Source organism: Roseovarius nanhaiticus, from assembly GCF_900156535.1.
Lineage (GTDB): Bacteria > Pseudomonadota > Alphaproteobacteria > Rhodobacterales > Rhodobacteraceae > Roseovarius > Roseovarius nanhaiticus.
On the sequence record NZ_FTNV01000001.1, the window covers coordinates 1350342 to 1408012 of the forward strand.

General features: G+C 64.5%; 54 protein-coding genes (2 of these 54 cut by a window edge). 20 read left to right on the forward strand and 34 right to left on the reverse strand.

Annotated elements, in window-relative coordinates; all coding sequences use genetic code 11:
* From BW975_RS06465 to BW975_RS06475, 3 genes are all read left to right on the forward strand, one after another.
* Window positions 1-899, forward strand: partial view of a Mur ligase family protein gene (locus BW975_RS06465; protein ID WP_083686995.1) — the end only. It extends 964 nt beyond the left edge of the window; 899 of the gene's 1863 nt are visible here — the last part of the coding sequence; its start codon lies beyond the left edge, outside the window; the stop codon is at window positions 897-899.
* A 472-nt stretch (window positions 900-1371) separates the two neighbouring features.
* Window positions 1372-2748: a sulfite dehydrogenase gene (soxC, locus tag BW975_RS06470; RefSeq protein ID WP_244512492.1), complete on the forward strand. Its 1377-nt coding sequence runs from the start codon at window positions 1372-1374 to the stop codon at window positions 2746-2748.
* Entirely contained in the window at window positions 2735-3397 is a 663-nt protein-coding gene (locus BW975_RS06475) for a c-type cytochrome (RefSeq protein WP_212634879.1), read from the forward strand. The genes soxC and BW975_RS06475 overlap by 14 nt, the downstream gene beginning before the upstream one ends.
* 205 nt (window positions 3398-3602) lie before the next feature.
* On the opposite strand, the gene BW975_RS06480 is transcribed toward BW975_RS06475, so the two are convergent.
* The 8 genes from BW975_RS06480 to BW975_RS06515 form a co-directional block, all read right to left on the reverse strand.
* Window positions 3603-4040 (reverse strand): hypothetical protein, encoded by a 438-nt coding sequence (locus tag BW975_RS06480; protein ID WP_244512491.1) that lies wholly within the window; start codon window positions 4038-4040, stop codon window positions 3603-3605.
* 171 nt (window positions 4041-4211) lie between these two features.
* A complete protein-coding gene (locus BW975_RS06485) occupies window positions 4212-6113 on the reverse strand; it encodes a monovalent cation:proton antiporter-2 (CPA2) family protein (protein WP_083686996.1) in 1902 nt (633 codons plus the stop codon).
* On the reverse strand, window positions 6110-7087 hold the full coding sequence (locus BW975_RS06490) for a pirin family protein (RefSeq protein WP_076532018.1): 978 nt from the start codon (window positions 7085-7087) through the stop codon (window positions 6110-6112). The genes BW975_RS06485 and BW975_RS06490 overlap by 4 nt, the downstream gene beginning before the upstream one ends.
* Window positions 7088-7126: 39 nt before the next feature.
* On the reverse strand, window positions 7127-7420 hold the full coding sequence (locus tag BW975_RS06495; RefSeq protein ID WP_076532020.1) for a GNAT family N-acetyltransferase: 294 nt from the start codon (window positions 7418-7420) through the stop codon (window positions 7127-7129).
* Between the two features lie 9 nt (window positions 7421-7429).
* Window positions 7430-8191, reverse strand: a complete 762-nt coding sequence (locus BW975_RS06500) for an alpha/beta hydrolase (RefSeq protein ID WP_212634878.1) — start codon at window positions 8189-8191, stop codon at window positions 7430-7432.
* Between the two features lie 136 nt (window positions 8192-8327).
* Window positions 8328-9119: an isochorismatase family protein gene (locus BW975_RS06505; RefSeq protein WP_212634877.1), complete on the reverse strand. Its 792-nt coding sequence runs from the start codon at window positions 9117-9119 to the stop codon at window positions 8328-8330.
* Window positions 9120-9278: 159 nt separating this feature from the next.
* Window positions 9279-9869, reverse strand: a complete 591-nt coding sequence (gene wrbA, locus BW975_RS06510) for an NAD(P)H:quinone oxidoreductase (RefSeq protein WP_076532022.1) — start codon at window positions 9867-9869, stop codon at window positions 9279-9281.
* A 35-nt stretch (window positions 9870-9904) separates the two neighbouring features.
* Window positions 9905-10837: a ring-cleaving dioxygenase gene (locus tag BW975_RS06515; RefSeq protein WP_076532024.1), complete on the reverse strand. Its 933-nt coding sequence runs from the start codon at window positions 10835-10837 to the stop codon at window positions 9905-9907.
* A 115-nt stretch (window positions 10838-10952) separates the two neighbouring features.
* Here BW975_RS06515 and BW975_RS06520 point away from each other — a divergent pair, with 115 nt between their 5' ends.
* Window positions 10953-11852, forward strand: a complete 900-nt coding sequence (locus BW975_RS06520) for a LysR family transcriptional regulator (protein ID WP_076532026.1) — start codon at window positions 10953-10955, stop codon at window positions 11850-11852.
* Window positions 11853-11861: 9 nt separating this feature from the next.
* On the opposite strand, the gene BW975_RS06525 is transcribed toward BW975_RS06520, so the two are convergent.
* The 4 genes from BW975_RS06525 to BW975_RS06540 form a co-directional block, all read right to left on the reverse strand.
* Window positions 11862-12824: a DUF5996 family protein gene (locus tag BW975_RS06525; RefSeq protein ID WP_076532027.1), complete on the reverse strand. Its 963-nt coding sequence runs from the start codon at window positions 12822-12824 to the stop codon at window positions 11862-11864.
* Window positions 12821-13447 carry a glutathione S-transferase family protein gene (locus BW975_RS06530; protein WP_076532029.1) on the reverse strand — a complete coding sequence of 209 codons (627 nt, stop codon included), beginning with the start codon at window positions 13445-13447 and terminating at the stop codon, window positions 12821-12823. The genes BW975_RS06525 and BW975_RS06530 overlap by 4 nt, the downstream gene beginning before the upstream one ends.
* Window positions 13448-13595: 148 nt before the next feature.
* Window positions 13596-14156: an NADPH-dependent FMN reductase gene (locus tag BW975_RS06535; RefSeq protein ID WP_170846537.1), complete on the reverse strand. Its 561-nt coding sequence runs from the start codon at window positions 14154-14156 to the stop codon at window positions 13596-13598.
* 102 nt (window positions 14157-14258) lie between these two features.
* Window positions 14259-14690, reverse strand: a complete 432-nt coding sequence (locus tag BW975_RS06540; protein ID WP_076532033.1) for a DoxX family protein — start codon at window positions 14688-14690, stop codon at window positions 14259-14261.
* Window positions 14691-14797: 107 nt separating this feature from the next.
* Between BW975_RS06540 and BW975_RS06545 the strand changes: the two genes are divergently transcribed.
* The 3 genes from BW975_RS06545 (at window position 14798) to BW975_RS06555 (ending at window position 19110) form a co-directional block, all read left to right on the forward strand.
* Window positions 14798-15703, forward strand: a complete 906-nt coding sequence (locus BW975_RS06545) for a LysR family transcriptional regulator (RefSeq protein WP_076532035.1) — start codon at window positions 14798-14800, stop codon at window positions 15701-15703.
* A gap of 93 nt (window positions 15704-15796) precedes the next feature.
* Entirely contained in the window at window positions 15797-17251 is a 1455-nt protein-coding gene (locus BW975_RS06550; RefSeq protein WP_076532037.1) for a catalase, read from the forward strand.
* Window positions 17252-17505: 254 nt separating this feature from the next.
* Window positions 17506-19110, forward strand: coding sequence for an MFS transporter (locus BW975_RS06555; protein ID WP_083686997.1), 1605 nt, complete (start codon window positions 17506-17508; stop codon window positions 19108-19110).
* On the opposite strand, the gene BW975_RS06560 is transcribed toward BW975_RS06555, so the two are convergent.
* Entirely contained in the window at window positions 19040-20011 is a 972-nt protein-coding gene (locus tag BW975_RS06560) for a glutathione S-transferase family protein (RefSeq protein WP_076532039.1), read from the reverse strand. The genes BW975_RS06555 and BW975_RS06560 overlap by 71 nt on opposite strands.
* A 62-nt stretch (window positions 20012-20073) precedes the next feature.
* On the reverse strand, window positions 20074-20472 hold the full coding sequence (locus BW975_RS06565; protein ID WP_076532041.1) for a DoxX family protein: 399 nt from the start codon (window positions 20470-20472) through the stop codon (window positions 20074-20076).
* Window positions 20473-20825: 353 nt separating this feature from the next.
* On the opposite strand from BW975_RS06565, the gene BW975_RS06570 reads away from it, so the two are divergent.
* Together BW975_RS06570 and BW975_RS06575 are read left to right on the forward strand one after the other, a co-directional pair.
* The gene (locus BW975_RS06570) at window positions 20826-21371 is read left to right on the forward strand and encodes a cytochrome b (RefSeq protein ID WP_076532042.1); all 546 of its coding nucleotides are present in this window, start codon (window positions 20826-20828) and stop codon (window positions 21369-21371) included.
* Between the two features lie 34 nt (window positions 21372-21405).
* Window positions 21406-22419: a serine hydrolase domain-containing protein gene (locus tag BW975_RS06575; protein ID WP_076532044.1), complete on the forward strand. Its 1014-nt coding sequence runs from the start codon at window positions 21406-21408 to the stop codon at window positions 22417-22419.
* A gap of 25 nt (window positions 22420-22444) precedes the next feature.
* On the opposite strand, the gene BW975_RS06580 is transcribed toward BW975_RS06575, so the two are convergent.
* A complete protein-coding gene (locus BW975_RS06580; protein WP_076532046.1) occupies window positions 22445-23341 on the reverse strand; it encodes a LysR family transcriptional regulator in 897 nt (298 codons plus the stop codon).
* 165 nt (window positions 23342-23506) lie between these two features.
* On the opposite strand from BW975_RS06580, the gene BW975_RS06585 reads away from it, so the two are divergent.
* The 3 genes from BW975_RS06585 to BW975_RS06595 all read left to right on the forward strand — a co-directional run bounded on the left by BW975_RS06585 (window position 23507) and on the right by BW975_RS06595 (window position 27018).
* Entirely contained in the window at window positions 23507-23866 is a 360-nt protein-coding gene (locus BW975_RS06585; protein ID WP_076532047.1) for a hypothetical protein, read from the forward strand.
* Between the two features lie 345 nt (window positions 23867-24211).
* Entirely contained in the window at window positions 24212-25408 is a 1197-nt protein-coding gene (kynU, locus tag BW975_RS06590; RefSeq protein ID WP_076532049.1) for a kynureninase, read from the forward strand.
* Window positions 25405-27018: an alkaline phosphatase family protein gene (locus BW975_RS06595; protein WP_076532050.1), complete on the forward strand. Its 1614-nt coding sequence runs from the start codon at window positions 25405-25407 to the stop codon at window positions 27016-27018. The genes kynU and BW975_RS06595 overlap by 4 nt, the downstream gene beginning before the upstream one ends.
* A 783-nt stretch (window positions 27019-27801) precedes the next feature.
* On the opposite strand, the gene BW975_RS06600 is transcribed toward BW975_RS06595, so the two are convergent.
* From BW975_RS06600 to BW975_RS06650, 11 genes are all read right to left on the reverse strand, one after another.
* Complete coding sequence (locus BW975_RS06600; protein WP_076532052.1) at window positions 27802-28656, reverse strand: universal stress protein; 855 nt, start codon at window positions 28654-28656, stop codon at window positions 27802-27804.
* A gap of 235 nt (window positions 28657-28891) precedes the next feature.
* Window positions 28892-29233, reverse strand: a complete 342-nt coding sequence (locus BW975_RS06605; protein ID WP_076532053.1) for a phasin family protein — start codon at window positions 29231-29233, stop codon at window positions 28892-28894.
* A 72-nt stretch (window positions 29234-29305) separates the two neighbouring features.
* Window positions 29306-30508 carry an acetate/propionate family kinase gene (locus tag BW975_RS06610; protein ID WP_076532055.1) on the reverse strand — a complete coding sequence of 401 codons (1203 nt, stop codon included), beginning with the start codon at window positions 30506-30508 and terminating at the stop codon, window positions 29306-29308.
* A complete protein-coding gene (locus BW975_RS06615; protein ID WP_076532056.1) occupies window positions 30505-31899 on the reverse strand; it encodes a bifunctional enoyl-CoA hydratase/phosphate acetyltransferase in 1395 nt (464 codons plus the stop codon). The genes BW975_RS06610 and BW975_RS06615 overlap by 4 nt, the downstream gene beginning before the upstream one ends.
* 63 nt (window positions 31900-31962) lie before the next feature.
* Window positions 31963-32733 carry an enoyl-ACP reductase FabI gene (gene fabI / locus BW975_RS06620; protein WP_281967670.1) on the reverse strand — a complete coding sequence of 257 codons (771 nt, stop codon included), beginning with the start codon at window positions 32731-32733 and terminating at the stop codon, window positions 31963-31965.
* A gap of 5 nt (window positions 32734-32738) precedes the next feature.
* Entirely contained in the window at window positions 32739-32903 is a 165-nt protein-coding gene (locus BW975_RS18230) for a hypothetical protein (RefSeq protein ID WP_244512490.1), read from the reverse strand.
* A gap of 260 nt (window positions 32904-33163) precedes the next feature.
* A complete protein-coding gene (locus tag BW975_RS06630) occupies window positions 33164-34714 on the reverse strand; it encodes a TRAP transporter large permease (protein ID WP_076532061.1) in 1551 nt (516 codons plus the stop codon).
* Window positions 34711-35208 carry a TRAP transporter small permease subunit gene (locus BW975_RS06635; RefSeq protein WP_076532063.1) on the reverse strand — a complete coding sequence of 166 codons (498 nt, stop codon included), beginning with the start codon at window positions 35206-35208 and terminating at the stop codon, window positions 34711-34713. Before BW975_RS06635 ends, BW975_RS06630 begins: the two co-directional genes overlap by 4 nt.
* A 56-nt stretch (window positions 35209-35264) precedes the next feature.
* Window positions 35265-36350, reverse strand: a complete 1086-nt coding sequence (locus BW975_RS06640; RefSeq protein ID WP_076532065.1) for a TRAP transporter substrate-binding protein — start codon at window positions 36348-36350, stop codon at window positions 35265-35267.
* 80 nt (window positions 36351-36430) lie between these two features.
* Window positions 36431-37567: an acyl-CoA dehydrogenase family protein gene (locus BW975_RS06645; RefSeq protein ID WP_076532067.1), complete on the reverse strand. Its 1137-nt coding sequence runs from the start codon at window positions 37565-37567 to the stop codon at window positions 36431-36433.
* A complete protein-coding gene (locus BW975_RS06650) occupies window positions 37564-38739 on the reverse strand; it encodes a CaiB/BaiF CoA transferase family protein (protein WP_076532069.1) in 1176 nt (391 codons plus the stop codon). Before BW975_RS06650 ends, BW975_RS06645 begins: the two co-directional genes overlap by 4 nt.
* A gap of 81 nt (window positions 38740-38820) precedes the next feature.
* On the opposite strand from BW975_RS06650, the gene BW975_RS06655 reads away from it, so the two are divergent.
* From BW975_RS06655 to BW975_RS06675, 5 genes are all read left to right on the forward strand, one after another.
* Entirely contained in the window at window positions 38821-39729 is a 909-nt protein-coding gene (locus BW975_RS06655) for a LysR family transcriptional regulator (RefSeq protein WP_076532071.1), read from the forward strand.
* 288 nt (window positions 39730-40017) lie between these two features.
* Window positions 40018-40923 carry a LysR substrate-binding domain-containing protein gene (locus BW975_RS06660; protein WP_076532073.1) on the forward strand — a complete coding sequence of 302 codons (906 nt, stop codon included), beginning with the start codon at window positions 40018-40020 and terminating at the stop codon, window positions 40921-40923.
* A gap of 107 nt (window positions 40924-41030) precedes the next feature.
* On the forward strand, window positions 41031-42071 hold the full coding sequence (locus BW975_RS06665) for an aromatic ring-hydroxylating dioxygenase subunit alpha (RefSeq protein WP_076532075.1): 1041 nt from the start codon (window positions 41031-41033) through the stop codon (window positions 42069-42071).
* Window positions 42072-42372: 301 nt separating this feature from the next.
* Complete coding sequence (locus BW975_RS06670; protein WP_076532077.1) at window positions 42373-43062, forward strand: UTRA domain-containing protein; 690 nt, start codon at window positions 42373-42375, stop codon at window positions 43060-43062.
* Window positions 43063-43089: 27 nt separating this feature from the next.
* Complete coding sequence (locus BW975_RS06675; RefSeq protein WP_076532079.1) at window positions 43090-44229, forward strand: alanine racemase; 1140 nt, start codon at window positions 43090-43092, stop codon at window positions 44227-44229.
* Window positions 44230-44272: 43 nt separating this feature from the next.
* Here the strand turns inward: BW975_RS06675 and hutU are convergent, their stop codons facing one another.
* From hutU to hutI, 4 genes are read right to left on the reverse strand one after another with little or no spacing between them, the layout of a single operon-like run.
* Window positions 44273-45940: a urocanate hydratase gene (hutU, locus tag BW975_RS06680; RefSeq protein ID WP_076532081.1), complete on the reverse strand. Its 1668-nt coding sequence runs from the start codon at window positions 45938-45940 to the stop codon at window positions 44273-44275.
* Window positions 45937-46749, reverse strand: coding sequence for an N-formylglutamate deformylase (gene hutG / locus BW975_RS06685; RefSeq protein ID WP_076532083.1), 813 nt, complete (start codon window positions 46747-46749; stop codon window positions 45937-45939). The genes hutU and hutG overlap by 4 nt, the downstream gene beginning before the upstream one ends.
* Window positions 46746-48284 (reverse strand): histidine ammonia-lyase, encoded by a 1539-nt coding sequence (gene hutH, locus BW975_RS06690; RefSeq protein ID WP_076532086.1) that lies wholly within the window; start codon window positions 48282-48284, stop codon window positions 46746-46748. Before hutH ends, hutG begins: the two co-directional genes overlap by 4 nt.
* Window positions 48281-49492: an imidazolonepropionase gene (gene hutI, locus BW975_RS06695; RefSeq protein ID WP_076532088.1), complete on the reverse strand. Its 1212-nt coding sequence runs from the start codon at window positions 49490-49492 to the stop codon at window positions 48281-48283. The genes hutH and hutI overlap by 4 nt, the downstream gene beginning before the upstream one ends.
* 87 nt (window positions 49493-49579) lie before the next feature.
* Here hutI and BW975_RS06700 point away from each other — a divergent pair, with 87 nt between their 5' ends.
* The gene (locus BW975_RS06700; RefSeq protein ID WP_083686999.1) at window positions 49580-50938 is read left to right on the forward strand and encodes a formimidoylglutamate deiminase; all 1359 of its coding nucleotides are present in this window, start codon (window positions 49580-49582) and stop codon (window positions 50936-50938) included.
* On the opposite strand, the gene BW975_RS06705 is transcribed toward BW975_RS06700, so the two are convergent.
* The 3 genes from BW975_RS06705 to BW975_RS06715 all read right to left on the reverse strand — a co-directional run bounded on the left by BW975_RS06705 (window position 50899) and on the right by BW975_RS06715 (window position 53890).
* A complete protein-coding gene (locus tag BW975_RS06705) occupies window positions 50899-51483 on the reverse strand; it encodes a HutD family protein (protein WP_076532089.1) in 585 nt (194 codons plus the stop codon). The genes BW975_RS06700 and BW975_RS06705 overlap by 40 nt on opposite strands.
* 324 nt (window positions 51484-51807) lie before the next feature.
* Window positions 51808-53430, reverse strand: a complete 1623-nt coding sequence (locus BW975_RS06710; protein ID WP_076532091.1) for a GMC family oxidoreductase — start codon at window positions 53428-53430, stop codon at window positions 51808-51810.
* Window positions 53431-53479: 49 nt separating this feature from the next.
* Entirely contained in the window at window positions 53480-53890 is a 411-nt protein-coding gene (locus tag BW975_RS06715) for a sugar dehydrogenase complex small subunit (protein ID WP_083687065.1), read from the reverse strand.
* A 237-nt stretch (window positions 53891-54127) separates the two neighbouring features.
* Here BW975_RS06715 and BW975_RS06720 point away from each other — a divergent pair, with 237 nt between their 5' ends.
* Both BW975_RS06720 and mgtE read left to right on the forward strand, forming a co-directional pair.
* A complete protein-coding gene (locus tag BW975_RS06720; protein WP_076532094.1) occupies window positions 54128-55822 on the forward strand; it encodes an alpha/beta hydrolase in 1695 nt (564 codons plus the stop codon).
* A gap of 27 nt (window positions 55823-55849) precedes the next feature.
* The gene (gene mgtE, locus BW975_RS06725) at window positions 55850-57178 is read left to right on the forward strand and encodes a magnesium transporter (RefSeq protein WP_083687000.1); all 1329 of its coding nucleotides are present in this window, start codon (window positions 55850-55852) and stop codon (window positions 57176-57178) included.
* Here mgtE and BW975_RS06730 read toward each other — a convergent pair whose 3' ends face one another.
* Window positions 57179-57671 carry the end of an MFS transporter gene (locus tag BW975_RS06730; RefSeq protein ID WP_076532095.1) on the reverse strand. Its footprint extends 788 nt past the window's final position, so only the last 493 of its 1281 coding nucleotides appear in the window; its start codon lies off the right edge, out of view; its stop codon occupies window positions 57179-57181.

Here is a 57671-nt window from a genome sequence, read left to right on the forward strand (position 1 = left end):
TCGCGATTGTGACCAATATCTCGAAAGATCATCTCGGCGAATATGGCGTCACCACGCTGGCTGATTTGGCGGAGGCCAAATTCGCCGTGACACGCGCTGTCATGGAGGGCGGCGTGTGCGTCCTCAATGCCGACGATCCCAACGTGGTAGAGGCGGCGGCGCGGGTGAATTCGCCGATATGGTGGTTTTCGCTGGATCCGGCGTCGCCTCAGATCAAACAGGCGCGCATCAGCGGTCAGCCCTGTGCATTCCTTGATCAGGACGCACTGACCTTTTGTAATGGCACCGACGAGCCATGGTCGGTCAATATACGCGACGTGCCCATCACCCTGGAGGGCGCGGCGCGGCATAACATCTACAACGCTCTGGCTGCCATGTGCGCCTGCGCGGCCCTGAATATATCACCCGAGGCGATCCAGTCCGGACTTGCGGGCTTTTCTTCTGACACCAACGATAATCCCGGCCGCTTTAATCAATTCGACTTCAATGGCGCGCGTCTTTTCGTCGACTATGCGCATAACCCCGACGCGATTGCCGCGGTCTGCGATGCACTGGCACAGGTCCCTGCGCAACGCCGTTTCATACTGCTGAGCCAGCCCGGCGACCGCAGCGATCAGAACATCCATGACGCTACCGCAGCCGCATTGCGATTTCAGCCAGATCATATCGTCGTCGCAGAGATCTCGGACTACCTGCGCGGCCGAGCACTTGAAGAGGTCCCGCGTCTCATCGAGGAAGCCGCATCAGACTGCGGGAAAGATCCCGAAGACATCACACGTGTTAGGTCTCCTGCCGAAGGGGTGGAGCTGATCTTGCAGCAAGCGCAGCCCGGTGATCTGGTCCTGTTGCTCGTGCTGTCTGATCGTGAATGCGTCTTCAAATTGCTGGCAGGCAATTAAATTGATCTATGTGGCGGTACCCTCTGGCCGGCGCCAGCTCAAAAAAACAGCGCGCCGCATGCATTGGCCCCGACAGCTTTCTGGGGCCAACGCCTGATCTGAATTGAACATCAAGAGCGGCCTGTCTCCAGACGCTCGCCGCACCCAGCATCAGCTGAGAGCTTTGGGCATCGCTCAGCGCCTTTGGCGTGATCTTCTCGCTTGGGCGCCTGCCTCATGGCTCACGGCTCACGCCTCGGGCCGACGATGTACCAAGAGCACTTCGTTATCAGATCATCCTATGTGAACCATAGGCGCTGACGCCCGACACCAAGAAGAAATCGCGCTCATTTTGTGCTACCGTGGTGCTGCCGACTCAACAATCGTTGCGTCGACAGCAAAGACGTCAGCCGCGCGCCGATCGAATTGTTAGGGAGCCGCATCCCCTGCTGCGCGTGTCAACTCGACGTGTGCAACTGTATGGGAGGGCGCAATGTCCGAAACCGAAAAATTCGCCACATCGTTATATGGCCCAGCCGAAAAACAGATGGCCGAGGCTCTTGTCGAGATCGAGCGACAGGCGCTTGCGGATGAGGAAGAATGCGACTGCAAAGAGGGCATGTTCAACGGCCTCACGCGCCGCGGTGTCCTGATGGGCGGTGTTGCCTTGGGCGGCAGCGCCTTGGCAGGTGGCCGCGCTCGTGCCGAAGCACCTCCGGGTGCAATCGAATATGAGGTGCAGCCCGATCCGACCAAGGAGCAGGGGCGGCTCATTCTCGACGATGGCGGCTATGGCTCGCGCTCGCAGTTCGAGAACGAGGTGCGCTGGCGCTATCCCACCGCCAGCATCGATTCCAGCTGGTCGATGACGCCGCTGGCCTCGGGCCGCGGGATGATCACGCCGTCGGGTCTTCATTTCGAGCGGCATCACGCGGGCATCCCGACGATCGACCCTCAGACGCATGAGCTGATCCTGCACGGCATGGTGGATCAGCCGTTGCGCTTTACCATGGATGATCTGAAACGGCTTCCGTCTGTCAGCAAGCTTCACTTCATCGAATGCTCCGGCAACGGTTTGACCGAATGGGCCAAGCCGACGCTCAAGACGGTGCAAGGCACGCATGGCCTCACTTCGACCTCGGAATGGACCGGCGTGCGCCTGTCGACCGTGCTGGAAATGGCGGGCGTGCAGGATGGCGCCGCATGGATCCTCGCCGAAGGTGCGGATGCGGCGGTGATGACCCGCTCTGTGCCCATCGACAAGGCGATGGACGACGCGATTCTGGCCTATGCCCAGAACGGTGAGGCGATCCGCCCCGAGCAGGGCTATCCGCTGCGTCTGCTGCTTCCGGGCTACGAGGGCAACACCCATATCAAATGGCTGCGCCGCCTCGAAGTCAGCGACAAGCCCTTCATGACCCGCGAAGAGACGTCGAAATATACCGACCTCATGCCGGATGGCACAGCGCGCCAGTTCTCGCTGGAGATGGAGGCGAAGTCGGTCATCACCTTCCCCTCGGGCGCGATGAAGCTGCCGCGTCCGGGCTTTTACGAGGTGACGGGTATCGCATGGTCCGGTCGCGGCAAGATCGCCAAAGTGGAAGTCTCGGCCGATGGCGGCGAGACATGGCAGGAGGCCACGCTGGACAGCCCGGTGCTGGACAAGTGCCATACCCGCTTCCGGCTGCCCTGGACCTGGACCGGCGAGGAGGCGGTGCTGCAAAGCCGTGCCGTGGACGAAACGGGCTATGTTCAGCCGACCCTCGAGCAACTTGTCGAGGTGCGCGGGCTGAAATCCGTCTATCATCTGAACGCAATCCAGAGCTGGCACATCGCGCCGGACGGGGAGGTGCACAATGTTCACGCGTAACCTGACACTCATCTGCGCCGTCTCGGCGCTAGCCCTGCCTGCTTTCGGGCAAGACGTTCCCCGCACCTCGGCTGAGTTGCCTGAGAGGCTGGAAACCGGCGAGCGCGCGCCGATGGAGGTGCCCAAATCAAGCGCCGAGGAGGTGGGCGACATCGCGCCCGCCGAGAACGCTTACGGCATCGGCCAGCCCGCCACCGAGGAGGAGATCGCCGCTATCGACATCGACGTCATGCCGGACGGGCGCGGCCTGCCCGAAGGCAGCGGCACCTATGCCGAGGGCGAGGAGCTCTACGAGACGATCTGTGCGGCTTGCCATGGATCGGACATGATGGGCATCGCCGAGCTAGGCGCGCCCCGCCTGATCGGCGGGCGGGACACCCTGGCCACCGACGCGCCGGTGAAAACGGTCGAAAGCTACTGGCCCTATGCCAGCACCTTCTTCGACTACACGCACCGCGCCATGCCAATGACCGAACCCGGCTCTCTCAGCGCGGACGAGGTCTATGCCATCAGCGCCTATGTGCTGGGCAAGGCCGGGATCACGAGCACCGAGCCCGATAGCGTGATGGACGCAGAAGCCATGGCCGAGGTCGAAATGCCCAATGCAGACGGCTTCGTTTCGGATCCGCGACCCGATGTTAGTCAGTAAATAGCGACACGCCTGCTCATACGCTGTTCTGAGGTGGAAAAAACGTGACGCCGCTCGTCCGACGGGGCGGCGTCGCAAAAGGATGCGGCCAGCTAAGCTTCAAAGGAATTCAAAGAGGCGCCCACGGGGACCCGCTCGCAACGTCACATCGGACCAAAAGGAACGCGCCGCCGGGGCCGCCTATTGGTCCGATAACACATCCAACTCAACTTGCAGATGGCGACTGATTTGTAGGATCCCTCTCCGCGTCCTCGGCGTCCTCACGCCAGAATGCGACCACCTTCTTGAATTCTGCCGCGTAGAAGGCTGCGTCTTCCGATCCGGAGGGGTCGCCATCGAGCCGCCCGACGCGACGTGCGCAGTCGAAAAAGCCGGGCGCGGGCAATCCATGCCTTGTCTTGCTGACCACGAGCGCTGCGATCAACGGCCGGGCGGCGGCCGCGTCCTCCTCAATCAGGCATTCCAAAGCGACTGTGAGTTGATGGATCGTATTCGGCGGCGAGAGGTCCAGCGCCTTGGCGAGAGCCTGATAGGTGATGGGACTCGCTTGGCCGGCAATTTGGCGGAGATACCTCCGGACCCGTGGTGCCAACACGCTGGAGTTTGACGGGTCATTGTTCGCAATTGAACCTTCAGATCGCAATTTATCACTCCCCCCTTTTGCATTATTTTCGGCGTGCCTCCCAGGCAGCGGAACCTCTGAAAGAATATCGGTTCCGATTTCGAGTGCTCGATGCGCCTGTCCCGACTGGTGGCGACAGGACTTCTGAGAAATGCGGCGATGTTTCCATATGCCAATCTGCCTGCGCCGCTCTCACGGGTTCGGCCGCCTGCGCGCGGTGTCGGCGTCATCAGATGCGGCGCCAAGGGGCTCAGGCGCGATGGCGGTGACAATGTCATCGCGCGCAACCGCATTGCGACCGGCTGCTATTTGCTCGGCCAAGCGGGCGCCGTCGGTCTCTCTCACGCGTGAGACGACCTCTTGCGCATCGTCCATGGAGTAGCCGAGTTTATGCAGCGTCGCCTCACCCAAAGCCAGAGCCGAAAGCAGGGTCTCCCGCATGATCGCCGTTGCTGGCAGGCCTTCTCCGGCGAGCCGAACCGCGTGGATGCGATCATGCGCCCGCACCATGAGGGATGCGTTTGAAAACCGGTCGCGCACGATGCGCGTGATGCGCAGTGTCGCGTCCGGATCATCGGTGGCGATAACGATGACACGCGCGCCGGCCGCGCCTGCGGCGTCCAGCACCTCGGGCCGCGTGCCGTCACCGAAATGCACCCGCGCGCCAAAGCGTTTGGCTTCGCGGATCCGATCGGCGTCGTGATCCAGAAGCGTGACGGCTATGCCTTCGGCAATCAGCGGCTGCGCGACAAGCTGGCCGACGCGGCCGAAGCCGATGATAAGCACGGACCCGCCTGCATCGGAATAATCCTCGTCAATCGTCTCCGGCTCGCCGGGTCCCATCACCAGCCGGTAGGCGCGTTCGGACTGCGAGGAGACCGCCATCGACAGCGTGACGATGGCCACCGCGATCGAGGCCACATCACCCGGCAGGATCAGCGCGGAGCTGGCGGCGGAGAAAAGGACAAAGCCGAACTCGCCATGCTGGCCCATGGCAAAGGCGATGCGCAGGGCAATGGGATGGGGCGTGCCGAAGGCGCGGTTGACGGTATAGGCGCCCAACCCCTTCAGCGCGACCGTCACGGGCACCGCCAGCAGGATCACCAGCCAGTTCTCGGCCACCGCGCCCTGATCGAGCGAGAGGCCGACGGCAACGAAAAAGAGACCCATGAAGAGGCCGCGGAACGGCTCGATATCCGCTTCGATCTCGTGCCGGTAAGAGGATTCGGCCAGCATCACCCCGGCGATGAACGCGCCCATCGCGTAGGACAGCCCCGCCGCCGCCATGATGAGCGCGGCAAAGACCACCACGCCGAGGGCCGCGGCGGTCATCAATTCGGGCGTGCGGGTGCGCGCGATGATGCGGAACATCGGGTCGAGCGCATAGCGCCCGACGATAACCAACACCGCGATGGCAGCGATGCCGATAGCCACCGCCCATGCGTTGTCCGCAAGCGTCGCCTCCCCCCCCGTGGGCGCCAGCAGCGTGACCAGCAGCAGGAAGGGCACGATGGCCAGATCCTCGAAGAGCAGCACCGCGATGGCGGTCTGCCCGAAACGCGAATTGCGCTCGCCGCTCTCGTCGATCCCGCGCATGACCAGCGCGGTCGAGGACAGCGCGAGGCCAAGACCCACGATCAGCGCGGCGCGCCAGTCGAGGCCATAGAGCAGTGCCGCGAGCGTCAGCAGCACCGCGCAGGCCATCACCTGCGACAGACCGCGTCCGAAGATGGTTCCGCGCATCTCCCACAGTCGGGCCGGGCGGAACTCGAGCCCGATGACGAAGAGGAACAGCACAACACCGAACTCGGCAAAATGCAAAAGCTCGCCCGGCTGGCGGGCGAAGGAGACCGGCAGGCCGATCCCGGCGACGATCCCCGCGGCAAGATAGCCGATCACCGTGCCCAGCCCCAGCGCGCGCGACAGCGGCACGCAGAGGCAGGCCAGCGCGATCAGGATGAGCGCTTCGAGAAAGGCCAGCTCCATGCCGACGAGGCCGAAGATGGCCTGTCCCCCGGCGGGGTCAGCGGCAAGGGCGGGGGTCGCGGCCGCCACCGCAAGGGCGGCGACCGGCAGGGCGGCGTGCAGGGTCACGGGTAATGCACACCGCCGACGGCGCGGCGTGGCTTGGTCTTGTCTTCGGGCAGGGGGATGAAATCCTTTTCGTCACCGGGCACGGTTTCGAACCGGCCGCGCCGCCATTCTTCCTTGGCCTGCTCGATGCGCTCGGGGCGTGAGGAGACGAAATTCCACCAGATGTAGCGCGGCCCTTCCATCGGCGCGCCGCCGAACAGCATGAAGCGTGCGTGATCGCCCGTGCCGTCCTCCAGTGCCTTGACGGTGATCTCGTCGCCGGGGCGCAGGATCAAAAGCTGGCCGGGCTCGAACGTATCGCCCGCAACGTCGATCTTGCCGTGGATGGTGTAGATCGCGCGCTCTTCGGTATTGGCGGCGATCGGCGCGCGGGCGCCGGGGGCCAGCGTGACGTCGCCATAAAGCGTATCGGACGCGGTCCGGAGCGGCGATGTCGCGCCGAAGGCTGATCCGGCGATCAGCCGCGCCTTCAGCCCCTCGGCCTCGACCACGGGCAGGTCCGTCTTGCCATGATGCATAAAGGCCGGATCGGATTCCTCCTCGTTTTCCGGCAGGGCCATCCAGGTTTGGATGCCAAAGAGCTTCTGGCCGGTGGCCAGACGCTCGGGCGCGGTGCGCTCGGAATGGACGATGCCCTTCCCGGCCTTCATCCAGTTCACCGCCCCCGGCTCGATCGCCATATCGGTGCCGAGGCTGTCGCGGTGGTGAATCTGCCCCTCGAAAAGGTAGGTCAGCGTGGCGAGGTTGATATGCGGATGGGGGCGCACATCGATCCCCTCGTTCGTCAGGAATTCCGCCGGACCCATCTGGTCAAAGAAGATGAAGGGGCCGACCATCTGCCGCTTGATCGACGGCAAGGCGCGGCGCACTTCCATCTCGCCCAGATCGACCGCGCGGGGCACGATCAGGGTTTCGACGGCGTCGACCGTCTCGGCATTTCCCAGGACGGGATCGGGGCAAGGGCTCCAGCTCATGATGTCGTTCCTTATTGGTGGTTCAAACGGTTGCGAAAATCAGCCCTGCAGGACGTCCTGCCATTCGGGATGGCGCTGGATCTGCGCCTTGGCGTAGGGGCATAGCGGCACGATCTTGCGCCCCTCAGTGCGGGCATCCTCGACGCTGCGGCGCACCAGCGCCTGACCCACGCCGCGCCCGCGCAGCGCGTCCGGCACGCCGGTATGGTCGATGATGATCAGTGAGGCGCCGGCGCGCGAGTAGGTCATCTCGGCCTCATGGCCGTCCACGATTGCAATGTAGCGCCCCTTGGTTTCGGTCTCTTTGCGGGTGATCTCGATCTCGTCACTCATGCCTGCCTCCTATGATTTCTGGTTCAGCGTCTTGCGCAGCCACGCCGCCTCATCGGCGATGATGCCATGACCGGCGCCCGGAATTATGAGCGTCTCGAGTGCCGCACCCATCTCCTGCAAGACTGCCGCGCTCTGGCGCACCCTGGCAAGCGGGATATGCGGATCCTGCTCATGGCAGCCGATCAGGATGGGCACCCCGTCCAAGCGCCCCTCATACTCGAACGCCTTTTCCGGGCGTCCGTAAAGCGCGTCCTGAGGCGCGCCGCCCGCCTCGCCGGTGCCCAGCAGACCGCCCGACAGGGCGGCAACCGCGCGGAACGGACGGGCAAGGCGCGCGGCGGCCTCGAGCGCCAGACACGCGCCCTGGCTGAAGCCGACAAGCGCAATGCGCTCGGGGCCGAACCCCTTGGCCTCAAGATCCGCAAGGAGCGCTTCGACCACGCTGAGGCCACTGCTTAGGCCCGGCTCATTCGCGCCGAGCGGGGCCAGGAACGACTCCGGCCACCAGGAACGATCCGCCGCCGCAGGCGCGAGAACCGCGACATCGGGCAAGGCCAGATGGTCTGCCAGTCCAATCATGTCCTCGGGTGCACCGCCCCGACCATGCACCATGACGACGGCCAGCCTGGCGGCGTCAAGCGGCGCACCGGCCACGGCGATCCGCTGGTTCGCATGCGGCCCGGTGCCGCCGCTGCGCAGCTCTGCCCCGGCGGTCATGACACCACCCGGATCAGCGGCAGGTGCGATGCGCATCTGTTCAGGCTTGAACACTGCTGGTCCGGCTGAGCGATACCAAGCAGCGCGGAATTCAAGGATATGGGCATGTCGTCCTCCGATGTGAGGTAAGATGTGGCCGCGATGCGCCGCGGCCACATGAATGGTCATGGATCGGCGAAGAAATCGCCGTTCAGTCGGCCGATTTTACGGCATCCTGCGCGCGGATGAAGCTTTCGCTGACGGCGTGATAGCCGGGCGAGACCTCGCCGTAGAGCGCGCCCCAGTTGGCCGCGTCGGGGCGGTTCCAGGTGCGGTGCGTCTCGCTGAGGATAGTGTTGGTTGTGACGGGCGCGATACCAACTGCAGCCATGCGGGTCATGGCGGCGTCCGAGGCCAGCTTGCTCACGTCGCCTGAGGCGTCCATCACCACGACCACCTCATAGCCTTCGGCATTGGCCTGCAGCGCAGGGAAGGCGACGCAAACACTGGTCCAGACACCGGCGATGACCAGCGTCTTGCGGCCCGTGGCCTCGACCGCCTCGACGAAATCGGCGTTGTCCCACGAGCTGACCTCGCCCTGGCGCGCGATGTATTGCGCATCCTCATCGGCCTCCAGCAACTCTTCGAGTTCGGCCATCAGCGGCCCGTTCGAGCCATTGGGCTCGGAGGCTGTGTAGATGATCGGAATATCCGCCTGCTGGGCGATCCGGGCCAGCGCCATGGTGTTGCGGCGCAGCGCGTCGATCTCGATATCGTTGACGGTCTGGAAGAGGCCCGTCTGATGGTCGAGCAACAGCAGAACGGCATCGTTCGGATCGTAGAGCGCGGCATTCGCGGCCTCGGACGGCGTCTTGGAAAGACCGTCGAGATGCAGCGTCCCGCTGGCCTGCTGTGCATGGGCCGCGGTGATGAAGGCGGCGGGCTGCATCAGCATCGCGGCGCCAGTGGTGAGGGCAAGAAAGGTTCTCTTGAGGGTCTTCATGGCAATCTCCTGCGTGGTGGGTGAAAATCGCCCCTGCGCCTATTGCATGATGATCGGACGCAGAGGGGCTGGCCTGCCGCGCGCATCAATGGCCCGGCAGGATAGGTGGCCCTGCCCAAGCGTGGCGCAGGCAGGGCAATCAGCGAGGTGAGCGAGTGTTTACGCCAGCTTGGCCGCAACCTCGACAAGGCGGCGGGCCTGGTGGGCGATCGCCGCGCGGGCCTCGTCCGAGAAGTCTTCGCCCGCGGTGTGGCTGTAGCCATAGGGGTTGCCGCCGGTCTTGAAGATCACCTCGTCGGTATAGCCCGGCGCCACGACGAAACCGCCCCAATGCATCACAGTGGTGTAGAGCGATTGCAGTGTCGTTTCCTGCCCGCCATGCACGTTCTGGGCGGAAGTCATGGCCGTGACCGGCTTGTTCGCGAGGCCGCCCTTGGCCCAGATGCCGCCCAGAGTGTCGATGAAGGCGCGCATCTGGCTGGCGATCACGCCAAAGCGGGTCGGCGCCGAGATGAGATAGGCGTTGGCCCACTCCATGTCGGCCACCGTGGCCTCGGGGACATCTGCGGTCTTTTCTGCCTGTGCCTTCCAGGCGTCCTGGCCCTCGACGACGGATTGCGGCGCGGTCTCGGGCGCCTTCAGCACGCGGACCTCGGCGCCTGCTTCGCGGGCGGCCTCGGCGGCGATCTCGGCCATCTGGTGGTTGGTGCCGTAGGTGGAATAGTAAAGGATTGCGAGTTTGACGGACATTTCAGGTCTCCTTCTTCGGTGTGATTGGTTGCGGATCAGTCCACAAGTTCGGGCAGTGCACGTTCCAGCCGGGCGCGCAGATGCGCGTGCTGGTCCGGCAGCTTCAGCGCCTCGCCCAGATGGGCGGGGTCTTCGTCCCGGTCGAAGCCGGGCTCGTTCGTGGCGATCTCGAACAGCACCCCGCCGGGGGTGCGGAAATAGATCGCCCAGAAGTAATCGCGGTCGATGACCGGCGTGACATGCGCGCCCGCCTCGGTCAGGGCGCGGCGCACCTCGGCCTGCGCCTCGCGGTTCTCGACGGCAAAGGCCACGTGATGGACCGATCCGGCGCCTTCGCGGGCGCGGCCTTCGTCCGGCAGCGCCTCGAGGTCGATGACATCGGCGCCGTTGCCGTCCTCCAATGCCATGCGGATCAGCGCGCCCTCGCGGGCGATCTCGCGGTAGCCCATGAAGGTCAGCAGCTGCGCCGTCGCATCCGCCTCGCGCAGCCGCATGGTCACGCCGCGAAAGCCGCGAATGCCCTCGTCTGCGGGCACCGGGCGATCGCCAAACGGGGCACGCGTGTCGCCCGGCGCCTCGACCAGCGCAAAGGCGTCGCCGTCCGGCCCGTGAAAGCGCAGGCGCGCCTCGCCGAACTGCTCAGCTGTTTCGAGGCCCTCAACACCGGCCGCCGCCAGGCGCTCGCGCCAGTAGTCCAGCGTGCCGACCGGCACGGCAAAGGCGGTCTCCGAGACTTCGCCGGTGCCGCGGCGGCCCTTGGCGATGTGGGGGAAGGGGAAATAGGTCATGACCGAGCCGGGCGTGCCGCCCTCGTCGCCGTAATAGAGGTGATAGACATCGGGCGCGTCGAAATTTACGGTTTTCTTGACCCGGCGCATGCCGAGCAGCTTGGTGAAGAAATCGTTATTCTCCTGCGCATCCGCCGCCATCGACGTAACGTGGTGCAGGCCTTTGATCTGGGTGAGCATGGCTGGCTCCTTGGCTTGAGTGATCTTGCTTGAGCCTGAAGGTAGAGGCTAAGAGAATTGCTGAGAACGAGCATAATATTGCATTCACTGTTTCACCTGGTGTAATGATGGATTCATGGGCGAGCTTGAATCCATCCGCGTCTTCCTCACCGTTGCCGAGCTCGAGAGCTTTGCAGGGGCCGCGCGCCGTCTGGGCATGACGCCTGCGTCGGTCACGCGGACCGTCGCGGCGCTGGAGGATAAGCTGGATCTGCAACTTCTGGTGCGAACGACGCGGCAGGTGTCGCTGACCTCCGCCGGCGCGCTGTATGCCGCGCGCGTGGCGCCGCTGGCCGAGGGGCTGGCCCAGGTAGTGACCGAGACGCGCGAGGCCCAGGGCATGACGACCGGGCGCATCCGTATCAGCGCGCCCTTGTCGCTGGGGCTCGAGGTGCTGCCGACCGTGTTGTCGCAATTCGCCACGCTGCACCCGCAGACCCATGTCGCCGTGCATCTATCGGACAGTTTCGTCGATATAGTCGATGAGGATTTCGATCTGGCCATCCGCGTGTCGGGGCCGCCCAGCGACACCTCGACCATCTGGCGCAAGATCTGCAAGGTGCCGCGCGTTCTGGTCGCCTCGGCTGAGTATATCGGGGCCAACGGCCAACCCAAGAGCCCCGAAGAACTGACGGAATTTTCTTGCCTCAGCTACCAGTCGGATGCGCGGGAAGAGATATGGGAGCTGTCCAAAAACGCGGTGCAGGTCAAACACAAGGTGACGGGCGCGCTGAGCGCCAATAACGGCGATCTGCTGGCCCAACTGGCGCTGAACGGCGAGGGGATCACCCTTCTGCCGCGCTTCATCGTCGCGCGTGATCTGGAGGCGGGGCGCCTTGTTCAGGTGCTGCCCGAGTGGGAGATATCCGAGATCTGGCTGACGCTATACTATCCGCCCTACAATCAGCTGCCCCTGCGCGTCGCCGCGTTCTCCGACTTCTTCGAGCAGCATGTCCAGACGGTGTGCAGCCTTTGATATCGAGGATCAATCGGGCCGCTTGAGTGCACGCGGTTTGCCGGGCGTTCCGATCTCGCACTCCAGCGCATCGCGGTCCCAGTTTCCCGTGTCTGCCGCCGCCGCGTAGGTCGATTGCAGAAAGGCCATCAGCATCGCCTCGGGGTCATCGCTTGCGATGACATCGGCGTAAGGCAGCAGGAACTCGCCCAGATCAGTGTCGAACCGTGCAGCCGTAGGTTCGACCCGATAATCGGCAAAGCCCTCGGGCGTCGGATAGGCATAGGCATAGAACATGGGCTCATCCACGCCGCCGCCACCGGGCCAGAACCCTGCGGAGGACACTTCATGACTATAGGCCTCCTGCGCGACCGCGTCGGGCATGTTGGGAATGCCTGCAGGGTGCAGCGGCGCCTCGCGCCCCGAAAAGCGGGTCACCGCCAGATCGAAAGATCCCCAGAAGAAATGCACGGGCGATACCTTGCCCAGAAACCCGGTGCGGAACCGCTCGAACACCGGCACGATATGGAGAAGCGCCTTGTGAAACCGCGCGGCGGCCTCGGCATCGTAGGGGCGGGGGCGGGTGTCCTCGGCGAAGAGCACTGCCTCCGGGATCTCGTTGGGGGCGCCGTGGATATGAAACGTGCCGCCAACCGCCTCGACGGCGCGGGTGATGCGAGCGAAGAACTCCGCAACGCTCATCGGCTCAAGCGAGAAACTCTCGCGCGCGCCGCCATCGGCCTCGGCGATCATCAAGTGATCGACGAAATCGAGCGTGAGACTGACGCAGCCGCCACGCTCGTGCACCGGTCCGGTCGTCATCCCGCGTGGGGTGACGTAGAGCGCCGAATGCCACGCGTGGTTGACCCAAGGCGTATGCGCCACGCGGTATTTACCCAACATCTGCGTCCAAAGGTGGAGGGCGGCGCAGGTCTCTGCCCAGTCGGACCAGGGCAGGGGCGGCCAGTGTTTATCCTCGGCGGAAACAATCACCCGATCGGCTCCATGTTCTGACGTTCCAGCGCGGTCTGAACGCCCGTGTCGGCCTCCATCCGGGCGCGGTGATCCTTGAGCGCGGGATAGTCGTCGATGGAGAGCGGCGTCTGCTCGATCCAGCGCTCCAGCACGTAAAGGAACGTATCCGCGAAGGTGCGCTTGCCCAGATACCATTCGCGGCCATTCGCGTTCAGCACCTCGTTGAGGCGCTTGTAATGATTGCCCAGAGTTTCGTAGGTCTTGCGCTTGACCTCCTCGACCGCGTCCTGGCTTTCGGCAAGGTTCTGCGGGCCGAAATGGCCGCCATAGGCCGCGTGCACCTCCGACGTCATGTAGGACAGCCCCTCGGCCTCCTTGCGGCCGATCTCGGTATCGCGGCCATAGCTGCCCTTGCCATGCGCGGCGCCCAGCCATTCAAGGATCGCGGACGCCTCGGTCAGCACATCGCCATCCTCGAACTGGACGCTCGGCACCTTGCCCTTGGGGTTGATCGCGAGGTAGTCGGCCTTCTTGTGATCGCCATAGGCCATCGTCCTGACCTCGACCGGCGCATACAGCCACGCTACCGCGATATTGGGCGAGAGCGAGCAGGTTCCGGGCATCGTGTAGAGTGTCGGCATGGGATTTCGCCTGTTATTCGGGTATCGTTCGCGGCCGTTTGAGGCGCGAAGATGGCCGGATTCCCCAAGGGCGTATCCGGCGTGAAATTCGATGCAGTCGCGCTGCGAGGTTGGGAAACGGCCCGCTGGGCCAAAGGTTCCAGTGGCTTTAGGTGTCCCGCGTGGCGGCGACGGCGGTGAAACCGGCGAGAAAGACCTTCAGCCGGTCGCGCATGGCGTCGTCCGTCATTTGCCCGCCCTCGTCAAAGACACCGCCCGCCCGCGCGACCAACAACCGGCCCTCATACCAGGGCCGCGTGCCGAGGGTGCGCAGCACGCTCAGCCAGGCATCCTGCGCCAGGATCGTGCCGAACCCGCCGGGCGAGGCGCCCAGCACGGCCACCCGTTTGCCCCCAAAGATGCGGGAGATGTCGCTGGCGGGGCGGCTGGTCCAGTCGATCGCGTTCTTGAACACGCCGGGGATCGAGTTGTTGTATTCCGGCGTGAAGAGCAGCAGGCCATCGGCAGCTGCCATCTGCTCTTTCAGGCGCTCGACCGCCGGGGGGATGCCCTTTGCTTCCTCTTCGTCCGCATCATAGAGCGGGATGCCGCGAATGCTGCCCTCTTCCAGGGTGGCACCCTCCGGCATGAGGCCCTGCGCGGTCCGCAAGAGCGCGGTGTTGAACGAGGCCGCGCGCAAGCTGCCGGAAATTCCCAGTATGCGTGTCATCTTGAACGTTCCTTCCGGTATCATGTGCGCGGCCCTGGCGGCTCGGCGCATCAGTAAGCGTGCCGCCCGCACTCAAAGGGCGCGGGCGGCATGGGCAGCGTATCAGGCCTTGAGCGCCTCTGGAACAAAGCCGTCGATCACCGGCAGGCGGCGCAGGGCAAAGGCGCCTCCGCCCTGGATGGCGACGGCCACGGCCAGCGCCACCAGAAGCAGCGGGAATTCCCAGCCGCCGCCTTCGGCGTTGAAGACCCAGCCATTGCCGACATGCGCCCAGACCGCGCCCAGCAGCAGCGGGATCGACAGAAGCGCGGCGAGGCGGGTGTAGAGGCCGAGAATGATGGCGGTGCCGCCGGCCAATTCGGCAAAGATGGTCAGGTAGGCCGCGATGGCCGGCAGGCCGAGGCTGCCGAAATAGGCGACCGTGCCGGGCACGGTAAAGACCAGCAGCTTGAGAAACCCGTGGGCCAGCAGGACGCTGCCCAGGGAGATGCGGGTGACGGTGGCGCCATAGGCCAGGTTTGTGGGATGTGTCATTGTCTTTCCTCCGATTGTGTTTGCTCTGGCACCCATATCGCATGACAAGTCATGTTTGATAATATAGGGCTTTGGCAGTTCATTCATTCCATAAGGTTGATAATCGCATGGATCATATCTCGCGCGTTGGGGTCTTTGTCGCCGTGGTCGAGGCGGGCGGTTTTGCCGGGGCGGCGCGGGCGCTGGGGATCACCAGCTCGGCCGTGTCCAAGCAGGTTCAGAACCTCGAGCAGGATCTGAAGGTCAAGCTTCTGAACCGGACGACGCGCAGCGTGACCGTGACCGAGGAGGGCGCGCTATACTACGACAGGGCGGCGCGTGCGCTGCAGGATCTGCGCGAGGCCGAGGAGCTGGCGCTGGAACTGAAATCGCGCCCCAAGGGGCCGCTGCGGGTCAGCCTGCCGCAGAGTTTCGGGATCAAGTATCTCTCCGCGCCCATCGCCGACTTCGCCGCGCGCTATCCCGAGGTCGAGCTGGACGTGAGCCTGAACGAGCGGTTCGTCGATCTGGCTGGCGAGGGCGTCGATCTGGCCGTGCGCATCGGCGCGCTGGCCGATACGTCCCTGATCGCGCGGCGCATGGCGGGCTGTCCTTTCGTTCTATGCGCGAGTGCGGACTATCTGGCCCGGCATGGCACACCGGACCGGCCCGAAGATCTGGCGGATCACAACGTCCTGGCCTTCACCGGCAATAGCGCGCTGCATGAATGGCGTTACATCGATGCGGCGGGCAGGGCCGGGCAGATCAGCCTGCGCGCGGGCTTTCGGACCGATTCGGGCGACATGCTGTGCAGCGCGGCATTGCGCGGGGTGGGCATCGTGATCCTTCCGGTATTCTACGTGGCGGACCATCTCGAAACCGGCGCTTTGAGGCCGATCCTGACGGGTTACGCGACGGCGCCGCAGCGCGACATCTTCGCGGTCTTTCCCCCCAGCCGTTTCCAGTCCACCCGGCTGCGCCTGCTGGTCGAGCATCTGGTCGCGACCTGCAGGGATCTGCCCTGGGAGCGGTGATCCGGATGTCGCGCGGGTGCCTTTCTATCCGGTATAGAACCCAAAGGGTCTCTGGCGCGTTGGCTTGGTTAAACGTCACAAGGAGCGCTCAGCATGACCGATCACAGCAAGAAACCGACAACAACCGACGCGGGTATCCCTGTTGCGAGTGACGAGCATTCCTTGACGGTTGGCCGCGACGGCCCGATCGTCCTGCATGATCACTACCTGCTTGAACAGATGGCTCAATTCAACCGCGAGCGCATCCCCGAGCGTCAGCCGCACGCCAAAGGCAGCGGTGCCTTCGGCCATTTCGAAGTGACGCATGACGTCAGCAAATACACCAGCGCGGCCTTCCTGCAACCGGGCGCCCGGACGGATGTGCTGGCGCGGTTCTCAACCGTCGCGGGCGAGCGGGGCAGCCCCGATACCTGGCGCGACCCGCGCGGCTTTTCGCTGAAATTCTATACCAGCGAAGGCAACTACGACATGGTCGGCAACAACACGCCGGTCTTTTTCATGCGCGATCCGATGAAATTCCAGCACTTCATCCGCTCGCAGAAACGCCGCGCCGATAACGGGCTGCGCGACCATGACATGCAGTGGGATTTCTGGACCCTCTCGCCCGAATCCGCGCATCAGGTCACTTGGCTGATGGGTGATCGCGGCATTCCCAAGACGTGGCGCCACATGAACGGCTATTCCAGCCACACCTATATGTGGGTCAACGCGGATGGCGAGAAGTTCTGGGTCAAATACCACTTCAAGACCGATCAAGGCATCGACTTTCTCACGCAGGACGAGGCCGTCGAAAAGGCAGGTACGGACGCCGACCATCATCGCCGCGACCTCTTCAATTCGATCCGCGACGGCGACCATCCCAGCTGGACGCTAAAGATGCAGATCATGCCCTTCGAAGAGGCCAAGACCTATCGCTACAACCCCTTCGATCTGACTAAGGTGTGGCCGCATTCGGATTATCCGCTGATCGAGGTCGGCAAGCTGACGCTGACCCGCAACCCGACCGATTTCCACACCGAGATCGAGCAGGCGGCTTTCGAGCCGAACAACCTGGTGCGCGGCATCGGCCTCAGCCCGGACAAGATGCTGTTGGCGCGCGGCTTTTCTTATTCCGACGCGCACCGCGCGCGGCTGGGCGCCAATTACCGGCAGATCCCGGTCAACAAGCCGCAATCGCCCGTCCACAGCTATTCCAAGGATGGCGCGATGCGGACCGAGAATGTGTCCGACCCGGTCTATGCGCCCAACTCCTATGGCGGGCCTGCGGCCGATCCATCGCTGACCGACGATGCGGGGCAGTGGTATGCCGAGGGCGACATGGTGCGGCAGGCTTACACGCTGCGCGAGGATGACGATGATTGGGGGCAGGCCGGCACGCTGGTGCGCGACGTCATGGATGACGCCGCCCGGGACCGGCTGGTCGGCAATATCGTCGGCCATCTGAGTGCGGGCGTGTCCGAACAGGTGCTGGAGCGCGCCTTTGAATACTGGCGGAACGTGGATCAGGGCATCGGCGAGCGGGTCGAAAAGGGCGTGCGAGGCGGCTGATGCGCCCTCGGCCCGGCCTTGAACGGCAAGGCCACGCGGGACCGAGCCCGCAGGGTCTGGTCCCTGCGCGGTTCGCCAGTGGTGCGGTGCCGATCATGGCCCTGCCTTCGGAGATGCCGCAGCCCGACATCATGGGAGCGGCGCTCTGAAATGGCGGTCGTCGTGCTCTGCGCAACCCGCCGCTTCTTAAGTACCTGATTGGGCCGGCGGCTCTTAACGCCGCCACCGGCCGATTGTTTAGAAAGTTCCTTGCGATGAATTCCCCCAAAACCGATGCGGCGCCGGTGCCGCAGGACGATCCCACCGCCGATCCGGTGCGCTGGCGCATCCTCTTCGTGCTGATCATCACGATCTTCATGACCCTTGTCGGCGTCAGCATCGTCAACGTGGCCCTGCCATCGATCCGCATCGGCCTCGATGCGTCGCAATCGGATCTGCAATGGGTGCTCTCGGGCTATGCGCTGACCTTCGGTGTCGTTCTGGTGGGCGCGGGCCGGGCCGGGGACATCATGGGGCGCGGCGGGCTGTTCCTGATCGGGGTCGGCATCTTTACCGTCTCATCCATCGCGGCGGGGCTGGCCCCCAATGCCGAATGGCTGAATGCCGCGCGCTTTGCGCAAGGGGTCGGCTCGGGCCTCTTGAACCCGCAAGGCCTGGGCATGATCCAGCATTACTTTCGCGGCGATGCGCGCGGGCGGGCCTTCGGTTATTTCGGCACGGCGGTCGGCGTTTCTGTCGCCATCGGCCCGGTTCTGGGCGGGCTGCTGATTGAGCTGGGCGGCCCCGAGCTGGGCTGGCGGCTGACCTTTCTGGTCAATGTGCCCATTGGCGCCGCCGCCCTGATCCTGGGGCTGAGGTGGTTTCCGCGTCCGCTGATCATACGCCTGCCGCGCACCGGCAGCGGGCTGCGCTCGCTCGATCCCGTGGGCGCGCTCTTGCTGGCGCTCGCGGTGCTGGCGATCCTTTTCCCCTTTGTCGAGCATAGCGGCAGCGCGCTGATCTGGCTCTTGCTGCCGGTCGGTCTGGGGCTGGTCTGGGCCTGGGTCTGGTGGGAGCGGCGCTATCTGCGCCTTGGCCTCAGCCCGATGGTCGATCTCAAGATCTTCTCGACTCGCAGCTATTCGCACGGGATCACCATCATGACGCTCTACTTCATGGGCGTCACCAGCGTCTGGGTTCTGGTCGCGCTCTATGTTCAGGAGGGCGGGGGCAAGTCGGCGCTGGAATCGGGGTTTTTCGGCATACCCGCCGCGCTGCTGTCGGCCTCGGCGGCCTATTGGGCGGGCAGCCGCGTGATGCGTCTGGGGCGCAAGGTGGTGATCTGGGGTCTGACGCTGGCGCTGGTCGGGCTGGGGCTGAGCATCGGTGTCGTGCTCCTGCATGAGGCGGGGCTTGTCAGCATCTGGTGGCTGATGGCGTCGCTGGCCTTTGTCGGCATGGCCCAGGGCTCGGTCATCAGCCCGAACCAGACCCTGACACTGGCCGATGTGCCGTTGGACTACGCGGGCAGTTCGGGCGCGATCATGCAGACGGGGCAGCGCATCGGCACGGCGGTGGGCATCGCGGTGATCACGGCGGCCTCGTTCTATACCCTCGCGGCGACCTCCTGGGCGATGGCGATGGTCACGGGCTTCGGCCTGATCGCCGCCGTGGTCTTTGCCGCGCTGCTGGTCGCGATCAAGGACCAGCGCGACCGCGCGCGCCTGAGGCGCCGCGCGCACCCTGCGCACAGCAAAATGCCGGCGCAGACCCTGCGCCGGCATTTCGACCCGCATTCGGCAGATCGCCTCAGAAGCCCCGGGTCGAGGGCTGCTGATAGTCCAGCACCGGCCCGGCGGGCACGATCCCGTTGGGGTTGATGGTGCCGTGGCTGCGGTAGTAATGCTGCTGGATGTGGTCGAAATCCACCGTCTCGGCAACGCCGGGGATCTGGTAGAGCTCGCGCGTATAGCTCCAGAGATTGTTGTAATCCTTCAGCATCTTCAGGTTGCACTTGAAATGCCCGTGATAGACCGGATCGAAGCGGATGAGCGTGGTGAAGAGGCGCCAATCCGCCTCGGTCAGGCGGTCGCCGACGAGGTAGCGCTGCTTGCCCAGCCGGTCCTCCAGCGTATCGAGCGCATCGAAGAGCTTCTTCACCTCGCCCTCGTAGACCTTCTGGTCGGTGGCGAAACCGGCCTTGTGGACACCGTTATTGACCGCGTCATAGGTCAGCGCGTTGATCTCGTCGATCTCGCCCATCAGCTCGTCCGGGCTGTAATCGGTGTCATCCGTCGCGATCTCCGCAAAGGCCGAGTTGAGCATGCGGATGATGTCGGCGGATTCGTTGCTGACGATGGTTTCGCGCTCCTTGTCCCAGAGGACCGGCACGGTCACGCGGCCCGAATAGTTCGGATCAGCGCGCAGATAGACCTGGTACATGTAATCCGCGCCGCCGGGGTCTGCGATGACGCCGGGGCCGGGCTGAAACGTCCAGCCATGCGCGCCCATATAGGGGTTGACGACCGACAGGCCGATGGCGTCCTTCAGCCCCTTGAGGCTGCGCAGGATCAGCGTGCGGTTGGCCCAGGGGCAGGCGAGCGAGACATAGAGGTGATATCGCCCCGCCTCGGCCTTGAACCCGCCTTGGCCGGTCGGCCCGGCGCTGCCATCTGCGGTCACCCAATTGCGGAACTGCGCCTCGCTGCGCTCGAATTTGCCGCCGGTGCTGTCGGTGTCATACCATTTGTCGTGCCATTCGCCGTCGATGAGAAGTCCCATGGGATTTGTGTCTCCTGTGATGGGTCAGGCGCGTGCCTGACGGGTGTGTGAGTTGCGAGCCGCTATGCGCCCGCGCGGCGCGCCCGCAGGGCGTCGATGCTCCAGGGGCCGGGGCCCGCGAAGATGAGGTAGAAAAAGACGAAGCAAAAGAGGATCGCCCCGGCGCCGCCATTGACGGAAGGAAAGACGCTTTGCGGCGCATGCGCGATGAAGTAGGCGGCGGCCATCGTGCCCGAGGCGATGAAGGCGGCGGGGCGGGTCAGAAGGCCGAGCGCGATCAGCGCCCCGGTGACAAGCTCGATCACGCCGGCGGTCCATGACATCGTGAACATCTCGGGCGTGCGGCCCGCCGGAAAGCCGAGGATCTTTTCCGTGCCGTAGCACAGGAAGGTCAGTCCGGCTGCGATGCGCAAAACGCTGAGCGCGCGGGGCCTCCATTCGGTCTCAAACTCGCGGGTCATCTCTGATCCCTCCTTTCAGGTGGCGAAAGCTGTGCCTGCGCGCCGGATCGGCGGTGATGCGCTGGCGCTCGAGGCCAACATAGAGAGCGGCGCAGCGCCGCGGAACAGGTGTAATCTGTCATTCACTGTTGCGCTCACTGTAATAAACCCGCGCCGCTGGATATGGGTCCGACGTCGGTCGGCGTGGCTACAGGCCGCTTTTCCCATAATGATCGCTTCGATAGCGCGCGATCACGGCCTCCCGCGGGCATCGCCATATCGGGTTCCGCTGCGCCGCGTCCTCGGGCTGATGATATCGTGATCCCCGACAACTGCGCATCTGCTATCCTGCACCGGATGACAAGGAGACGCCCATGCCTCAGCTCACCGACAGTCAGGACCGATACGGCCTGATAAGCCGCATCTTTCATTGGGGCATGGCGCTCCTCTTTGCGGCGCAGTTCCTCTCGGCCGCCGCGCATTGGGCCTTGCCGCGCGAACATGCGGTGCGCGAGGCGCTCTGGAGCTATCATCCCACGCTCGGCGCCACGCTTTTCCTGCTTGTCCTGCTGCGCGGGGTCTGGGGGCTGGCGAATATCGGGCGGCGGCCCGGACATTCGGGCCTTCTGGGGCGGGCGGCCTTTGCCGGGCATCTGGCGATCTACGCGCTCATGGTGATCGTCCCGTCGGTCCGGCTTCTTGCCGCGGCGGGGGGCACGCGCGGCTTCAGCTATCTCGGCATTCCGATCTTCCCGGCGCAACCGGCGGAAATCGCGTGGATGCGCGCCCCGGCCGAGTGGCACGGCGAGATGGGGTGGATACTGGCCCTCTTGGTGCTGGGGCATGCGGCAATGGCGATCCTCTGGCATCACCTGATCAAGCGGGACGGCACGCTGCAGCGCATGACGGGCTCGGCCTAGCGCAATGGGCGCGCGGCAACCCATGGACAGACGCATGACGCTCACCAGACGCCAGACCATCGCGGGCGCAACGGCCGCCCTGGCCGTCCCGGCAGGGACAGCGGGGGATGCCCGCGCGCAAGCCTCTGAACCCGGCGATTTCGAGGCGATGGCGGGCGATCTCGATCAGTTGCATGCCCTTGTCATCCATCGCGGCAGCGCGCCCGTGTTCGAGCGCGCCTTCGCGGGCAGGGGGCTGGATGCGCCTGCGAATGTGAAATCGGTCTCCAAGACACTTCTGGCGCTGCTCACCGGCATCGGCATCGCGCGCGGGGCCTTGCCCGGCCCGGACGCGCGGGTGCTGCCCGCCCTCGGGCGTGCCGCCACGGGGGACGTGCGCGACGAGATCACCATCGGGGATCTTCTGTCGATGCGGGCGGGCCTGGCCAGCACCTCGGGCGCGGAATATGGCGCCTGGGTGGCCAGCCCGAACTGGGTCGATCATGTGCTGGGCCGGGATCTGGTGGCCGAGCCGGGCGGGCGCTTCATCTATTCGACGGGCGGCTGGCATCTGCTGGGCGCCGCGCTTGCGCGCGGGGCAGGGCGCGATCTGCACAGCCTCGCGCAGCGCTGGCTGGGCGATCCGCTGGATATCGAGATCGCGCCGTGGCAGCGCGATCCGCAGGGCAATTACATGGGCGGCAACCAGATGGCGCTGTCGCCCCGCGCGCTGGCCCGGATCGGCGACATGGTGCTGGCGGAGGGGCGGTGGAACGGCGATCAGGTGGTGCCTGCAGACTGGATCGCAACCTCCCTCGAGCCGCGCGGGCGCTCGCAATGGAGCGGGGACCGCTATGGCTATGGCTGGTTCCTGACCCGCCTTGATGGGCATGCCGCCGCCTACGGGCGGGGCTACGGGGGGCAGATCCTGGCGGTGGTGCCGGATCTGGATCTGACGATCGCCATCACGTCCGATCCGACATTGCCCGCACGCTCCGAGGGACATTTCGGAGAGCTGCGCAGATTGATGGGCCGCATCGCCGCCAGCGCGGCGCAGGGGGATTTGTGACGCGCCTGCCATAGGCTTGCGCCGGTCACAGAACGCCGATGCGGCGGATGTCATCCGCGGCGAAGTCGATGAGGGCGCGCACCTTTTTCGGCAAGGCACGGCCTTCGAGATAGACGACGTTGATCGGGCCGCCATCGCATTGATACTCCTCCAGAAGATGCACGAGGCTGCCGGCGCCCGGATGGGCGTCGAGGGTGAAGCGCGGCAGATAGGCGATGCCCATGCCATCCGTCGCAAGTTGCGCGGCGGCCCGCGCGGAATTCACCTGAAAGCGGCCCTGCACGTCCACCACCGTCTGCGACCCGTTCGAGGCGAAGGCCCATTTTCGCGGTGACTTGCGGTTGGTGTCGACGATGCAGGCATGGTGCGACAGATCCTGCGGGCGCTGCGGGGCGCCGTGCCGTTCGATGTAATCCAGGCTGGCGACAAGCGCGCTTCTGAACGTGCCGAGCTTGCGGCCCTTGATGGTCAGCGTCTCGGACTGCCCCAGCCGAAAGGCGAGGTCGATCCCCTCGCTGGCCAAGTCGATATAGCGATCGCTCAGCCGCAGGTCGAACACCAGCGCCGGGTTGGCGGCGGCGAACCGCGCGATCATGCCGGTGACGTAGCTTTCGCCAAAGACGACCGGCGCGGAAATCCGGATCGTGCCGCTCAGCCCGCGCGAGTCCTGCGCGACCTCGGACAGAAGATCGTCCAGTTCGTCCAGCAGCATCGGCGCGCGCGCCAGAAGATCCTCTCCCGCCGGCGTCAGCCCCACCTTCCGGGTCGTCCGCTGCAAGAGCCGGACCTTCAGCCGCGCCTCCAGCTCGGCGACGTATTTCGAGGTCAGCCGATTGGAAATGCCCATCTGGTCACCGGCCGCCGTGAAGGAGCCGGTCTGCGCCGTGGCGACAAATGCCTTGAGTTGATCAACGATATCCATTGCGCTCTCTTTCGGAACAAAACGAAGATTCTCATTCGCGATCATCGTCATTTCAAACCGAAAAGGCAAAGCCTAGTTTCCGGTCACAGAGACGAGCCAGGAGGTGGCTCACACCGAAAACCAAAGGATCCTGCCGAAGCGCAGGCCCATGAAAGGAACAGACTCATGCGTATCGTATCCATTCTGGCCATCATCGCCGCAACCGCCACCCCCGCCGCCGCATCGAGCGCGATCGACTTGCGAAGCGCGGCCGGCATCGAACTGACCCAATCCATCACCACGCTCGCGGAGCCGGTGCAATCCGCCGAGCTGAGCGAACGCGAGCGGGACACCGACATCGCCGAGCTGAGCGCGCGTGAGCGCGAGACGGATATTGCCGAGCTGAGCGCCCGTGAGCGTGAGACCGACATTGCCGAGCTGAGCGAACGCGAGCGGGACACCGACATCGCCGAGCTGAGCGCGCGTGAGCGCGAGACCGACATTGCTGAGTTGAGCGCCCGTGAGCGCGAGACGGATATCGGTTAACCGCGTCACAGACCCCATACCGTGATGGAACTGGCACTGCCCCCAGGGCGGTGCCGGTGCATTGCCGTGGCGCAGTCAAGAAAGGCAGGCCATGGTCGGCGCATCCGCGCCGCAGTCTGTCGAATTGGGGCGCCAGTTATCACTACTTTGAATACCCGCTTGGCAGAGGGGATGGCGCGGCGCGGCGCATCCTGAGATACTCTGGCAGCAGGGAAAAATCTTCGGCCCCCAGATGGCGGACGTCCTTGTGCTTGTCGGGCAAGAGGGGCCGTTCATGTCCCTTCGCGCCTCCGGCCCGTGGCTTGGGAGCGCACTGACCGACCGGAGTTCAGAAGGAGCACGCCCTTGACCGATTTTCAGGCCACGCGCCGCCAGTTCGACCTGCCCGAGGGCATGATCTATCTCAACGGCAACTCATTGGGCCCTATGCCCAAGGCGGCGGTGCCGGCGATGACCGGGTTTCTCAATGACGAGTGGCGCACCGAGCTGATCAAGGGCTGGAACACCAAGAACTGGTTCATGCAGACCAACACGCTGGGCGACCGCGTGGGCCGCCTGATCGGCGCGCCCGAGGGCACGACCGTTGTGGGCGATACCCTCTCGATCAAGGTGTTTCAGGCGGTCGCCGCCGGGATGGCGATGGTGCCGGATCGCCGCGTGATCCTGTCGGACAATGGCAATTTTCCCACCGATCTCTACATGGTCGAGGGGCTGATCAAGCTGAAGGACGCCGGCTACACGCTGCGCACGCCGGACCCCGAGGATGTGATGGCCGGCATCACCGAGGAGGTCGGCGTGGTGATGATCACCGAGGTCGATTACCGCACCGGGCGGCGCCATGACATGCGCGCGATCATCGAGAGGGCACATTCCGTGGGCGCTGTCGTGGTCTGGGATCTGGCGCATTCGGCGGGGGCGGTGCCGGTCGATGTGGGCGGGTGCGATACGGATTTCGCCATCGGCTGCACCTATAAATACCTCAATGGCGGCCCCGGCGCGCCCGCCTTCATCCATGTCGCGCCGCGCCTTCTGGATACGGTCGAGCCGTTCCTGTCGGGCTGGTACGGGCATGAGGCGCCCTTTGCCTTCGACAAGGATTACCGCCCCATGCCGGGCAGAATCGAGCGGATGCGCATCGGCACGCCCTCGATCGCCTCCTTTGCGCTCCTGTCCGCCGCGCTCGATATCTGGGACGGGGTGGATATGGGCGATCTGCACGCCAAGTCCATCGCGCTGTCCGAGCTGTTCATCCGCGAGGTCGAATCGCGCTGCCCCGGCCTGACCCTCGTCAGCCCGCGCGATCCGCAGGCGCGGGGCAGTCATGTATCCTTCGCCTATGAGAACGGTTACGCCGCGATGCAGGCGCTGATCGCAGAGAATGTCATCGGCGATTTCCGCGCGCCCGATGTCATGCGCTTCGGCATCACGCCGCTCTTCATCGGCGAGGTGGAGATCATGGGCGCGGTGGATACGCTGGAGGCGATCCTGAAGGAGGAACGCTGGAAGGACGAGCGATTCCAGAAGCGATCCCTCGTGACATGACCGCCCGGAATATCCTCTTCATCATGTGCGACCAGCTGCGCTGGGACTATCTCGACTGCACCGGCCATCCGTCGATCCGCACGCCCAATATCGACGCGCTGGCGGCGCGCGGCCTGCGGTTCGACCGGGCCTATGTGCAATCGCCCATCTGCGGCCCCAGCCGGATGAGTTTCTACACCGGGCGCTATGTGCGCAGCCACGGCTCCACCTGGAACATGGTCCCGCTCAAGCTGGGCGAGCGCAGCTTGGGCGAGTACCTGCGCCCGCTGGGCCTGCGCACGGTGCTGTGTGGCAAGACGCATATGACCGCCGATACCGAGGGGATGGAGCGTCTGGGCGTGTCCAAATCGTCGGAAATCGGCGCGCTGGTGGCCGAATGCGGGTTCGAGGTGTGGGATCGGCTGGACGGCGTGCATCCCACGGGCGGCAAGCAGCCGTCGCATTACAATGACTACCTGGCCGCCCAAGGCTATGACGGCGAAAACCCGTGGCAGGACTGGGCCAATTCCGCCGAGGATGCGGATGGCACGATCCTGTCGGGCTGGCTCATGCAGAACGCACGCCGCCCGGCGCGGGTGCGCGCCGAGGAGTCCGAGACGCATTACACCACCGCCCGCGCCATCGAATTCCTCGATCAGGCGGGCGATGATCCGTGGTGCCTGCACCTGAGCTATATCAAGCCGCACTGGCCCTATATCGCGCCCGCGCCCTATCACGAGATCTATGGCGAGGCGGATGTGCCGCCCGCTATCCGTGCCGAGTCCGAGCGCGCAGATCCCCATCCGCTGCTGGCCGCCTACCAGGCGCATCGCACGTCGAAATGCATGTCCCGCGACGAGGTCCGCCGCGCGGTGATCCCGGCCTATATGGGGCTCATCACCCAGATCGACGACCAGATCGGCGTGCTGATGCGGCATCTGGAGGAGGCGGGGAGGCTGGACGACACGCTGATCGTGTTCACCTCGGATCACGGCGATTACCTGGGCGATCACTGGCTGGGCGAGAAGGAGCTCTTTCACGAGCAATCCGTGCGCATCCCGCTGATCGTGGTCGATCCTGACCCGCGCGCCGAAGCCACGCGCGGGCAGATCAATAGCGATCTGATCGAGGCGATCGATCTGGTGCCGACCTTCATCGAGGCGGCGGGCGGGGCCGTGCCGGACCATATCCTTGAGGGTCATTCCCTGCTGCCGCTGATCCATGGCGCGGGGAACTGGCCGCGCGAGGTGGCCGTGTCGGAATATGATTTCGCCTTCCGCGAGGCGCGGGTTTTGCTGGGCAGCGCGGTGCGCGACAGCCGGGCGGTCATGCTTTTCGACGGGCGCTGGAAGATGGTCCATGTCACCGGGCACCGCCCGATGCTGTTCGATCTGGAGAGCGATCCGCAGGAATTCACCGATCTGGGCGCCGATCCCGCCCATGCGGCCACACGCGACAGGCTGAGCGCCGCGCTGCTGCGCTGGACCGAGCGGCTGCGCAACCGCACCACGATGAGCGACGCGCGCGTCGAGGCCCTGACCGAGATCGAGATGGATGAGGGCATCTGGATCGGGTTCTACGACGAGGCCGATATGGCGCGCGGTAAAAAGGCGCCCAAGGGCCGGTCCTGATCGTATGGCTCTGCCACGTGCGGCCCTTCGAGGACAGGCGCGTTCGACTGGCGAGTGTCTGGCCGGTGACGATCTGTAGATGGCGAGTCCGCAAGAGGGGCGCCGAATTTACGCCGGTCGTGCGCCATCCTCAATTCATCTGGCTCGATCCCAAGCAGTCACGTCGAGACGTGTCTGATATTGCGCTTTGTCAGATTGGACGGGTGAACTAAAATACGAATTAAAAATACGTACTTAAAACAGTGTGTTACGTGAGTTTGGAGGGGACGCTGTTTCGCGCAGCTGAGCTTGGAAGAACGCCGGAAGATCGAGAAATGAGCAAAGCGAAGGTCAGGCCTCATGGCAATGGATCAGGATCGCGGCGCGGGCGGTTGTGGCCAGAATGTTTCGGGCATCTGTCAGGTCGGGTTGCCACGGTCCGACAATCCTCCAGCTGGCCAAAAACGACCTCGACGGTGGTTGCGACGTTTTCACGTTGTCTCGCGCTCTTTTGCTGCTCGGGGTGAATGTTCGTATCCCTCTGCTTTGCAGAACTTCTTTGAGCCAGTCCGCCTCGTTGATGCGGCTCGTGGCTGGCAATCGGGGCCAATGGGTCGCGCGCCAAAACGACACGGCGGCTGGATGCCATGCCGGAGCCCGGTCGAGCTGTGGCACCCTGCCGTCGTGAGAACGTCATACACTGCGAGGCGCTCTGACTAGCCTGTCCTCCAGGGCCGACCGGAGGTCTGCCTTAGCCATCGCGCCTTGCTGCCCGACAAGGCGGTCAGTGAGAGCGCGGCGCGTTTAGTGGGCCAGAAAAACCGGCTGTTTGGTCTGCTCGACCAGCGAGCGGGTGGTGCCGCCGAAAAGCGCCTGGCGCGTTCTGGAATGCCCGTAGGACCCCATCACGATCAGATCCGCGCCTGCGTCTCGCGCCCGGTCGAGCAGGCAATCTGCCACGCTCTGGCCGCCGCTGGGATATTGCTGGACTGACACTTTGCACCCGCGATGACTGAGCCAGGTGGCGACATCGACACCGGGGTCTTCGCCTTCGGCGAAGTCGGCGCTCACGGGATCAACTGTCCCGATGATCACCTCTTCGGCCTTGCGTAGCAGCGGAAGGGCGAGATGCACGGCGCGGGCTGACGACAGGTGGGAATTCCACGCAACGAAAACGCGCTTGGCATGGTCAAGCACGCTAGCCTCCCGGTCGTTCAGCAGCACACCGATTGGCGACTGAAAGAGCACGCCGTAAACGGCCTCGCGGAACACCAGCTCGGTCTGGCGCAGATCCTCGCCGATCATCGCGATGTCGGCGAATATCGCGCGCTGCGCGATGGTCTCGGCGATGCGCGACGGCTCGCAGATGACGGCAGACACCTCGCCAGGAACATCGTGCTGCTGCAAAAGTGCTTCGACCTCGTCCGCCTTGGCCTGAAGCGCATCTTTTTGCGCCTCGACCCTTTGCTGCCATTCGATCGGCACATCGGACGCGCCATAAAGCGGCATGCCCGACCCGTAATACGGAAACACCGGCATATCCCCCAGAACGAGGATCACGGCGCGCATCGACCGCGTGCGCAATGTTTCGAGTTTGGCGGCAAGATGGGGCCCGGAGGCGTCCTTGCCGATCGCAATCAGGACGGTGGCGTTTTTCATCGGTTCATCCTTGCTCTGCTATGTTTCTCTACTCACATTGTGTGGCGGCGCTGGCGTCATTGAGGTCGGTCGATCGGTGTGTGGGCGCAAGCTGTTGGTCTGGCGGTCATGGATCCCGGCTGCCGAGCAGTTTCGCGGGCGCGCGATACCGCGCGTTCAATTGCCGGCACCAACCGAAGCAGCACGCCCCCCCCCGTCCTCCACGATAACTTACCCTTTCGATGCGCCCGCGGCGTCAGTCCTGCGCGTCGCCAGGCGCCTTCGGCGCCAGCGTTCTGCTCATCTCCATCAATTTCGAGGTCTCGGCGATGTAGTCCTCAAGGGCTTGCTGAAAGAACTGGGCCTGAAGATGCTGGATCTCCGCGAACGTCTTGGCATGCAGCAGGGCGTGCTGCGTCTCGACGTCTTTTCGGATGCGCTCTGCTGTGAAGGTCAGCATTTGGCTTCCCATCTCGGACATCGCTTCGAACAGTGGCATCGCGGCATTGGGCATGGCCTTCAAGCCTGCATCACGCATGGCTTTCATCAGATCGGTCTGGGGCGGCTGGGTCGCGTCCGCTTTTTGGCTCCCGCTCATGATATTTCTCCTTCAGACTGCATGTCTGAGAGGCGAGTTTAGCGATCTTGCAAATTCATCAATTGATCCGCGTCAATCTATGGACGTGCAATTTGCGCCATTCAGGATCGCTCGGCAGGCATCCGCCACCACCGCTTCTTCATTCGTCGGGATGACCAGAACATCAACGCGTGAGGCTGGCGCGCTGATCCTGGCGGCGCCTGCGGTGTTTTCAGATGGGCTCAGCAAAACGCCCAGCCAGTCCAGTCGGGCGCAAATGAGATCGCGCACCAACGCCGAATTCTCGCCGATGCCTGCCGTAAAGACAATTGCGTCCAGCCCACCGATTGCGGGGACAAGTCCGGCAAGGCTGCTGGCCGCGCGGTAGCAGAAAAGCTCGATCGCCTCACGCGCGCGCGCGTCCGCGCTGGCCTCCAGCACGGCCATGTCATTGGTCAGCTGTGACACGCCCAAGAGGCCTGACTGCTTGTAGAGAAGGGTGGCAACCTCGCCGGCGCTCATACCCTTTTCTTGCATGAGATAGAGAACCACGCCCGGATCGAGCGTGCCGCAGCGCCGCCCCATCATCAGGCCGTCGAGGGCGGTGAACCCCATACTGGTCGCGCGGCTTTTGCCGCCGCGCATCGCGCACATGCTGGCTCCATTGCCCAGATGGGCAACGATGACCCGGTCCTTGCCCGGCGCTAGATGCGAGGGCAGAGCGCTGGCGATATAGTCGTACGACAGCCCGTGAAAGCCGTAGCGGATGATGCCTTCGTCCGACAGGGCGCGGGGCAGGGCAAAAAGCTGTGCCAGCCTGTCCTGAGTGGCGTGAAAACTGGTGTCAAAGCACGCGATCTGCGGCACATCGGGCTGCCATCTGGCCACCGCACGGATGGCCGCGACGTTGTGTGGCTGGTGAAGCGGTGCGAGGGGAATGAGGCGCTCGATCTCGTTCAGCACGGGGGGCGTGATCCGCATGGGCCCGGTCAACTCCCTGCCGCCATGCACAACGCGGTGGCCGATGGCCACCAGCGGGTCATCGCCGGTCTGCTCCGACAGCCATGGCAGCAAGAGCGAAATTGCGGCGTCGTGGCTTGAACTTGCATCCAACGCGGCGAAGGGACGACCGTCCAGGGCCGTGCCGCCAGTGCCGCGCGCGGCAAAAACGGGCGTGCTGCCGATCCCGGCGATGCTGCCTCGGATCAGGGGGGCCGATGGCGCGTCGCCCGCTTCAAAGACCGCGAATTTGATGCTGGACGATCCGGCGTTAAGGGTGAGGATGATCCCGCTCATGCCGTGCCTGCCGCACCGCGATGGACCAGCAGTTGCGCCATTGCCGCCGAGGCGAGGCGTGACATCACGCCGTCCGCACGGCTGGTCAGAACAATCGGCACACGCGCGCCCAGAACGATCCCGGCGGCGTCTGCACCGGCGAGATAGATCAGCTGCTTGGCCACCATGTTTCCGGCCTCCAGATCCGGCACGATCAGGATATCGGCCTGGCCGGCCACGTCCGAGCGGATGCCCTTGGCTTCGGCCGCCACCTTGGACACGGCATTGTCGAAAGCGAGCGGGCCGTCGATGACCCCGCCAAGGATCTGTCCGCGCTCGGCCATCTTGCATAGGGCGGCGGCATCCAGCGTCGAGGGGATGCTGGGCGTCACCGTCTCGACCGCCGAGAGGATGGCGACCTTTGGTATCTTGATCCCGAGGGCAAGGGCCAGCTCGATCACGTTCTGGACGATGTCGCGCTTGGTGGCCAGATCGGGGGATATGTTGATCGCGGCATCGGTGACGAAAAGCGGCCTTGGATAGTTCGGCACGTCGAGCGCGAAAACATGGCTCATCCGGCGTTCGGTGCGCAGGCCGGTGTCCCTGTTGACGGCCGCCGCCAGGAGTTCGTCGGTGTGCAGCTTGCCCTTCATCAGCATGCCGACCTCGCCCTTGCGCGCGAGGGCCACGGCGGTGTCGGCGGCGGCATGGCTATGGGGCACCTCCACGATCTCGATACCGCTCAGATCGCGGTCGATCTCGGCGGCGGCCGCCTCGATCTTGGCGCGCGGGCCAACCAGAACGGGAATGATCAGCGCCTTGTCGCCCGCTTCCAGTGCGCCTCGGAGCGACAGCGCATCGCAGGGATGGACGACGGCGGTGCGCACCGGATCAAGCGGGGCGGTTGCGCGGATCAACTCGTCAAAGCGGTCGCCGCGCGCATGCAGATGCACCTCGGGCAGAACGATGCGGGGGCGCCGCACCTTGACGCTGGGCGCAATGACCAGCGCGCGGCCCTCGATCACCGTCTCGCCCTTCTGGTTGGTGCAAAGGCAATCCAGCGCGACATGCTTATGCTCGGCGATCTTCTCGGCCACGGTCACGCGGATCGTCACGGTATCGCCGACGCCCACCGGCGCGCGAAAGCTGAAACTTTGGTCAAGATAGATCGTGCCGGGGCCCGGCAACTCGGTGCCCAAAACGGCCGAGATCAGCGCGCCGCCCCACATGCCATGCGCGATCACACGGTGAAACATGTCCGAGCCGGCGAATTCCGCGTCCACATGCGCCGGGTTCACATCGCCCGACATGACGGCAAACAGCTCGATATCCTCGGGGCGCAATGTGCGCACCAATTCGGCACTCTCACCGATCTCCATCTCGTCGAAGATTCTGTTCTCGATGTACTGCATTGTGGCGGGCCTTGGGTTGATGGCGCGGATATGGCGCGGGATGGGGCATGGGGGCGGGGCGCGTCAGGCCAGCACGTGAAAGCCGCCATCGACATAGGCGACATTGCCGGTCACCTTGCGGGACAGATCACTGACAAGCCCGGCGGCCATGTTGCCGACATCTTCAATGGTAACAAGGCTCTGGCTTGGCGCGCGCTTTTGGGCGGCATCTATCAGCGCGTCAAAATGGGCGATGCCGGATCCCGCCCGCGTCCTGAGCGGACCGGGAGAGATGGCGTTGACGCGAATTCCGCGCGGTCCCAGTTCGGCGGCAAGGTAGCGTACGGTGCCTTCAAGTGCGGATTTGACCGGGCCCATGATGTTGTAATTGTCCACGACCTTTTCGGCGCCGTGGTAGCTCATCGTCACGATGCTGCCGCCGTCCTCCATCAACGGCATCGCAAGGCGTGTCATGCGGATCAGCGAATGGACCGAAATGTCCATTGCCTGCGCGAACCCTTCCTTCGAGCAGGCGCTGACCGGACCTTGCAAGTCATCTTTGGGACAAAAGGCGATCGAGTGAACCAGAAAATCGAGGCGACCCCAATCTGCGGCTATCCGCTCGAACACCGCCTCCATCTGGCCCTCGACCTCAACGTCGAGTGGCAGAAACAGCGCGGCGCCCACATCCCTTGCCACGGGCGCGACATAGGGTTTCGCGCGATCATTGGCGTAGGTCACGGCCAGGTCGGCACCTGCCGCGTGACAGGCCTGCGCGCACCCTGCTGCGATGGAGTGCGCGTTCGCGATGCCGACAACCAGCCCGCGTTTGCCTTTCAGAAGGGTATCAATCACGGCGTTCACTCCTGCAGGACGTAGATGCCGGGCGCGTCGCCGCGCGGCACATGCCTCTTTGCCACGGTTACGAGGATGCTGGCCGACTTGGTGTCGCCCTGATTGCGCGAAAGCCATCTGGCCAGCGCAGGGTCAGGGCTGTCATGCCGTGCTGCCTCGGCTCTTGCCATGATGCGCGCCTGTTCATTGCCTGTTGTCAGCCAGCAATGGCACGCATGACCGCGGTGGTAATTGACCTTCGTCAATAGGCGAAGACTGCAGCCGATCTGGCGGCCTCCCATGCGCTCGCATCGGCCGCGCGTCATGCGCCAACGGGTCCGCCGCACTATGCCCATAATCAAATCTGCGGCGCTGCGACGCGGCAGTACCGGGGAAAAAACGGCGTTCACGGCCTTGAATGGGCCACTTAACTCAGACGCCGTGGGCCAGTTCAGAATATCATGGCAGGCAGCCACGTTGCCAGGCTGGGAATGAACCAGATCAGCAGAACGCCAATTGCCTGCAATCCGATGAAGGGAACCACACCCGCATAGATATGGCCTGTCGTCACCTCGGGCGGGGCGGCCCCGCGCAGGTAGAAGAGCGAAAATCCGAAAGGCGGCGTCAGAAAGCTGGTCTGAAGGTTGATCGCGATCAGGATCCCGAGCCAGATCGGGTCGTGCCCCATAACGATCAGCGGCGGCACGACCAGCGGCAGGAGGATCACCGAAATTTCGACGAAATCGAGAAAGAAACCCAGCACGAAGATGAAGACCATGCTGAAGATCAGCGCGCCGGTCGCCCCGCCCGGCATGCCGAGCAGCAGCTTGGCCACGCGTTCTTCTCCGCCCAGCCCGATGAAGACCAGCGAGAAGATGCCCGCCGCAAGGATGGTGGCAAAGATCATCGCCGTCATGGTGAGCGTCGAGTTGATCGCCTCTTGCACCACGTCTTGGCGCAGGGCCGAGCGCAAAGCGAGCGCGATGGCAATGGCACCGGCGATGGCCAGCGCGATGTAGAAACCGCCCGCGATATAAGACGCCGCTTCCAGATCACTGCGTTGCAGCCGCACCGGGAACAGTCCGGCGAAAATGCCCAGAGCCACCAGCGCGGCAGTGCCCAGCATGATAAGTTTGCGGCTGACACCCAGCCGGATCCCTGCCATCAAAAGCGCGCCGATGGCGCCCACCGAGGCGGCCTCGGTCGGCGTTGCGATCCCGCCCAGAATGGCGCCCAGGACGGCGAAAATCAGCAGGATCGGCGGAATAATCGCACCGATGACCTCGGCGCGGTCTGGCTTGGGCTGATCGAGCGCGGCGGGCGGCATATCGCCGGGGCGCAGCAGACCGCGCACCAGAATATAGACGAGGTAGAGACAGACCAGCACCAGCCCCGGCACGATCGCGGCGGCAAAGAACTGCCCCACTGACAGCGCCTCGACCGCGAATTTTCCTTGCTCGTACTGTGCCTGTTGAAAGGCGTTCGACATGACGTCGGCAAGGATGATCAGCAGCGTCGAGGGCGGGATGATCTGGCCCAGCGTGCCCGCCGTGCAGACGATTCCGCTGGCCACGCGCGGATTGTAGCCCGCACGCAGCATTGTGGGCAGGGCGATCATGCCCATTGCCACCACCGTCGCGCCCACGATGCCGGTCGAGGCGGCAAGGAGCGCGCCGACCAGCACGACGGAGATACCGAGGCCGCCGCGCAGCTGGCCGAAAAGGCGGCCCATCGTGTCGAGGAGCTCCTCGGCGATCCGGCTTTTCTCCAACAGCGCGCCCATCAGCACAAACAGCGGAATGGCGATCAGCACCTGGTTGCTGATCAGGCCAAAGACGCGCTGCCCCATCGAGCCCAGGAGCGAGATGTCCATGACCCCCAGCGCCCAGCCCAGATAGGCAAAGACGATGCCGACACCCGCGATGCTGAACGACACGGGAAAGCCCGAGAGGATGGCGACCATGAGGGCCGCAAACATGATGAGATCGAGATATTCGGTCATTGCTGCGCTTTCGGCGTGAGGAGGCGGATCAAAAGCGACACGGACTGGAGCATGACCAGGATACAGAACGCGGGAATGAGCGATTTGAGCAAGAAGACGGCTTCGATGCCGCCCACCGAAATGGGGCCTTCAAGGATCTTCCACGAGTTGCGGACCGACGGCCACGACCAATAGAGGAGGGCGGCCATGGCGGGCAGCAAGAGGAAGAGATGGCCGAAAATATCGATGCGTCTCTGACCTGCGGCACTGAGATTGGCAAAAAACACATCGACCCGAACGTGTTTGTCCACCAGAAGCGTATAGCTCGCGCCCAGCATGAAGAGCGTTGCATGCAGGTAAAGCACACTTTCCTGCGCGGCGATGGAATTGACGCCAAAGACATAGCGCCCCACCACGATGGCGAACTGGATCAGCACCATGAAAAGCGCCAGCCAGCGCACCACAAGCGCGACCCAAGTGTTGAGAGTGTCGATCGCGGTGGCGATGCGGTTCATGAGCGCCCCTCGGGTCCAGTGCCGGTGCGCGGATTTGCCCGCGCACCGGAGGTTTATCAATAGCCGAAGAGCTTGGCTCGGGCGTTCATCTGGCCATTATCCGCGTAGGTCATGTAGCTGCCGACACTGTCGCGATAGGCGACAAAGCTTTCGGTGATGCGCTGGACCAGCTCGTCGTCATTCTGGCGCAGCTCGTCGATCACTTCCTTGGCGGCATTGCCCATTGCGGTGATGACGTCCTCGGGGAACATCTTGACCACCACGCCCTGCTCTTCGACCATCGATTTGAGCGACAGCGCGTGCTTGGTCGTGTATTCCGTCCAGACCGGGTTGTAGAGGCTCTCGCAGGCGAAGGCGACGGCCTGCTTGAGGTCGTCCGGCAGCTCGTCATAGGCGGCGCTGCTGACGCCGCATTCCTCAGCCGAGGACGGCTCGCCCACGCCGGGCCAGTAGTAGTTCTTGGCCACCTGGTAAAATCCGAGCGCCGAGTCGGTCCATGGGCCGATGAATTCGCCCGCATCCAGCGCGCCGGTCTGCAGCGCCTGGAACATGGCCGGCCCGCTCATCGCCTCGGCGGCGACGCCCAGCTTGGTCATCATCTCGGAGGCGAGGCCCGTAGTGCGGAATTTCATGCCCTTGAGGTCTTCGGCCGAGTTCAATTCCTCGCGGAACCACCCGCCCCATTGCGGGCCGGAATTGCCGCACAGGAACGGCTTGATGCCAAAGCGGCCATACATCTCGTCATAAAGCGCCTGGCCGCCGCCATGTGCGAGCCAGCCCACCTGCTCGTCCGCGCGCAGACCGAAAGGCTGCGAGCCAAAGAGAAGGATGCCCTTGGATTTCGAGCCCCAATAAGCCGGAACCGCGTGGTAAAGCTCGGCCGTGCCTTCGCTGACGGCGTCAAAGACGCCGGGGCCGGGGACCAACTCGCCCGCGGCATAAAGCTTGACCTCGATCCGGCCACCCGAAAGCGCGGTGATGCGATCGGCCAGGTTCTGTGCAGCGACGCCCGGCCCGGGCAGGTTCTTGGGCCATGCGGTGACCATTTTCCACTGGCGCTTGTCCTGCGCGATTGCCGGGCTTGCCAGCGCGGTTGCGGCTGCGCCGACGGCGCCGGCCTGAAGAAACTTACGTCTTTGCATGGATCTCTCCCTTGTTGGTTGGCTCTGCGGTCCGGTTCGTTATGTTGTCGGACTTCATCTTTAATCTAGACATAAAACCGTCAGGCCAGCAATCCCCGCGCGATGATCGTGCGCTGAATTTCTGACGATCCCTCGTAGATCCTGAAAATACGCAGATCGCGCAGATACCGCTCAAGCGGGAAATCACGGGTGTAGCCATAGCCGCCGTGGATTTGCAGCGCCCGGTCGGCGATGCGCCATGCGGCCTCGGTGGCATAGAGCTTGGCGAAGGCGGATTCGGACGAGTACCGCGCGCCCGAGCCGCGAAGGGTCGCGGCCTGCATCGCCAGCGCGCGCGCCGCCTCCAGTTCGGTCGCGTTATCGGTCAGCATCCATTGCAGGCCCTGGAACTCGGCGATGGCATGGCCGCCCACCTTTCGCTCCTTGGCATAGGAAATCGCGGCGGCCTGCGCGGCGGCGGCGATGCCGGTCGCCTGTGCGGCAACCTCGATACGTCCGTTGTCGAGCACTTTCATCGCGGTCTTGAACCCGCTGCCTTCGGCGCCGATGAGGGTCTCGGCAGGCACATGGCAGTCGAAGGAAATGCCAAAGACATGCCCACCCTTCAGGCCCATCGTGCGCTCGTTGGGTGCAATATCGACGCCATCGGTGGCCTTGGGTTCGACCAGAAAGGCGCTGACGCCGCGCGCGCCGGCGCTCCGGTCCGTCTTGGCGAAGACCACGATGAAATCCGCCGCGCCCGCGTTCGAGATGAAGCATTTGGACCCCTTGATGCGATAACCATCGCCCTCGCGGGTCGCGAATGTGGACATGTCGGCGGGGTTCGATCCGGCCTGCGGCTCGGTCAGGGCAAAGGCGCCCAGCGTCTTGCCCTCGGCAGCATCGGGCAGGATGCGCGCGCGCAGAGCGTCACCCGCACCCAGCAGAATCGCATCCGTCGCCAAAAAATGAGCCGTCATCATGGAGGCGGTGGAACCGCAGGCCCCCGCCACCGTCTCGACCGCGGCATAGAGCGCGGGGCCGGACAGGCCGAGGCCGCCATATTCCTCGGGCAGGTTCATGCCCATGAGGCCCATCTCGGCCATGGCAGGCAGGTGCCGCGTGGCAAAAAGCGCGTCCTCGTCGAGGCGCGCGGCCTCGGGGGCCAGCACCTCGGCGGCGAAGCGTTCGATTTGGTCGATCACTGCGCGTTCGTCGTCTGTCATGGGATAGATCATGCGGTATCTCCTGTGGCGATCGAGGCCAGAATATCCGCCGCATCCGCGTTTAGGGCGGGGGCGGCTGTGCGATTGGCGCGGGGCGCGCCGCTGAAATGGACGGGTTGTTCGGGAACGCGCAATGTGCCCAGAACGGGGTGCTCTACATCCGAGGCCAGCCCCCGGTCCTGCGCCTGCGGCGAATTCCACGCCTCCGCGACCGACTGGATCTCGGCGGCAGGAATGCCCGCATCGGAGAGGAGCCGGACGATTTCAGATGTCGGATGAAGCGCCGCCCAAGCCTCGATATGCTCGGCCAGTGCTGGCTCGTTCGTGCGGCGCAGCGTATCGGTGGCGAATTGCGCCTCGCTGGCCAGCTCCGGCTTGCCGATCACCTCGCAGAAGGTCGCAAATAGCCTGTCATTCAGCACGGCGACCGCGAAATGCCCGTCCTGCGCAAGGTACGTCCCGAAAGGCGCCGACAAAGGGTGGCGGTTGCCGGTGCGCGTGGGCGTCTCGCCGCCCATCAGCGTCCGGCAGGCAAGGACCGGCATCATCGAGGTCAGCGCGTCGAACAGCCCGACATCCACATGCCGTCCCTTGCCCGTCCGGCTGCGGTCGAAAAGGGCGACCATCGTGCCCCAGGCCGCGAAAAGCCCGCCCGCCACATCGGCCAGCGCCTCGCCCACCATCGTCGGCTGGCCGCCGGGCTCGCCCGTGGCGTCCATGAGGCCGCTCATCGCCTGGATGATGATGTCATAGGCGGGTTTCTTGGCGTTCGGCCCGGTCTGCCCAAAGCCCGAGACCGAGACATAGACCAGCGCCGGATGCTCGGCCATCACCGCTTCGGCGCCAAGGCCCAGCTTGTCCATCACGCCGGGGCGGAAATTTTCGACCAGGACGTCGCTTTCGCGCAGAAGCGCGCGGACGGTCCGGATCCCTTCCTCCGACTTGAGGTCCAGCACGATCGACCGCTTGCCCCGATTGACGGTCTGGAACAGCAGGCTCTCGCCTTCGCGGAACGGGCCGATATGCCGGTAATCATCGCCATGCGCCGTCTCGATCTTGATCACCTCCGCGCCAAGATCGGCCATCATCGCTGTGCAATAGGGGCCTGCCAGTACGCGGGTGAAGTCAAGAACACGCACTCCGGCAAGCGGCCCGGCGGCGCTGGGGGTGGCATTTGCGTCCATGATCTCTCTCCCGTCAATTCGGGTGCACGATACGGGCGACAATGCTATAGTCTGAAATATACTCTGCAAATATGGATATGAATGAAACCTATACCCATTGCTCTGCGCCAGATCGATTACGTGATCGCCACCGCGGATACGGGCAGCACGGCCGCCGCTGCGCGTCTGCTCAGCGTCTCGCAGCCCTCGGTGTCGCTGGCCATCACCAAGGTCGAGGCGCATCTGGGCCGTGCGCTTTTTGCGCGTGCGGCCGGGCAGGGCGTGGTGCCGACGGCCTTTGGCCGGCAAAAGCTGGGTGAGTTTCGGCAGCTGCGCGCGCGGGCCGAGCAGACGCTCATGGGGGGCGATCAGAAGAGCGCCGTGATGGATCTCGGCGTCTTTTCGACCCTTGGGCCCAGATATGCGCCGTCGCTGGTGCGCGGGTTTGAGCAGGCATATCCAGGCGCCCGCGTCCGCCTGCACGAGGGCGATATCGAGACGTTGGCGAGATGGCTGGACGGTGGCCAGATCGACGTGGCGCTGACCTATGATTTCGCACTTCCCTCGACGTGGGAGGTCATACCCCTTGCCGACGTGCGGCCCTATGGGCTGGTGTGGTCGGGCCATCCCCTGGACGGGCGGGCGTCTGTCGGGCTGGCCGCGCTCTTGCAAGATCCGCTGGTCCTGATGAACTTGCCGCATAGCCGCGGCTATTTTCTGACGCTGGCGCAGATGAACGGTGTGACGCCGCGGATCGCCTATGAGACCGGCTCGGTCGAGATGCTCCGCTCGATGGTCGCCAACCGGATGGGGGTGGGCCTGTTGGCGACCGATATCCCCCACGGGACAGCCTATGACGGCGGCGGCGTCACACGCCTGCAGCTGACGGGCAATCTGGCATCGCACCGCATTGCGCTGGTCCGATCCAAGGCTCTCCAGACCGGTGCGCTGAGTGAGGCGTTCTGCAACCACGCAGCCAGTGCCTTCGCGGGTGAGGGGGTGAGGCCGTAACCCCGCCGAAATCGGGCTCCGCAGCCGGAGGGGCTTGTGCGCTGGGCAGGCTGCCCACACCCTCTCGACCTCCGCGCCAGAGAAACATTGACGAAAGCGCGTTTCGATGGCTCGCCGGTATTGGCCCCCCGGCCTCTAACCGTTGTCACGAATGCGAGGCAGGGCGCCAAGCCTTGGCCCGGCCCTGCCGTGATGAGGGCCGTCTTAACGCGTGACAAACCGCATTTACGCCCCCAAGCTTGGGCCTTTTCGCAGCTGTCCAACGTTCTCCGATTCTATAGGTAGCCTATGCAATCTCCTCTCCCTTCTCTGCGCGCGCTACAGGCTTTCGAGAGTTTCGGGCGTCTCGGGTCAGTGACGGCAGCGGCGCGCGAGTTGGGCGTGACGGCGGGCGCGATCAGCCAGCAAATCAAGCTCCTCGAAGCGCAGCTGAAGATGCCGCTCATCATGAAGGACGGTCGCCGCGCGTCGCTTGCGCCCGGCGCGCATGCGTATCATGAGTTGTTGACGTCGGGCTTTGACAAGCTGCGCCAAGCGCAGGGCTTGCTGACCGAGCGCATGGAAGACCGGGAGGTCAAGATTTCTGGCCTGCCGACCTTGCTGCTCAAATGGCTCAATCCGCGTCTGAATCGCTTTGGCGCGCCGCAAGGGTCGGTGTCTTTCCGACTGGAGGCGACGCATGTCGAGCCAGAGCCACAATTCCTGAACCGCATGTTTCGGCTGACCTACGGCGCGGCATCCGAGGCACATCCGCATCGCCGCGCGCTTTTTCATGACGTGTGTTTTCCGGTCTGTTCGCCCGATTTCCTGGCGCGCCACCCGGAGGCCGCAAGGCCCGAATGCATGGGCACGTTGCCATGGATCGATATCGATTGGGGCCCGGCCTATGCCAGCATCCCGCGCCTTGGAGATTGGCTGAGCGCGCAGGGTGTGCCCGTCCCGCGCGACAAGCCGCTATCGGTGCATTCGCTCTCGAGCTCCGCGCTGGAGGCGGCGGCAGGCGGGCACGGCATTGCGCTGGCGCAGCACTCTTTCGTGTCGGTGGATCTGCGCCTCGGGCGCCTCGTCCAGTTGTCCAGCGCCGTCATCCCGATGCCCGAACCTTACCATATCTGCTGGGCGCCGGGCCTGCTTGAAAACGAGGTCGCGCGCGCGTTCTTGAACTGGATCCTGTCCGAGGCGCGAGGCGATTAGCGCAGAAAACCTAAACAGTCGCGTTGCATATCGGCATTTATTTCCGCGTCGACTTCCTTATAGATCGACCAATCCCAGCCATCCGCACCGCAGTCAGGAGATCTTCGATGTTTTTGAAAAACGCATGGTACGTCGCCGCATGGAGCGACGAGATCGTCGGCGCGCTTCAGCAGGTCAAGGTGCTGGGTGAGAAGATCTGCATGTTCCGAAACTCCGAGGGCGAAGTCATCGCCATGGAGGATGCCTGTCCGCATCGCAAGCTGCCGCTGAGCAAGGGGCGCATCAAGGATGACAATGTCGAATGCGGCTATCACGGCCTGACCTTCGATTGCGCGGGTCAATGCGTCTGGGCGCCGGGCGGCGGTCGCATCCCCTCGGCGGCGCGCGTGCGGCCATATCCGGTGCATGAAAAGTATGGTCTGATCTGGATCTGGATGGGCAATGCCGCCATCGCCGACCCCGAGGACATCATCGACATTCCGAATTTCGACAGCCCCGACTGGGGCATGAATCGCGGCGCGGCAATGGAGCTGAACTGCAACTATCTGCTGATGTGCGACAACCTGCTGGACCCGACGCATGTCACCTGGGTCCACGAATCGTCCTTCGCCTCGGCCCAGACCAAGGATGCGCCGCTACGTGTGACCAAGACCGATACGGGTATCATCGTGCATCGCTGGATGATGGATCACGAGCCCGCGCCCTTCTACAAGAAGGTCATCGAATTCAACGGAAATTGCGACCGTCTCCAGCATTACGAGGTCCGCTATCCCTGCCACGCGCTGATCCGCGCGGTCTTTACGCCGGCGGGGACGGGCGGCCCGGATGGTGGCCTCCACGAGAACACCTTTGTTATGGACAGCTACAATTTCATGACGCCCACCACCGAGACAGAGACGCGCTATTACTGGTTCCAGCTGCGCAATGTCAGGCCCGATGACGAAGAGCTGTCCAAGATGATGAGCGAAGACGTGCGAAGTGCCTTCGAGGAGGACCGCGCGGTGCTGGACCAGGTGCAGATCGGCATGAGCGAGAAGACGTCACCGCATATCGACCTGCAAATCGACGCGGGCCAGTTGCGTTTTCGCCGTAAACTCGAGGCGATGATCGCCGAAGAGGCCATGGTCGATTCCAAGCTGAGCCAGTAACAGGGCAAACGGATATCGCGCGCGCGCAAGGCCGTTGGCATGTTGATCTGCGCCTCGCGCTCTGGGCGGCTATCGGCGCCGGACGTCTCGGTGATGATGCCCCGAGGCTGCTGCCGAAAGCGTGAGTCAGGTTCCTGTCAGCTTCGGTGCGATGACGGATCCGCCTTCGGCCCCCGTATCGCCACGAGGCGGCATCACGATGCATGACCCAAGCGACCCGCCATGTCATGCAGCGGGCCTTGGTGCGGCCATAAAACTAGATTATAAGCGCATACGCATGAACTTAAGCGAAGGCCCGTCCATGAAAGCCACCTATCGCGAGGTGAAGGCGGATATTCTGTCCAAGATCACCAAGGGCCACTGGGCGCCCGGCAGCCTCATTCCGAACGAGGTCGAGCTTGCCGAGAGCTATGGTTGCGCGCGGGCCACAGTCAATCGCGCGATGCGCGAGCTGGCCGATGACGGGCTGATCGAGCGGCGCCGCAAGGCCGGAACCCGCGTGCGGTCCAGTCCGGTGCGCCAAGCGCGCTTTGACATCCCGCTGGTGCGCCGCGAGATCGAGGACAAGGGCGCCGAATACCGCTATAGCCTGGCCTCTCGCAGCATCGAAGGGGCGCCGGACTGGTTGCGCGCGCGGCTCCAACTCGAGGCGGGCGCAGAGGCGCTGCACCTTGTTTGCATGCACTACGCCGACGGTGACCCCTTCCAGCACGAGGATCGCTGGATCAATCTGGGCGCCTTGCCGCAGGCCGCGGATGCGGATTTCACGCAGACCGGCCCCAATGAATGGCTGGTCGCGACCATTCCCTTTTCGACCGCCGAGATCAGCTTTTCCGCGACGCTGGCCGATAGGGCGCTGGCCGAGTATCTGGCCTGCGACACCGGTGCGCCGCTTTTCACCGTCGAGCGGGCGACGTGGTTCGAGGGGGATGCAAACACCTTCGTCCGGCTCACCTACCGCCCCGGCCACCGGATGACGACGCGCTATTGAGCGCCCTTTGCAATCGAAAGACACGCTATGAGCACCCAATCACTCGCCACCCTGATGACGCCCTGCCTGATCGTCGACGAGGCCAGGATGACGCGCAATATCGAGCGTCTCGCGGCCCATGCGGCCAGCCTTGGCGTGCCGCTGCGACCGCACCTGAAGACGGGTAAATCGGTGGAGGTGGCCCGCCGGATGCTGCCGGGCGGCACCGGGCCTGCGATGGTCTCGACCCTGGCCGAGGCCGAGGTCTTTGCCGCTGCCGGGATCCGCGACATCACCTACGGCGTCGGTATCGCCCTGAACAAGCTGGACCGCGTTCTGGATCTGCACCGCGCCGGGTGCCGCCTGACGGTCCTTGTCGACTCCGCCGCGCAGGCGCGGGCCGTTGCTGACGCGTCGGCGCGGGCGGGCATTGCCATCCCGGCGTTGATCGAGATCGACAGCGACGGCCATCGCAGCGGGTTGGTGCCGGATGATCCGGAAATCATCGAGATCGGGCGCATCCTGCAGGATGGGGGCGCCGAATTGGCGGGTGTCCTCTGCCACGCGGGCCAGAGCTATGGCGCGGTGGGCCGCGCCGCGCAGGCCAAGTTCGCCGAGGTTGAGCGCACCGCTTTGGTGGCTGCGGCAGAGGCGCTGCGCGGCGCAGGTCTGCCATGCCCGGTGGTCAGCGCAGGGTCGACCCCCACGGCCCATGCCGCGACGGATCTGACCGGCGTGACCGAGCTGCGCGCGGGCGTTTACGTTTTCTTCGATCTGGTGATGGCGGGCATCGGCGCCTGCGCGGTGGACGACATCGCGCTTTCGGTTCTGACGACGGTGATCGGGCATCAACCCGCGCGCGGCTCGATCATGATCGATGCGGGCTGGATGGCGCTGTCGCGCGATCGTGGCACGGCGGCGCAGGAGTTGGATCAAGGCTATGGCCTGGTCTGTGACGAGGCGGGGCGCCCGATCCCCGATCTGATCGTCACCCAGACCAGTCAGGAGCATGGAACGATTGCCGCGCGCCCCGGCTCGGACGCGGCCATGCCGGACCTGCCCATCGGCACGCGCCTGCGCATCTTGCCGAACCATGCCTGCGCAACGGCATCGCAGCATGGCGAGTATCACGTCATCCCGAAGGATGGCGGACCACTGATGGAATGGCCGCGTTTCGGCGGCTGGTAGTGGGGGCGCCGCCGGGCCTTTATGGACCGGCGGCGAAAGCGCATCAGAGGATGCCGGGCAGGTTCAGCCCCTGCTCGCGGGCGCAGTCCAGCGCCTCCTCATAACCCGCATCGGCATGGCGCATGACGCCGGTCGCCGGATCGTTCCAGAGGACACGCGCGATGCGGCGGTCGGCATCCTCGCTACCGTCACAGCAGATCACCATGCCGGAATGCTGGCTAAAGCCCATGCCGACGCCGCCGCCATGGTGGAGCGACACCCAGGTCGCGCCCGACGCTGTATTGAGCAGCGCATTGAGCAGCGGCCAGTCGGATACGGCGTCGCTGCCATCCTTCATCGCCTCCGTCTCGCGGTTTGGCGATGCGACCGAACCGCTGTCGAGGTGGTCGCGGCCGATCACGATAGGCGCGCTCAGCTCGCCATTGCGGACCATCTCGTTGAAGGCGAGGCCCAGCTTGTGACGCACCCCGAGGCCGACCCAGCAGATGCGCGCCGGAAGACCCTGGAAACTGATCCGCTCGCGCGCCATATCGAGCCAGTTGTGCAGATGCGTGTCCTCCGACAGGATCTCCTTCACCTTGGCGTCGGTCTTGTAGATATCCTCGGGATCACCCGAGAGGGCGGCCCAGCGGAAGGGGCCGATGCCGCGGCAGAAAAGCGGGCGAATATAGGCGGGGACGAATCCCGGGAAGGCAAAGGCATTCTCTAGACCTTCCTCCAGCGCGACCTGCCGGATGTTGTTGCCGTAATCCAGCGTCGGCACACCTGCGTTCCAGAAATCGACCATCGCGGCGACATGCACCTTCATGCTGGCGCGGGCGGCTTTCTCGACGGCCTTGGGATCGCTCTCGCGCTTGTCGCGCCACTGGGCCATCGTCCAGCCCTGCGGCAGGTAGCCATTGACCGGATCATGCGCACTGGTCTGGTCGGTGACGATATCGGGATGCACGCCGCGCCTGACCAACTCGGGGAAGACATCGGCGGCATTGCCCAGCAGCGCAACCGATTTCGCCTCGCCCGCCTTGGTCCAGCGGTCGATCATTTCCAGCGCCTCGTCCAACGTCTGGGCCTTTTCATCGACATAGCGGGTGCGCAGGCGGAAATCGATGCTGTCGGGATTGCACTCGACCGCGAGGCAGCAGGCGCCGGCCATGACGGCGGCCAGCGGCTGCGCGCCGCCCATGCCGCCAAGTCCGCCGGTCAGGATCCATTTGCCGGTCAGATCGCCATCATAGTGCTGGCGGCCCGCCTCGACGAATGTCTCGTAGGTGCCCTGAACGATGCCTTGGCTGCCGATATAGATCCACGATCCGGCGGTCATCTGGCCGTACATCGCCAGACCCTTCTTATCCAGTTCGTTGAAATGGTCCCAGGTCGCCCAATGCGGCACCAAGTTGCTGTTGGCGATCAGAACGCGCGGCGCGTCCTTGTGCGTCTGGAAGACGCCCACGGGCTTGCCCGATTGCACCAGCAGCGTCTGATCCTCTTCGAGATCCTTGAGGCTGGCCACGATGGTGTCGAAATCGTCCCACGTGCGCGCGGCGCGCCCGATGCCGCCATAAACGACGAGCTCGTGCGGGTTTTCGGCCACGTCGGGATGCAGGTTGTTCATCAGCATCCGCATGGGCGCTTCGGTCATCCAGCTCTTGGCTGTGATCTCGCTGCCGGTCGCGGGATAGATGTCGCGGGTGTTCTTGCGGGGATTGCTCATGAGATGCCTCCGGGCGTGAGTTTTGCGATAAGGGCCGGATCGGCCAGTTGGGTCAGAATGTCCTTGAGGGGGCGGCGCAGGCGCTCGGCCTTGGCGCTGTCATAGCTCCAGGGCGGGGCTTCGGCGCTCAGATAGGTCGCTTGCGACAGTTCCATCTGGATGGCATGCATGCCGTGCGTGGGCTGGCCATAGTGACGCGTCGTCCAGCCGCCCTTGAAACGGCCGTTGAGAACGCTGCTATATCCTTCGGCAGCATTGCAAACGTCCTGGACAATGGCTTCGATCGCGGGATCGCAGGTGGCGCCCATATTTGTGCCGATGCTGAAATCGGGCAGCACGCCGTCAAAAAGAAACGGAATTTCCGAGCGGATCGAGTGGCAGTCATAGAGGATCGCGATGCCGTGGATCGCCTTCACCCGCTCCATCTCGGCTTGAAGGGCCGCGTGGTAGGGCGCGTGATAGCTCAGGCGGCGCTCTTCGATCTCGTCCGTGTCGGGCGCGCGGTCCCAGATGTCATGCCCGTCGAAATCGGTCAGCGGCACGAGGCCGGTGGTGTTCTGACCGGGATAGAGCGACGCGCCCGACGGGTCGCGATTGGCGTCGATCACATAGCGGTGGAAGGTCGCCTGCACCGTGGTGGCGCCGGACAGCAGCCCGTCATAGAGCCGCTCGATATGCCAATCGGTATCGTCGAGGCCGCGGCCCCGCTCGTTCAGATCCGCCATGATGGCGTCCGGCACATGGGTGCCGGTATGCGGAAGGCCCAGCACCACGGGGCTGTCGCCGCGCGCGACCTCGACCGGGATCATGCGCCCAGCTCCGGCATCGGGGTATCTGCCGCCTCGATGACGGCGCCCGTGGCGATCATCTGCGCCGCGCGCTCCAGATCGGGGGCCATGTAGCGGTCATCGCCCAGCGTCTCGACCTCTTGCCGGACACGCGCGACAACGCGGGCGAGCGGCTCGCTGGTGGTTAACGGTGCGCGGAAATCGACGCCCTGCGCCGCGCAAAGAAGTTCCACCCCGAGGATGCGGGTGAGGTTGTCCAGCATCGGCATCAGGCGCCGCGCGCCGTGCGCCGCCATGCTCACGTGATCCTCCTGATTGGCGGAAGTGGGCGTGCTGTCGGTAACGCACGGGTTGGCCAGATGCTTGTTCTCGCTCATCAATGCGGCGGTTGTGACTTCGGCGATCATATAGCCCGAATTCAGCCCCGGACGCGGCGTCAGGAAGGCAGGCAGATCGTGGCTGAGCACCGGATCGACGATCAGCGCGACGCGGCGCTGGGCGATGGCGCCGATCTCGGCCACAGCCAGCGCGATCATGTCGGCGGCAAAGCCGACCGGCTCGGCATGAAAGTTACCGCCTGAGACGATCAGATCCGCCTCGGTCAGCACAAGCGGATTGTCCGTTGCTGCGTTCGCCTCGATTTCCAGCGTTCGCGCGGCCTGGCGCAGCACATCCATCGCGGCGCCCGTCACCTGCGGCTGGCAGCGGATGCAATAGGGATCCTGCACGCGCGCGTCGCCGTCCACATGGCTCTCGCGGATCTCGGAGCCGTCCAAGAGCGCGCGCATCGCCTCGCCTGCCTCGATCTGGCCGCGATGGCCGCGCAGGCTGTGGATCTCGGGCTGCAGGGGTGCGGTCGAGCCCATGATGGCGTCCGTCGAGAGCGCGGATGTGACCAGCGCCGAATGCGCCGCGCGCCATGCGCCGAACAGGCCCGCCAGCGCAAAGGCGGTGGAGAATTGCGTGCCGTTGATCAGCGCCAGCCCCTCTTTTGGGCCAAGCTCAATCGGGCTCAGACCGGCCGCGGCCAGCGCCTTGTCGCCGGGCATCACATCGCCGCCGAATTCCGCCTCGCCATGGCCCATCATGACGGCCGCCATATGCGCCAGCGGCGCCAGATCGCCCGACGCCCCGACCGAGCCCTGGGCCGGGATCTGGGGCGTCACGCCCTTGTCCAGCATCGCTTCGATCAGATGTGTCAGCTCGAGCCGCACGCCCGACGCGCCGCGTCCGAGGCTGAGCAGCTTGAGCGCCATCAGCAGCCGCGCCATGCGGCGCGGAATGGCCGGACCGACGCCGCAGCAATGCGACAGGATCAGGTTGCGCTGCAGCGTGGCCGTATCCTCGGACGCAATCTTGACCGAGGCCAGCTTGCCAAAGCCGGTATTGACGCCATAGACGGCATCGGTTCCGGCGACGGCGCGGGCGATGCGCGCATGGGCGCGCTCGATATCCGGGTGGCACGCGGGATCGAGCCGCACGGCGGCCTCGCTCCAATAGATCTGCGCCAGATGGTCCAGCGTCACGGCGCCGGGCGTCAGGGTAAGCGTGGTCACGAAATGCCTCCGAAGATGCGGGAATGAAGCGGGTTGAACCCGATGCGATAGCTCAGCTCGGCGGGTGTCTTGACGTCCCAGACGGCCAGATCGGCACGCTTGCCCTTGGCGATGGTTCCGCAATCATCCAGCCCCAGTGCGGCGGCGGCATTGCGGGTTGCACCGCTCAGCGCCTCTTCGGGCGTCATGCGGAAAAGGGTGCAGGCCATGTTCATGGTCAAGAGCAGCGAGGTCAGGGGGGACGAGCCGGGGTTGTTGTCGGTCGCCAGCGCCATCGGCACGCCTGCCTTGCGCAAGGCGGCGATGGGCGGGGCCTGGGTCTCGCGGATGGTGTAGAAGGCGCCGGGCAGGATCACGGCAACGGTGCCGGCCTTGGCCAGCGCGGCGACGCCCGCATCGTCCAGATACTCGATGTGATCTGCCGAGATGGCGCCATGGCCTGCCGCCATGATCGCGCCTCCGAGGTTCGACAGCTGCTCGGCATGGATCTTGACCGGCAGTCCGAGCTCGCCCGCCACGTCAAAGACCCGGCTGACCTGTTCGGGCGAAAAGGCGATGCCTTCGCAGAAAGCGTCGACTGCGTCGACCAGCCCTTCGGCATGGGCTTTGCGAAGGGTCGGGATGCAGACCTCGTCTATATAGGCATCGGGGCGGCCCTCGTATTCGGCGGGCACCGCATGCGCGCCGAGAAACGTGGTGCAGACCCGCACCGGGCGCTCTTCGCCGATGCGGCGCGCGGCGCGCAGCATCCGCAGCTCGGTTTCGGTGTCGAGGCCATAGCCCGACTTGATTTCCAGCGTGCAGACGCCCTCGGACAGCAGGGTATCGACGCGGGGCAGGGCGTCCGCCACCATCTGGTCCACATCCGCCGCGCGGGTGGCCTTGACGGTCGAAACGATGCCGCCCCCGGCGCGCGCGACCTCCTCGTAGCTGGCGCCGTTGAGGCGCATCTCGAACTCGCCCGCGCGGTCGCCGCCATGCACGACGTGGGTGTGGCAGTCGATTAGGCCGGGCGTCACGAGGCGCCCCCCGAGGCTGTGCCCCGCTGTGCCGTCATACCGTGACGGCAGATCCGCGCGCGGGCCGACCCAGGCGATTCGCGCATCCTTGACGACGATCGCGGCATCTTCGATCAGGCCATAAGCGTCACCCCCCGGCACCATGGTTGCGGCTGTAAAATCGACGTAAAGGGTGCTGCTATCTGTCATAAACTGTCCGAAATGGCTGAGGTTTCGCTTTGCCTGCGGTGGGTGGATCTGTATATGTCTATACATAAACTTTCGAAAGGCAGTCAAATGATTTTCGCAAATCAGGCTCTCCTCGCGCATGGCTGGGCCAGCAACGTCCGGCTCTTGGTGGAGGGCGGCCAGATCACCGGTATTGAGGAGGGCGCCGCAGCCCGGCCCGGTGATACACGCGTCGACACGCTTCTTCCGGCGCTGGCGAACCTTCACAGCCACAGCTTTCAGCGGGCGATGGCGGGGATGACCGAATACCGCATGGCGGGCAAGGACAGCTTCTGGACTTGGCGCGATCTGATGTACCGCTTTACCGCGCATCTCAGCCCCGAGCAGATCGAGGCGATTGCCGCCTTCGTTTTCCTCGAGATGCAGGAGGCGGGGTACGCCTCGGTGGGCGAATTTCACTACATCCACCACCAGCCGGATGGCACGCCTTACGCCGATCTGGGCGAGCTGTCAGCGCGCATCGCCGCTGCGGCGGGGCGAACGGGCATCGGCCTGACACATCTGCCGGTTCTTTATACCTATGGCGGCGCAGGCAAGGCGCCGCTGCAGGCAGGGCAGGCGCGGTTTGGCAATGATGTGGACCGTTTTGGCGATCTGGTGGCGCGGGCGCGCGAGGCGGTTGGCGCCTTGCCCGATGACTGCCGCGTGGGCATCGCGCCCCATTCGCTGCGCGCAACCTCGCCCGAGGATCTGGCCCGCGCGCTGAGCGCGCATGAGGGCGGGCCGGTCCATATTCATGTGGCCGAGCAGCCCAAGGAGGTTGCCGATATCTCGGGCTGGCTGGGCGCGCGCCCGGTCGAATGGCTGCTGCAGAACGCGCCGGTGAACGAGGCGTGGTGCCTCATTCACGCCACCCATATGACGGACGGCGAAACGACGGGCCTCGCAAATTCGGGTGCGGTCGCGGGCCTTTGCCCGATCACCGAGGCCAATTTGGGCGATGGTCCGTTCAATGGGCCGCAATATCTGCGGGCGGGCGGGGCGTTCGGTGTCGGGTCGGACAGCAATGTGCTGATCTCGCTGACGGAAGAGCTGCGTACACTGGAGTACTCCCAGCGTCTGCGGGACGTGGCACGAAACGTGATGGTCGTCGGTGAGGGTTCGGTGGGCGCGCAACTATACCTGGGCGCCGCGAAGGGCGGCGCGCAGGCGCTGGGCCGTGATGCGGGCCGGATCGAGACAGGCGCGCTGGCTGATCTGGTGGCTATAGATTCAGAGGATACGGCGCTCTGCGCGCTGGGGCAGCATCAGATCCTCGACGGGCTGGTCTTTGCCGCGACGGACCGGGTCGTCACCGATGTATGGTCTGCCGGACGCCATGTGGTGACCGAGGGCCGCCACGTTGCGCGCGACGCTGTGCTCAGCGCCTATAAAGGTGCGATGGCCAGCGTAATGTCCGCGCTCTGATCGCCGTAATCGAGCGCGATCTCCAGAACCGCGTCGCCTTTGGCGAGCCGTAGGGAGACGCGGTCCGTAACAAAGACTGTGTCGGCGATCGCATAGGGACGGTCGCCGATTTCCGGGTGGCCGGCCACGACGTGGATCGCCATCAGGCCAGTCTTGGGCGGGGTCAGCACCGGATCGTCCGCGCCATGATGCGGCGTGACGCAGCCCGTGCAGACCGTGGGGTCGAACATCAGGTTCAGGTCGGTCAGAGGACCGTCATGCAGCCGGGACGCCACCGGCAAGTCGCCATCGAAGGCCACCGGCAGACAAGGCGCAGCCGTCAGAGCCCCGTCCGCGTGCACCAGATCCATACCGCTGCCCGACACCACGGTGAGGATGCGTTGCAGCCCTTCGAAATTGGAAAACGGCCCTTCGTTGGCTACGTCAGCGCGGCTGAGTGTCCACACGACGCGGTCCGCCGAACTGCCACGCGCGATCTTGCGCGTGATGCCGCCGCCATTCTTCCACGGCACATCGACCAGATCGGTGCCCTTCAAAACATCCATTCCGTGCCTCTCTTTATCGGCGCCCACGAGCCAGAGCGGGGCATAAGGTCTTACTGAAACTCAATTACCCTTGTTTATGTCCACACATAAACGCGATGCAAGAACAGCCCTACACGCGCCACAACCGGCGCACCCCGTGAGGCGGGACAATTCATCGCGATCAGGGGCGTCAGTCTGAACGGCCTTTAAAGGGTCGAGGACTTGGTTAAGATCAAGGCGCCGGTCCTATGCCGTACGATTGGTGTCAAACTCTCGGGCCGCGCTCAGCGCGGCCCTGTGTTACAAATCCGGTGTTTTCCAAAGCCGCGCGACGGCTTAAGACCGTCACAGCTCCTTGACGCTGGCCGCAATGGCATCGACCGCGCGCAGCGACAGGGCTGCGATCGTCAGTGTCGGGTTGGCGGTTGCCGAGGTTGGGAAGGTCCCCGATCCCAGCATGAAGAGATTGCGATGATCGAAGCTGCGCAAATCGGCATCGACCACCGAACTCTTCGCGTCCGAGCCCATCCGCACGGTGCCGATGATATGACCCGCGCCTTTTGCATCGGGCGCGTGGTTGATGTCAGACGCATTCATGGCGGCAAAAATCTCGTCATGGGCCTCTTCGGCGGCGGCAAGGCCGGCCAATGTGTAGTCCGAATAATCATAGTGAATGCGCGGCAGGGGCACGCCGTTCGCGTCGCGCTTTTCCGGGTCCAGCGTGACCCGGTTCTCGGCATCGGGCGATTGTTCGACCAGCGAGCTGATGCGGATCTGGCGCGAGGTCGCGTCCTTGATCGCCGCATCCAGTTCGGCCCCGCGCAGGCCGGAATTGGCCAGATCCGCCGCCGTGCTCTCGGGCGCGCCCGTCGGCCAGCTGTGACCGTCATTGGCAATCTCGATGCGGAACGCCGCGCGGTTCTTGCGGAAATCGCCGTCGCGCAGGTTCTCGATACCGGAGGTTGCCAGCGGCCCGCGGAAGGGAAAAACAGGCTCGGCCGTTGTGGCCCAGCTCAGCTTTGACGGATGGTCCATGAGGTTGCGCCCCACTTGGTCCGAGCTGTTGGCGACGCCGTTCTCGGCCCCGTCCTGGGCCGAGTTGAGCAAAAGGCGCGGTGTTTCGATCGCGTGGGCGGCAAGGACGACGACCGTCCCCGAGGCGGTGCCAGTGCTGCCATCGGCCCGGCGGAAATCAACCGAACCGATCTTGCCATCGCTGCCGAGGTTAAGCCGGGTCGCGGTCGTCTCGTCATGCACCACGGCGCCTGCCTCTTCGGCAAGGCGCACATGCACGGTCGCGTCATACTTGGCCTGAATGGGGCAGACGGGGATGCAGGAGGCATTGCCGCAGCAAGGAGGCCGGTTCGCATGGTTTGCCGAATTGCGGCCCTGCGGTGTCGAGCGCAGCTGGAACCGCGTGCCTTCCAGCGCCGCGCCCACATGCTTGTCCAGATAGGTGACGGGGATCTGCTTCATCGGATATTCGCCCGACCGGGGCGAGCCGAGATCCTCGCTGCTGTCGCCCGCAACGCCGATCTCTTGCTCGGCCGCCAGATAGAACGGCTCGAGCGCATCGTAATCGAAAGGCCAGTCCACGGCCTGCCCATAAAGCGAATTCAGTTTGAAATCGGCAGGCACGTTGCGCAGGGTTGTTCCCAGCCAGTGCCAAGTCGTGCCGCCGACCACCTTGATATAGGTGGATTTGAATGTTTCCGGCCCGATCTGCTGATAGTAATCATTCAGCTTATGGGTCAGGGGATGCTCGGCGGAGGGATCGTTTGGGTAGGCCGATTCCGGAACCTTTATCTTGGCATTCCAGAATTTTTCGACCGCGTCGAAACGGTCGATGCGCTTGCCGCTTTCCAGAAATGCGACCTTGAGACCCTTTTGTGCCAGTTTCGATCCGGCCAAAGCGCCAGCGATGCCGGTGCCGATGATAAGAACGTCTGCGGTGATGTCGTTAGCCATTGTGAGCTGCCTTGAATGATTGAGGATTGGGTGGGGTGCAGGCCGTTGGTCACGCGTCGGGCGCGTCGTTCCAATAGCCCATGCCGCCACCGCACATGCCCTGCGGCTTGGTGAAATCCATTGCGTCCCACATCAATGCCTCGGTGTAGCTTGCCACCTGGGTGTCTTCGGGATCCGGAGAGATGCCTGAATACCAGCTGGCTACGACGGCGTTGGCCAGATCATCATCCTCGGCGCCATCCGCCAGCGCGGCAAGATCCGCCGCGCGGTCCGTCGCCGCGAAGGCCTTGAGCAGATCCGCCCCAATGCTTTCGGACAATGCGTCGCGTGCCGTCAGTTCCTGTGACAGTCGCAGAAACGCGCCCACGTCAAATTCGGCCGCGAGGGCACGGGCCGGCCATTGCGCAAGGGCAAGAACGGGCAACGACGAGGCTGCGCAGAGCAGACTCCTGCGTGTCATGGATGCTTGCTGCGCGGAATTTGAATTCGGCATGCGACTTACTCCCTATCTGGTTTTTGGATCAAGGCGCATGGCACCGACCTAGGTAACGTGTTGCAGTCACCATTCGTTCCGAAAGCACCTGCCGGCGCGGCGCCAGCCGGGCGCAGACGAAGGCGCGACGGGGCCGGGGGGCATGGCGCGGCGCGGCTTTAGGGCGTAGGGAGATGGCACTTTTGACGTGATGAAAGAGAAGCCATGCTGCGCCTGTCACATCTTACCAGGCTTTATACCCTGCCTCTTTGCCTTGGCGGGCTCTTCTTTGCGGCGTCGCTGACACCGTCGCTGATCCCGCGCGATTGGTTGGTCCAAGGCCTGCTTGGCGGTGTCGTCATGGCGCTGGGCTATTTGATCGGGCGGCTTTGCATCACGGTCTGGCGGCTTTTGGACCTGCCCGAGCCGGCGGTGCAGGGCGCGCGCGCCCTGCGGTGGATCCTTGGGCTTGCAACCGCTGGGATCGTTCTGGCGTGCCTTGTCTCGGCGCGCGCCTGGCAGAACGGCATTCGCGCACGCATGAGCATGGCGCCACTGGAAAACATGAACACGTTTCGCATGCTTGCGCTTGCCATCGTGGTATTCATTGCTCTCGTTCTGGTGGGATACGCGCTGCGATGGGTGTTCGATCGCGTGCGCTTCAGGCTCTACCATGTCATGCCCGCGCGCACGGCCAACGTCGCGGGTTTTGTTCTCACGGCGCTTGCCTTGATCTTTCTGGCGCGCGACGGCGTCATGAACCGCGTGGTCATCGCGCTGGACGACTCGGTGACGGTGGCGCAACGGCTGTTTGCTGATGCGCCGCCCCCGCCCGCCGCGCAGAACGTGACCGGCAGCGCGGACTCCTTGATTGACTGGGGTGCGCTGGGCCAGCCCGGCCGCGACTATGTGCTGGGCGGCCCCGGCGCCGCGGATATTGCAGACTTTACGGGGCGCGCGGCGTTGCAGCCAATCCGGGTTTATGTCGGCCGCGCGCAGGCCGATACCGCGCAAGAGCGGGCCGATCTGGCGTTGGCCGAGTTGGTGCGGCAGGGCGGCTTCGAGCGCGAAGTTCTGATCGTGGCCATGCCGACGGGGACGGGATGGTTGGATCCGGGCGCGGTGGATACGGTCGAAATGATGCATGACGGGGATATCGCGACCGTTGCGGTGCAGTATTCCTACCTGCAATCGCCGCTTGCCCTGATCTTGGAAACGCGCTCGGGCCTCGATCAGGCCGAAGCCCTCATTGGCACGATCCACCGCTACTGGCGCGATTTGCCAAAGGACCGACGGCCCCGGCTCTATATCCACGGGCTCAGCCTTGGGGCATGGTCGTCGATGCATGGCACGGACCTCTTCGTGCTGCTCGACGATCCGATAGACGGGGCGCTCTGGGCCGGGCCGCCGTTCCCGTCGATCAGGTGGCAGAACGTGGTCGCGTCGCGCAACGCAGGCAGCGCCTATGTCGCCCCAGTGCTGGCCGATAGCCGTCTGGTGCGGTTCGCCACCCATTACCGGGACGCGGGCGGACCGGAGGGCTGGGGCGATATGCGCATCGTTTATCTGCAGTATTCCAGCGATCCGATCGTGTTTTTCACGACCAGCGCCTTTTTCCGCGCGCCCCAATGGATGAGCGAGCCGCCGGGCCCGGACGTGTCGCCGGACATGCGCTTCATACCCGTCGTCACGCAATTGCAGCTTGCCGTGGACATGCTGCTGGCCAACACTGCGCCCGCAGGGCATGGGCATTCCTATTTCGCGGGCGACTATATCCCTGCCTGGGTCGCGGTGACGGCGCCGGGCGATTGGAGCGCGGCGGACACCGCAAACCTGATCGCGTATTGCGGCGCGCATTTTCAGAAGGGGTGCAGCGCTGGCAGCGATCGGAAGGCCTTGAAGACATCAGCGGGAGATTAAGACCCCGCAACACGAAGGGTATTCCCAGTGACGTCAAAATCTGAAGCCCGGCCCCATGATGACACCCCCGCCGCGACGCACGCCTTCCTGCAGGACGCGCGGACAGTGGATGTGGCGCTTTGGCTAAGCGGTCTAAAGCCGGATGCGCGCGAGCGCCATCTTGCGGCGCTTGCCCCCGCGCGGCGCGCGACGGTGTTCGGAAACCTGCCGCTGAACATGCAGGTCAAACTGGCCCGCAAGATGCCATCCGCGGATCTGGCGCGCATCGTGACTGCCATGGATGCCGATGACCGTGTGGATCTCTTCAACCGCCTCTCGGAGGACGATCAGACAGGGCTGGTCGCCCAATTGGCGCCCGAGCATGGCGAAGATATTCGCCGGCTGTCCAGCCACCCCGAGGAATGCGCCGGCGCCATCATGACGTCGGATTACGCGGTGCTGGAGGCCGGCATGACCGCCGAGGACGCCATCGCGGCGCTGCGGCGTCAGGCGCACGGGGCGGAGACGATCTATCGCTCGTACATTGTCGACGCGGATCACCGTCTGGCCGGATCGGTGCGCCTGCATGCGTTGATACTGGCCGCGCCGGATACGCCCGTGACGCAGCTAATGGAAAGCGCGCCCGTCTCGGTCACCCTCGATACCGATCAGGAGGATGTTGGCAAGATGATCGCCCGGTACGATCTGCTTGCCATTCCGGTGGTCGACGCCGAGGGCCGGTTGGTGGGCATCGTGACCCATGACGACGCGGCCGATGTCATGCAGGCCGAGGCGACCGAGGATTTCCAGAAGATCTCCCACGTCCTGCCCTTCAAGCAGAGCATGCGCGAGGCGGGGATCGGCGTGCTTTATTCGCGGCGCATCGTCTGGCTTGCGCTTCTGGTCTTCGGCAACCTCTTTTCCGGGGCGGGCATCGCTTATTTCGAGGAGATGATCCTTGCCTATGTCTCGCTGGTCTTTTTCCTGCCCTTGCTGATCGACAGCAGCGGCAATGCCGGATCGCAATCGGCGACGCTGATGGTGCGGGCGCTGGCGACGGGGGATGTCGAGATGAAGCATTGGCGGAGCCTGATCGTGCGCGAGCTGTCCGTCGCGGCGGCGCTGGGGGCCACGATGGCCGCCGTTGTCTTTCCCTTGGGGGCATGGCGGGGCGGGGCGGATGTTGCGCTGACAGTGGGGCTGACCATGTTCGTCGTGGTGCTGATTGGCAGCCTCGTCGGCATGTCTCTGCCCTTTTTGCTCAGCCGCCTGCGGCTCGATCCTGCGACAGCCAGCGGGCCGTTGGTAACCACGATCTCGGACGCGACCGGCGTGCTGATCTATTTCAGCATCGCCACGCTGATCCTCAGCCCTTGATTACCGTGGCGGGTGCGCCGCGCCATCCTCGCCCGTGTCCGGGTCGGTGCGCGGGTCCATGCGCATCGCCACCGGCGAGATATCGGGAAGCGGCACGAATTTCTCGCGGCCCTCGACGGGCAGTTCGGGGCCTTTCCTGACCTGCACCAGCACGAAGAGCGCGTAGGACACCGCGACTGCCGACTCGAAGAGGAAAAACGATTTAGGCCCGTAGAGCGACATCAAGGCCGAAGCGAGGAGCGGGCCGATCGTGGCGCCGATAGAATAGACCATCAGGAGCCTGCCCGAAGCCGCCACATAGTAACGGCGCTCAAGCCGGTCGAAGGTCTGCGCCACGCAGAGCGGATAGACGCTGCTGATCGCGCCGCCGAAGGCCAGCGCCATGATCATCAGCACGCCCACCGGCAGGCCTACGGCAATGGAATTGGACAAAAGCGCCCAGGACGATCCGACCGCGATCAGCATCAGCGACATGATGATGCGCCGATCATAC

Coding starts and splice junctions, on each gene's coding strand:
- soxC (WP_244512492.1), top strand. CDS start 1,372: ATGTCCGAAACCGAAAAATTCGCCACATCGTTATATGGCCCAGCCGAA.
- BW975_RS06475 (WP_212634879.1), top strand. CDS start 2,735: ATGTTCACGCGTAACCTGACACTCATCTGCGCCGTCTCGGCGCTAGCC.
- BW975_RS06490 (WP_076532018.1), bottom strand. CDS start 7,087: ATGAGCTGGAGCCCTTGCCCCGATCCCGTCCTGGGAAATGCCGAGACG.
- BW975_RS06495 (WP_076532020.1), bottom strand. CDS start 7,420: ATGAGTGACGAGATCGAGATCACCCGCAAAGAGACCGAAACCAAGGGG.
- BW975_RS06505 (WP_212634877.1), bottom strand. CDS start 9,119: ATGAAGACCCTCAAGAGAACCTTTCTTGCCCTCACCACTGGCGCCGCG.
- wrbA (WP_076532022.1), bottom strand. CDS start 9,869: ATGTCCGTCAAACTCGCAATCCTTTACTATTCCACCTACGGCACCAAC.
- BW975_RS06515 (WP_076532024.1), bottom strand. CDS start 10,837: ATGCTCACCCAGATCAAAGGCCTGCACCACGTTACGTCGATGGCGGCG.
- BW975_RS06520 (WP_076532026.1), top strand. CDS start 10,953: ATGGGCGAGCTTGAATCCATCCGCGTCTTCCTCACCGTTGCCGAGCTC.
- BW975_RS06530 (WP_076532029.1), bottom strand. CDS start 13,447: ATGCCGACACTCTACACGATGCCCGGAACCTGCTCGCTCTCGCCCAAT.
- BW975_RS06535 (WP_170846537.1), bottom strand. CDS start 14,156: ATGACACGCATACTGGGAATTTCCGGCAGCTTGCGCGCGGCCTCGTTC.
- BW975_RS06540 (WP_076532033.1), bottom strand. CDS start 14,690: ATGACACATCCCACAAACCTGGCCTATGGCGCCACCGTCACCCGCATC.
- BW975_RS06545 (WP_076532035.1), top strand. CDS start 14,798: ATGGATCATATCTCGCGCGTTGGGGTCTTTGTCGCCGTGGTCGAGGCG.
- BW975_RS06550 (WP_076532037.1), top strand. CDS start 15,797: ATGACCGATCACAGCAAGAAACCGACAACAACCGACGCGGGTATCCCT.
- BW975_RS06555 (WP_083686997.1), top strand. CDS start 17,506: ATGAATTCCCCCAAAACCGATGCGGCGCCGGTGCCGCAGGACGATCCC.
- BW975_RS06560 (WP_076532039.1), bottom strand. CDS start 20,011: ATGGGACTTCTCATCGACGGCGAATGGCACGACAAATGGTATGACACC.
- BW975_RS06565 (WP_076532041.1), bottom strand. CDS start 20,472: ATGACCCGCGAGTTTGAGACCGAATGGAGGCCCCGCGCGCTCAGCGTT.
- BW975_RS06570 (WP_076532042.1), top strand. CDS start 20,826: ATGCCTCAGCTCACCGACAGTCAGGACCGATACGGCCTGATAAGCCGC.
- BW975_RS06575 (WP_076532044.1), top strand. CDS start 21,406: ATGACGCTCACCAGACGCCAGACCATCGCGGGCGCAACGGCCGCCCTG.
- BW975_RS06580 (WP_076532046.1), bottom strand. CDS start 23,341: ATGGATATCGTTGATCAACTCAAGGCATTTGTCGCCACGGCGCAGACC.
- BW975_RS06585 (WP_076532047.1), top strand. CDS start 23,507: ATGCGTATCGTATCCATTCTGGCCATCATCGCCGCAACCGCCACCCCC.
- BW975_RS06595 (WP_076532050.1), top strand. CDS start 25,405: ATGACCGCCCGGAATATCCTCTTCATCATGTGCGACCAGCTGCGCTGG.
- BW975_RS06600 (WP_076532052.1), bottom strand. CDS start 28,656: ATGAAAAACGCCACCGTCCTGATTGCGATCGGCAAGGACGCCTCCGGG.
- BW975_RS06605 (WP_076532053.1), bottom strand. CDS start 29,233: ATGAGCGGGAGCCAAAAAGCGGACGCGACCCAGCCGCCCCAGACCGAT.
- BW975_RS06610 (WP_076532055.1), bottom strand. CDS start 30,508: ATGAGCGGGATCATCCTCACCCTTAACGCCGGATCGTCCAGCATCAAA.
- BW975_RS06615 (WP_076532056.1), bottom strand. CDS start 31,899: ATGCAGTACATCGAGAACAGAATCTTCGACGAGATGGAGATCGGTGAG.
- BW975_RS18230 (WP_244512490.1), bottom strand. CDS start 32,903: ATGGCAAGAGCCGAGGCAGCACGGCATGACAGCCCTGACCCTGCGCTG.
- BW975_RS06630 (WP_076532061.1), bottom strand. CDS start 34,714: ATGACCGAATATCTCGATCTCATCATGTTTGCGGCCCTCATGGTCGCC.
- BW975_RS06635 (WP_076532063.1), bottom strand. CDS start 35,208: ATGAACCGCATCGCCACCGCGATCGACACTCTCAACACTTGGGTCGCG.
- BW975_RS06640 (WP_076532065.1), bottom strand. CDS start 36,350: ATGCAAAGACGTAAGTTTCTTCAGGCCGGCGCCGTCGGCGCAGCCGCA.
- BW975_RS06645 (WP_076532067.1), bottom strand. CDS start 37,567: ATGATCTATCCCATGACAGACGACGAACGCGCAGTGATCGACCAAATC.
- BW975_RS06650 (WP_076532069.1), bottom strand. CDS start 38,739: ATGGACGCAAATGCCACCCCCAGCGCCGCCGGGCCGCTTGCCGGAGTG.
- BW975_RS06655 (WP_076532071.1), top strand. CDS start 38,821: ATGAAACCTATACCCATTGCTCTGCGCCAGATCGATTACGTGATCGCC.
- BW975_RS06660 (WP_076532073.1), top strand. CDS start 40,018: ATGCAATCTCCTCTCCCTTCTCTGCGCGCGCTACAGGCTTTCGAGAGT.
- BW975_RS06665 (WP_076532075.1), top strand. CDS start 41,031: ATGTTTTTGAAAAACGCATGGTACGTCGCCGCATGGAGCGACGAGATC.
- BW975_RS06670 (WP_076532077.1), top strand. CDS start 42,373: ATGAAAGCCACCTATCGCGAGGTGAAGGCGGATATTCTGTCCAAGATC.
- BW975_RS06675 (WP_076532079.1), top strand. CDS start 43,090: ATGAGCACCCAATCACTCGCCACCCTGATGACGCCCTGCCTGATCGTC.
- hutU (WP_076532081.1), bottom strand. CDS start 45,940: ATGAGCAATCCCCGCAAGAACACCCGCGACATCTATCCCGCGACCGGC.
- hutG (WP_076532083.1), bottom strand. CDS start 46,749: ATGATCCCGGTCGAGGTCGCGCGCGGCGACAGCCCCGTGGTGCTGGGC.
- hutI (WP_076532088.1), bottom strand. CDS start 49,492: ATGACAGATAGCAGCACCCTTTACGTCGATTTTACAGCCGCAACCATG.
- BW975_RS06700 (WP_083686999.1), top strand. CDS start 49,580: ATGATTTTCGCAAATCAGGCTCTCCTCGCGCATGGCTGGGCCAGCAAC.
- BW975_RS06705 (WP_076532089.1), bottom strand. CDS start 51,483: ATGGATGTTTTGAAGGGCACCGATCTGGTCGATGTGCCGTGGAAGAAT.
- BW975_RS06710 (WP_076532091.1), bottom strand. CDS start 53,430: ATGGCTAACGACATCACCGCAGACGTTCTTATCATCGGCACCGGCATC.
- BW975_RS06715 (WP_083687065.1), bottom strand. CDS start 53,890: ATGACACGCAGGAGTCTGCTCTGCGCAGCCTCGTCGTTGCCCGTTCTT.
- BW975_RS06720 (WP_076532094.1), top strand. CDS start 54,128: ATGCTGCGCCTGTCACATCTTACCAGGCTTTATACCCTGCCTCTTTGC.